The organism is Nocardia sp. NPDC004415, from assembly GCF_053602435.1.
Genome location: NZ_JBSGDP010000038.1, coordinates 1 through 53,562, shown reverse-complemented (window position 1 = coordinate 53,562; position 53,562 = coordinate 1). Strand labels below are relative to the sequence as shown.

At 70.7% G+C, this 53,562-nt stretch carries 57 protein-coding genes, 2 tRNA genes and 1 pseudogene (1 of these 60 only partly in view); 34 read left to right on the top strand and 26 right to left on the bottom strand.

Going from position 1 to position 53,562, the window contains the following annotated elements; all coding sequences use genetic code 11:
- The 3 genes from ACWEMY_RS18930 to ACWEMY_RS18920 form a co-directional block, all read right to left on the bottom strand.
- Nucleotides 1–44 carry the 5' end (the start) of a hypothetical protein gene (locus tag ACWEMY_RS18930; protein WP_452391072.1) on the bottom strand. The gene continues 154 nt to the left of window position 1, outside the view, so only the first 44 of its 198 coding nucleotides appear in the window; its start codon is at nt 42–44; its stop codon lies beyond the left edge, outside the window.
- A complete protein-coding gene (locus ACWEMY_RS18925; RefSeq protein ID WP_452391071.1) occupies nt 41–340 on the bottom strand; it encodes a hypothetical protein in 300 nt (99 codons plus the stop codon). Before ACWEMY_RS18925 ends, ACWEMY_RS18930 begins: the two co-directional genes overlap by 4 nt.
- 87 nt (nt 341–427) lie before the next feature.
- A complete protein-coding gene (locus tag ACWEMY_RS18920; RefSeq protein WP_452391070.1) occupies nt 428–1,129 on the bottom strand; it encodes an AzlC family ABC transporter permease in 702 nt (233 codons plus the stop codon).
- Nucleotides 1,130–1,196: 67 nt separating this feature from the next.
- Between ACWEMY_RS18920 and ACWEMY_RS18915 the strand changes: the two genes are divergently transcribed.
- Nucleotides 1,197–1,766 (top strand): helix-turn-helix domain-containing protein, encoded by a 570-nt coding sequence (locus ACWEMY_RS18915; protein WP_452391069.1) that lies wholly within the window; start codon nt 1,197–1,199, stop codon nt 1,764–1,766.
- Nucleotide 1,767: 1 nt separating this feature from the next.
- Here ACWEMY_RS18915 and ACWEMY_RS18910 read toward each other — a convergent pair whose 3' ends face one another.
- Complete coding sequence (locus ACWEMY_RS18910) at nt 1,768–2,481, bottom strand: HNH endonuclease (RefSeq protein WP_375936774.1); 714 nt, start codon at nt 2,479–2,481, stop codon at nt 1,768–1,770.
- A gap of 185 nt (nt 2,482–2,666) precedes the next feature.
- Here ACWEMY_RS18910 and ACWEMY_RS18905 point away from each other — a divergent pair, with 185 nt between their 5' ends.
- The 6 genes from ACWEMY_RS18905 to ACWEMY_RS18880 all read left to right on the top strand — a co-directional run bounded on the left by ACWEMY_RS18905 (nt 2,667) and on the right by ACWEMY_RS18880 (nt 7,467).
- A complete protein-coding gene (locus ACWEMY_RS18905) occupies nt 2,667–3,077 on the top strand; it encodes a globin (RefSeq protein ID WP_375936772.1) in 411 nt (136 codons plus the stop codon).
- 181 nt (nt 3,078–3,258) lie between these two features.
- The gene (locus tag ACWEMY_RS18900; RefSeq protein ID WP_452391068.1) at nt 3,259–4,863 is read left to right on the top strand and encodes a glycoside hydrolase family 13 protein; all 1,605 of its coding nucleotides are present in this window, start codon (nt 3,259–3,261) and stop codon (nt 4,861–4,863) included.
- Nucleotides 4,864–4,936: 73 nt separating this feature from the next.
- Nucleotides 4,937–5,215, top strand: a complete 279-nt coding sequence (ctaJ, locus tag ACWEMY_RS18895) for an aa3-type cytochrome oxidase subunit CtaJ (RefSeq protein WP_278262942.1) — start codon at nt 4,937–4,939, stop codon at nt 5,213–5,215.
- Nucleotides 5,202–5,666 carry a DUF5130 domain-containing protein gene (locus ACWEMY_RS18890; RefSeq protein WP_452391067.1) on the top strand — a complete coding sequence of 155 codons (465 nt, stop codon included), beginning with the start codon at nt 5,202–5,204 and terminating at the stop codon, nt 5,664–5,666. The genes ctaJ and ACWEMY_RS18890 overlap by 14 nt, the downstream gene beginning before the upstream one ends.
- 140 nt (nt 5,667–5,806) lie before the next feature.
- A complete protein-coding gene (locus ACWEMY_RS18885; protein WP_452391066.1) occupies nt 5,807–7,009 on the top strand; it encodes an alpha/beta hydrolase family protein in 1,203 nt (400 codons plus the stop codon).
- 62 nt (nt 7,010–7,071) lie between these two features.
- Nucleotides 7,072–7,467: a helix-turn-helix domain-containing protein gene (locus ACWEMY_RS18880; RefSeq protein WP_452391065.1), complete on the top strand. Its 396-nt coding sequence runs from the start codon at nt 7,072–7,074 to the stop codon at nt 7,465–7,467.
- 9 nt (nt 7,468–7,476) lie between these two features.
- Here ACWEMY_RS18880 and ACWEMY_RS18875 read toward each other — a convergent pair whose 3' ends face one another.
- Nucleotides 7,477–8,076 carry a TetR/AcrR family transcriptional regulator gene (locus tag ACWEMY_RS18875; protein ID WP_452391064.1) on the bottom strand — a complete coding sequence of 200 codons (600 nt, stop codon included), beginning with the start codon at nt 8,074–8,076 and terminating at the stop codon, nt 7,477–7,479.
- Nucleotides 8,077–8,136: 60 nt separating this feature from the next.
- Here ACWEMY_RS18875 and ACWEMY_RS18870 point away from each other — a divergent pair, with 60 nt between their 5' ends.
- The 3 genes from ACWEMY_RS18870 to ACWEMY_RS18860 are packed head-to-tail and all read left to right on the top strand — an operon-like array spanning nt 8,137 to nt 11,452.
- Nucleotides 8,137–9,153 (top strand): patatin-like phospholipase family protein, encoded by a 1,017-nt coding sequence (locus ACWEMY_RS18870; protein WP_452391063.1) that lies wholly within the window; start codon nt 8,137–8,139, stop codon nt 9,151–9,153.
- A complete protein-coding gene (locus ACWEMY_RS18865) occupies nt 9,150–10,619 on the top strand; it encodes a flavin-containing monooxygenase (RefSeq protein ID WP_375936751.1) in 1,470 nt (489 codons plus the stop codon). The genes ACWEMY_RS18870 and ACWEMY_RS18865 overlap by 4 nt, the downstream gene beginning before the upstream one ends.
- Nucleotides 10,616–11,452, top strand: coding sequence for an SDR family oxidoreductase (locus ACWEMY_RS18860; RefSeq protein WP_452391062.1), 837 nt, complete (start codon nt 10,616–10,618; stop codon nt 11,450–11,452). The genes ACWEMY_RS18865 and ACWEMY_RS18860 overlap by 4 nt, the downstream gene beginning before the upstream one ends.
- A gap of 3 nt (nt 11,453–11,455) precedes the next feature.
- Here ACWEMY_RS18860 and ACWEMY_RS18855 read toward each other — a convergent pair whose 3' ends face one another.
- From ACWEMY_RS18855 to ACWEMY_RS18840, 4 genes are all read right to left on the bottom strand, one after another.
- Nucleotides 11,456–12,046 carry a ClpP family protease gene (locus ACWEMY_RS18855; protein ID WP_452391061.1) on the bottom strand — a complete coding sequence of 197 codons (591 nt, stop codon included), beginning with the start codon at nt 12,044–12,046 and terminating at the stop codon, nt 11,456–11,458.
- Nucleotides 12,047–12,059: 13 nt separating this feature from the next.
- Nucleotides 12,060–12,665: a ClpP family protease gene (locus ACWEMY_RS18850; protein WP_452391060.1), complete on the bottom strand. Its 606-nt coding sequence runs from the start codon at nt 12,663–12,665 to the stop codon at nt 12,060–12,062.
- An 86-nt stretch (nt 12,666–12,751) separates the two neighbouring features.
- On the bottom strand, nt 12,752–15,343 hold the full coding sequence (gene pepN, locus ACWEMY_RS18845; protein ID WP_452391059.1) for an aminopeptidase N: 2,592 nt from the start codon (nt 15,341–15,343) through the stop codon (nt 12,752–12,754).
- A gap of 146 nt (nt 15,344–15,489) precedes the next feature.
- Complete coding sequence (locus ACWEMY_RS18840; protein WP_452391058.1) at nt 15,490–16,437, bottom strand: NADP-dependent oxidoreductase; 948 nt, start codon at nt 16,435–16,437, stop codon at nt 15,490–15,492.
- 70 nt (nt 16,438–16,507) lie between these two features.
- Here ACWEMY_RS18840 and ACWEMY_RS18835 point away from each other — a divergent pair, with 70 nt between their 5' ends.
- Nucleotides 16,508–17,464: a GlxA family transcriptional regulator gene (locus tag ACWEMY_RS18835; protein WP_452391057.1), complete on the top strand. Its 957-nt coding sequence runs from the start codon at nt 16,508–16,510 to the stop codon at nt 17,462–17,464.
- A 189-nt stretch (nt 17,465–17,653) separates the two neighbouring features.
- On the top strand, nt 17,654–18,490 hold the full coding sequence (locus tag ACWEMY_RS18830) for a phosphoribosylaminoimidazolesuccinocarboxamide synthase (protein WP_452391056.1): 837 nt from the start codon (nt 17,654–17,656) through the stop codon (nt 18,488–18,490).
- Between the two features lie 18 nt (nt 18,491–18,508).
- Here the strand turns inward: ACWEMY_RS18830 and ACWEMY_RS18825 are convergent, their stop codons facing one another.
- Nucleotides 18,509–18,865 (bottom strand): winged helix-turn-helix transcriptional regulator, encoded by a 357-nt coding sequence (locus ACWEMY_RS18825; protein WP_452391055.1) that lies wholly within the window; start codon nt 18,863–18,865, stop codon nt 18,509–18,511.
- Between the two features lie 126 nt (nt 18,866–18,991).
- On the opposite strand from ACWEMY_RS18825, the gene ACWEMY_RS18820 reads away from it, so the two are divergent.
- Nucleotides 18,992–19,810, top strand: coding sequence for an NAD(P)-binding domain-containing protein (locus ACWEMY_RS18820; RefSeq protein WP_452391054.1), 819 nt, complete (start codon nt 18,992–18,994; stop codon nt 19,808–19,810).
- A 51-nt stretch (nt 19,811–19,861) separates the two neighbouring features.
- On the opposite strand, the gene ACWEMY_RS18815 is transcribed toward ACWEMY_RS18820, so the two are convergent.
- The gene (locus ACWEMY_RS18815) at nt 19,862–20,554 is read right to left on the bottom strand and encodes an NAD(P)H oxidoreductase (protein ID WP_452391053.1); all 693 of its coding nucleotides are present in this window, start codon (nt 20,552–20,554) and stop codon (nt 19,862–19,864) included.
- A 123-nt stretch (nt 20,555–20,677) separates the two neighbouring features.
- Between ACWEMY_RS18815 and ACWEMY_RS18810 the strand changes: the two genes are divergently transcribed.
- Nucleotides 20,678–21,622, top strand: coding sequence for an AraC family transcriptional regulator (locus tag ACWEMY_RS18810; RefSeq protein WP_452391052.1), 945 nt, complete (start codon nt 20,678–20,680; stop codon nt 21,620–21,622).
- Nucleotides 21,623–21,638: 16 nt separating this feature from the next.
- On the opposite strand, the gene ACWEMY_RS18805 is transcribed toward ACWEMY_RS18810, so the two are convergent.
- Both ACWEMY_RS18805 and ACWEMY_RS18800 read right to left on the bottom strand, forming a co-directional pair.
- On the bottom strand, nt 21,639–22,121 hold the full coding sequence (locus ACWEMY_RS18805) for an NUDIX domain-containing protein (protein ID WP_452391051.1): 483 nt from the start codon (nt 22,119–22,121) through the stop codon (nt 21,639–21,641).
- A gap of 5 nt (nt 22,122–22,126) precedes the next feature.
- A complete protein-coding gene (locus tag ACWEMY_RS18800) occupies nt 22,127–22,555 on the bottom strand; it encodes a MarR family winged helix-turn-helix transcriptional regulator (RefSeq protein ID WP_452391050.1) in 429 nt (142 codons plus the stop codon).
- Between the two features lie 72 nt (nt 22,556–22,627).
- Here ACWEMY_RS18800 and ACWEMY_RS18795 point away from each other — a divergent pair, with 72 nt between their 5' ends.
- A complete protein-coding gene (locus tag ACWEMY_RS18795; RefSeq protein WP_452391049.1) occupies nt 22,628–23,047 on the top strand; it encodes a MarR family winged helix-turn-helix transcriptional regulator in 420 nt (139 codons plus the stop codon).
- Nucleotides 23,048–23,129: 82 nt separating this feature from the next.
- Here the strand turns inward: ACWEMY_RS18795 and ACWEMY_RS18790 are convergent, their stop codons facing one another.
- From ACWEMY_RS18790 to ACWEMY_RS18780, 3 genes are all read right to left on the bottom strand, one after another.
- Nucleotides 23,130–24,338 (bottom strand): RNA polymerase sigma factor, encoded by a 1,209-nt coding sequence (locus ACWEMY_RS18790; protein ID WP_452391048.1) that lies wholly within the window; start codon nt 24,336–24,338, stop codon nt 23,130–23,132.
- Complete coding sequence (locus ACWEMY_RS18785) at nt 24,335–24,730, bottom strand: YciI family protein (protein WP_375936707.1); 396 nt, start codon at nt 24,728–24,730, stop codon at nt 24,335–24,337. Before ACWEMY_RS18785 ends, ACWEMY_RS18790 begins: the two co-directional genes overlap by 4 nt.
- 85 nt (nt 24,731–24,815) lie before the next feature.
- Nucleotides 24,816–26,036: an NAD(P)/FAD-dependent oxidoreductase gene (locus ACWEMY_RS18780; protein ID WP_452391047.1), complete on the bottom strand. Its 1,221-nt coding sequence runs from the start codon at nt 26,034–26,036 to the stop codon at nt 24,816–24,818.
- 147 nt (nt 26,037–26,183) lie between these two features.
- Here ACWEMY_RS18780 and ACWEMY_RS18775 point away from each other — a divergent pair, with 147 nt between their 5' ends.
- A complete protein-coding gene (locus ACWEMY_RS18775; RefSeq protein ID WP_452391046.1) occupies nt 26,184–26,828 on the top strand; it encodes a mycothiol-dependent nitroreductase Rv2466c family protein in 645 nt (214 codons plus the stop codon).
- 36 nt (nt 26,829–26,864) lie between these two features.
- Here ACWEMY_RS18775 and ACWEMY_RS18770 read toward each other — a convergent pair whose 3' ends face one another.
- Nucleotides 26,865–27,776, bottom strand: a complete 912-nt coding sequence (locus tag ACWEMY_RS18770; RefSeq protein ID WP_452391076.1) for a M48 family metallopeptidase — start codon at nt 27,774–27,776, stop codon at nt 26,865–26,867.
- A 192-nt stretch (nt 27,777–27,968) separates the two neighbouring features.
- Here ACWEMY_RS18770 and ACWEMY_RS18765 point away from each other — a divergent pair, with 192 nt between their 5' ends.
- From ACWEMY_RS18765 to ACWEMY_RS18755, 3 genes are all read left to right on the top strand, one after another.
- Nucleotides 27,969–28,442, top strand: coding sequence for a ribose-5-phosphate isomerase (locus ACWEMY_RS18765; RefSeq protein WP_452391045.1), 474 nt, complete (start codon nt 27,969–27,971; stop codon nt 28,440–28,442).
- 9 nt (nt 28,443–28,451) lie between these two features.
- A complete protein-coding gene (locus ACWEMY_RS18760) occupies nt 28,452–29,255 on the top strand; it encodes an Fpg/Nei family DNA glycosylase (RefSeq protein WP_452391044.1) in 804 nt (267 codons plus the stop codon).
- 82 nt (nt 29,256–29,337) lie between these two features.
- Entirely contained in the window at nt 29,338–29,844 is a 507-nt protein-coding gene (locus tag ACWEMY_RS18755; protein WP_452391043.1) for a hypothetical protein, read from the top strand.
- Between the two features lie 54 nt (nt 29,845–29,898).
- On the opposite strand, the gene ACWEMY_RS18750 is transcribed toward ACWEMY_RS18755, so the two are convergent.
- A complete protein-coding gene (locus ACWEMY_RS18750; RefSeq protein WP_452391042.1) occupies nt 29,899–30,855 on the bottom strand; it encodes a diguanylate cyclase domain-containing protein in 957 nt (318 codons plus the stop codon).
- Between the two features lie 641 nt (nt 30,856–31,496).
- Here ACWEMY_RS18750 and ACWEMY_RS18745 point away from each other — a divergent pair.
- From ACWEMY_RS18745 to ACWEMY_RS18730, 4 genes are all read left to right on the top strand, one after another.
- Nucleotides 31,497–31,567, top strand: a tRNA-Gly gene (locus ACWEMY_RS18745).
- A gap of 42 nt (nt 31,568–31,609) precedes the next feature.
- A tRNA-Pro gene (locus tag ACWEMY_RS18740) sits at nt 31,610–31,686 on the top strand.
- 36 nt (nt 31,687–31,722) lie between these two features.
- Nucleotides 31,723–32,475, top strand: a complete 753-nt coding sequence (locus tag ACWEMY_RS18735) for an SDR family oxidoreductase (protein WP_452391041.1) — start codon at nt 31,723–31,725, stop codon at nt 32,473–32,475.
- Between the two features lie 86 nt (nt 32,476–32,561).
- Nucleotides 32,562–33,869 carry a GDSL-type esterase/lipase family protein gene (locus tag ACWEMY_RS18730; protein ID WP_452391040.1) on the top strand — a complete coding sequence of 436 codons (1,308 nt, stop codon included), beginning with the start codon at nt 32,562–32,564 and terminating at the stop codon, nt 33,867–33,869.
- 2 nt (nt 33,870–33,871) lie between these two features.
- On the opposite strand, the gene ACWEMY_RS18725 is transcribed toward ACWEMY_RS18730, so the two are convergent.
- The gene (locus ACWEMY_RS18725; protein WP_375936684.1) at nt 33,872–34,231 is read right to left on the bottom strand and encodes a hypothetical protein; all 360 of its coding nucleotides are present in this window, start codon (nt 34,229–34,231) and stop codon (nt 33,872–33,874) included.
- Nucleotides 34,232–34,390: 159 nt separating this feature from the next.
- Here ACWEMY_RS18725 and ACWEMY_RS18720 point away from each other — a divergent pair, with 159 nt between their 5' ends.
- Nucleotides 34,391–34,795: a DUF1801 domain-containing protein gene (locus ACWEMY_RS18720; protein WP_375936680.1), complete on the top strand. Its 405-nt coding sequence runs from the start codon at nt 34,391–34,393 to the stop codon at nt 34,793–34,795.
- Nucleotides 34,796–34,821: 26 nt separating this feature from the next.
- On the opposite strand, the pseudogene ACWEMY_RS18715 reads toward ACWEMY_RS18720, so the two are convergent.
- Together ACWEMY_RS18715 and ACWEMY_RS18710 are read right to left on the bottom strand one after the other, a co-directional pair.
- Nucleotides 34,822–35,559 (bottom strand): annotated as a pseudogene (locus ACWEMY_RS18715) (metallophosphoesterase); the annotation flags it as partial.
- Between the two features lie 81 nt (nt 35,560–35,640).
- Entirely contained in the window at nt 35,641–38,109 is a 2,469-nt protein-coding gene (locus ACWEMY_RS18710; protein ID WP_452391039.1) for a phosphoketolase family protein, read from the bottom strand.
- A gap of 169 nt (nt 38,110–38,278) precedes the next feature.
- On the opposite strand from ACWEMY_RS18710, the gene ACWEMY_RS18705 reads away from it, so the two are divergent.
- From ACWEMY_RS18705 to clpX, 5 genes are all read left to right on the top strand, one after another.
- Nucleotides 38,279–38,827, top strand: a complete 549-nt coding sequence (locus tag ACWEMY_RS18705) for an FKBP-type peptidyl-prolyl cis-trans isomerase (RefSeq protein ID WP_375936671.1) — start codon at nt 38,279–38,281, stop codon at nt 38,825–38,827.
- Between the two features lie 138 nt (nt 38,828–38,965).
- Entirely contained in the window at nt 38,966–40,324 is a 1,359-nt protein-coding gene (gene tig / locus ACWEMY_RS18700; RefSeq protein WP_452391038.1) for a trigger factor, read from the top strand.
- A 162-nt stretch (nt 40,325–40,486) separates the two neighbouring features.
- Nucleotides 40,487–41,062, top strand: coding sequence for an ATP-dependent Clp protease proteolytic subunit (locus tag ACWEMY_RS18695; protein ID WP_452391037.1), 576 nt, complete (start codon nt 40,487–40,489; stop codon nt 41,060–41,062).
- 43 nt (nt 41,063–41,105) lie between these two features.
- Entirely contained in the window at nt 41,106–41,768 is a 663-nt protein-coding gene (locus tag ACWEMY_RS18690) for an ATP-dependent Clp protease proteolytic subunit (protein WP_452391036.1), read from the top strand.
- A 242-nt stretch (nt 41,769–42,010) separates the two neighbouring features.
- Nucleotides 42,011–43,291: an ATP-dependent Clp protease ATP-binding subunit ClpX gene (gene clpX, locus ACWEMY_RS18685; RefSeq protein ID WP_452391035.1), complete on the top strand. Its 1,281-nt coding sequence runs from the start codon at nt 42,011–42,013 to the stop codon at nt 43,289–43,291.
- Nucleotides 43,292–43,365: 74 nt separating this feature from the next.
- Here the strand turns inward: clpX and ACWEMY_RS18680 are convergent, their stop codons facing one another.
- Nucleotides 43,366–44,175, bottom strand: coding sequence for a hypothetical protein (locus ACWEMY_RS18680; protein ID WP_375936660.1), 810 nt, complete (start codon nt 44,173–44,175; stop codon nt 43,366–43,368).
- Between the two features lie 466 nt (nt 44,176–44,641).
- Here ACWEMY_RS18680 and mihF point away from each other — a divergent pair, with 466 nt between their 5' ends.
- Complete coding sequence (mihF, locus tag ACWEMY_RS18675) at nt 44,642–44,956, top strand: integration host factor, actinobacterial type (protein ID WP_019045768.1); 315 nt, start codon at nt 44,642–44,644, stop codon at nt 44,954–44,956.
- A gap of 58 nt (nt 44,957–45,014) precedes the next feature.
- On the opposite strand, the gene ACWEMY_RS18670 is transcribed toward mihF, so the two are convergent.
- Nucleotides 45,015–46,166 carry a hypothetical protein gene (locus tag ACWEMY_RS18670; protein ID WP_452391034.1) on the bottom strand — a complete coding sequence of 384 codons (1,152 nt, stop codon included), beginning with the start codon at nt 46,164–46,166 and terminating at the stop codon, nt 45,015–45,017.
- A 125-nt stretch (nt 46,167–46,291) separates the two neighbouring features.
- Between ACWEMY_RS18670 and ACWEMY_RS18665 the strand changes: the two genes are divergently transcribed.
- Together ACWEMY_RS18665 and ACWEMY_RS18660 are read left to right on the top strand one after the other, a co-directional pair.
- Nucleotides 46,292–46,951 carry a TetR/AcrR family transcriptional regulator gene (locus tag ACWEMY_RS18665; RefSeq protein ID WP_452391033.1) on the top strand — a complete coding sequence of 220 codons (660 nt, stop codon included), beginning with the start codon at nt 46,292–46,294 and terminating at the stop codon, nt 46,949–46,951.
- Nucleotides 46,948–47,520, top strand: coding sequence for a GNAT family N-acetyltransferase (locus ACWEMY_RS18660; protein ID WP_452391032.1), 573 nt, complete (start codon nt 46,948–46,950; stop codon nt 47,518–47,520). The genes ACWEMY_RS18665 and ACWEMY_RS18660 overlap by 4 nt, the downstream gene beginning before the upstream one ends.
- A gap of 46 nt (nt 47,521–47,566) precedes the next feature.
- On the opposite strand, the gene ACWEMY_RS18655 is transcribed toward ACWEMY_RS18660, so the two are convergent.
- Together ACWEMY_RS18655 and ACWEMY_RS18650 are read right to left on the bottom strand one after the other, a co-directional pair.
- Nucleotides 47,567–49,120, bottom strand: a complete 1,554-nt coding sequence (locus ACWEMY_RS18655) for an FAD-dependent oxidoreductase (protein WP_452391031.1) — start codon at nt 49,118–49,120, stop codon at nt 47,567–47,569.
- On the bottom strand, nt 49,110–49,730 hold the full coding sequence (locus ACWEMY_RS18650; protein WP_375936646.1) for a TetR/AcrR family transcriptional regulator: 621 nt from the start codon (nt 49,728–49,730) through the stop codon (nt 49,110–49,112). The genes ACWEMY_RS18655 and ACWEMY_RS18650 overlap by 11 nt, the downstream gene beginning before the upstream one ends.
- A 195-nt stretch (nt 49,731–49,925) precedes the next feature.
- On the opposite strand from ACWEMY_RS18650, the gene ACWEMY_RS18645 reads away from it, so the two are divergent.
- Nucleotides 49,926–51,554, top strand: a complete 1,629-nt coding sequence (locus tag ACWEMY_RS18645) for an FAD-binding oxidoreductase (protein ID WP_452391030.1) — start codon at nt 49,926–49,928, stop codon at nt 51,552–51,554.
- Nucleotides 51,551–52,501, top strand: coding sequence for a diacylglycerol kinase family protein (locus tag ACWEMY_RS18640; RefSeq protein WP_452391029.1), 951 nt, complete (start codon nt 51,551–51,553; stop codon nt 52,499–52,501). Before ACWEMY_RS18645 ends, ACWEMY_RS18640 begins: the two co-directional genes overlap by 4 nt.
- Nucleotides 52,502–52,522: 21 nt before the next feature.
- Here ACWEMY_RS18640 and ACWEMY_RS18635 read toward each other — a convergent pair whose 3' ends face one another.
- The gene (locus ACWEMY_RS18635; RefSeq protein WP_375936637.1) at nt 52,523–53,224 is read right to left on the bottom strand and encodes an AAA family ATPase; all 702 of its coding nucleotides are present in this window, start codon (nt 53,222–53,224) and stop codon (nt 52,523–52,525) included.
- Between the last annotated feature and the right edge of the window lie 338 nt (nt 53,225–53,562).

Genomic DNA, 53,562 nt, shown 5'->3' with positions numbered 1-53,562 from the left:
GCGGCGAGGATCAGCATCGCGGGGAGCAGGGCCTGCGCGCTCATGACCGGCGCCCTTCGTGCGTCGGTCGCGCCATGTCGGTCGCCGGGGGTCGTCGCCACCACGTCCCGGCGAGCGAGGTAGCCGGGATGGCGAGCGAAATGGCCGGGATGACGAGGGAGGCGGTCGCCACGGCGAGCAAGATGGCTGGGACAGCGAGGGAGGTAGTCGCCGTGGCGAGCGAGGTGGCCGCGCCGCCGAGGAGGGTGGTCGCCACGGCGAGGGAGGTGGCCGCCGCAGCGCGGGAGGTGGTCGCCGTGGCGAGCGAGGTGGCCGCGCCGCCGAGGGGGGTGGTCGCCACGGCGAGGGAGGTGGTCGGCGCAGCGCGGGAGGTGGTCGGCGCAGCGCGGGAGGTGGACGACGGTGGCGTGCTCGTATACAGGGATCGTCAGCATGGCTGCGCCGCCGGTTCGGTAGGTATCTTCTCCGGAGGTCGCAGGGCGAACACCAGGCCGGTCAGGGCGATCAGGACCGGGAGGCCGGCGGGGACGAACGGGGCGACGGCCACGGCCAGTGCGGCGCCGGCCAGGACCGGGCGCAGGGTGGATCGGTCGCGGAGGGCGGGCAGGATGAGGGCCAGCAGGATGACCGGGAAGACCGCGTCGAGACCGAGCGCGGAGGTGTCGGGAACGATCGCGCCGAGGGCGGCGCCCAGGGTCGCGCCGAGCGGCCAGCATAGGGCTACGCCGATGCCGCACGCCCAGTACGCGGCGCGTTTGCGCGCGGGATCGCCGGGGGCGGTGGCGAAGGCGACGGATTCGTCGTTGAGGACGTGGATGCCGAGGACCCGCCGCCAGCCGCGGCCGAACACCTCCGGCGCCGACAGGCCGTAGGGCAGGTGCCTGGCATTGAGCAGCAGCCCGGCCACGACCGCCGCGATCGGGCTGCCGCCGGCGGCCACGATGCCGAAGAACAGCAGCTCCGAGCCGCCGGCGAGCACCGTCACCGCCATCACGACCGGCATCCAGACCGGGAATCCGGCCGCGATCGTGGAGGCGCCGTAGGACACCCCGAACAGGCCGACGGCCAGACAGGCCGCGGCCACGGCAGTACCGGTCCGCCGATCGAGTGTTCGCCATATCGAACGCATGTTTCTCATAGTGAACGCCCGGGGTGGGTAAAGTCAACGCGAACTCGCCAGCCCCCAGGAGGCGTCGATGGACCGGCAGGACCCGGTCGCCGGACCACCCCAAGCGGTGATCGCGGCGGCGCTGCGGCGTGAACGCGCGCGCGCAGGTTTGTCGCTGACCGAGGTCGCCAGCCGGGCGGGTGTCGCGAAATCGACACTCTCGCAACTGGAATCGGGTACCGGCAATCCCAGCCTGGAGACTTTGTGGGCGCTGTGTGTCGCGCTGGAGATGCCGTTCTCGCGGCTGCTGGACCCACCCCGGCCCAATGTCCAGGTGATCCGGGCCGAGGAGGGCGCGGCGGTGCCCTCGGCCGATGCCGACTACCGGGTGACCTTGCTCGCAGCGGGCCAGTCGCACACCCGCTGCGATGTGTACCGGATCGCGGCCGAGCCGGGACATGTCCGCCGGTCCGAACCGCACACCCCGGGCGTGGTCGAGCACGTGGTGCTGGCCGCCGGGCGCGCGCTGGTCGGCCCGGCGGACGAGCCGATCGAGATCGGCCCCGGCGACTACGTGCGCTACCTGGGCGATCTCCCGCATGTCTTCGAGGCGCTGGAGCCGGGCACCTGGGCCTCGATGGTGATCGAGAGCCCCTGACTCAGGCGGCGCCTTCGCCGAGATACTGCAACCACAGCGGGTCCAGCTCGGCGGTGGTGGACAGCAGCCGCCAGTGCGGTCCCTTCGGGGAGACCAGCGGATGACGCAGCGTCCAGCCGATCTCGGCCAGCATCTTGTCGGCTTTGCGGTGGTTGCACGGGGCGCAGCTGGCCACACAGTTCTCCCACGAGTGCTCGCCGCCGCGGCTGCGCGGGATGACGTGGTCGATGGTCTCGGCCTTGCCGCCGCAGTAGCCGCACCGGTAGCGGTCGCGGTGCATGAGGGCGGCGCGGGTCATCGGGACCCGGGCGCGATAGGGCACCCGCACGTAGGTGCGCAATCGGATGACGGAGGGGATCGCCACGGCGGCCCCCGCGGAATGCAGGACCGGGGCGTCGGGGTCGTCGTGGACGGCGTCGGCTTTGGCGCAGATCAGCAGGACCACGGCGCGGCGCGCGGACAGGGCGGTGAGGGGTTCGTAGGTGGCGTTGAGGAGGAGGACCCGGCGTTTGCGCCATGCGGCGGCGTCGTGGTCTCCGGCGAGATGCAATGGCGCGGGGTGATGCGGCAGGTCGTGACGACCGGATGCGCCCGGATGGTGATCGGACAGGATGTGCAGCGGGATGGCCCCCGAGCCACGATTGTGGACGTCGGCGGGCTGGAGTTGTCGATACGCGCGCGCCTCGTGTGACCGGGCGCCTGGTCGCTGCTTCATCTTGACCTCGATTTCATGATTGGCAGGATCATGTGGTATCTGGGGTCGATACTGTCACCCAGTTGACCACGCTCGCGCCGGTATTGCACGGCTATTTTTCAAACTTCCGGGTGAACTGTGGTTGAAGGGCCATGCGTTCGTGATGCGCGCTGCCGCCGGGCGGGGCCGCCGGTCACCGGGGCACAATGGGGGACGTGACTTCAGGTGAGCAGACAACGACCTCGTTCTACGACGCGGTGGGTGGCGCGCAGACCTTCCAGCGGCTCGTGTCGGTGTTCTATCGCGAGGTCGCGGCCGACGAGATCCTGCGGCCGATGTACCCGGAGGCCGACCTCGGCCCGGCCGAGCGGCGGCTGCGGATGTTCCTCGAGCAGTACTGGGGCGGGCCGCGCACCTACTCCGACGAGCGCGGGCACCCGCGGCTGCGGATGCGCCATCATCCGTTCGTCATCGGGCCGCTCGAGCGCGATGCCTGGATGCGGTGCATGACCATCGCCGTGGGGGAGATCGAGCCGTCGATCCTGGACGACGAACACCGCAAGGCCCTACTGGACTACTTCCAGATGGCGGCCGCGTCCTTGCAGAACGCCCCGTAGCCGACCCGGCGGGGTGCCCCACGTTCGCTGATGACCGGCAGGTGGCGGCCCGATTTCGCGGCGATATCGAGGTTTACCGCGAGGTTTCGGCCCGGCGTGGCCGACGCTGGCGATTTGCCGGATCGTGAGAAAGTGCCGCGCCACAGGAATATCGCGGGCGGTTTTTGGCAATATTGCGGGTGTGACACAGACACCTGCCTCGCCGGTGCCGGGGGACAAAAGCACCGCTCCGTGGTGGACAACCGCCGTGTTCTATCAGGTCTATCCGCGTTCTTTCGCCGACTCCGATGGTGACGGAATCGGCGATCTGGGCGGTGTACGCGAGAAGATCGGCTACCTCGAGCTACTCGGTGTCGACGCGCTGTGGATCTGTCCGGTGATGCGTTCGCCGCAGGCCGACGGCGGGTACGACGTGTCCGATCCGCGCGACATCGACCCGCTGTTCGGCGGGCTGGCCGCGATGGACGAGCTCATCGCCGAGGCGCACGATCGCGAGATCAAGGTCACGATGGATCTGGTACCCAATCACACCAGCGTCGAACATCCCTGGTTCACCGCGGCGCTGGAGGCCACACCCGGCAGCCCCGAGCGGGCCCGCTACATCTTCCGGGACGGCCGCGGTCCCGACGGCGCCGAGCCGCCCAACAACTGGCCCAGCATCTTCGGTGGCTCGGCCTGGACCAGGGTCACCGAGGCCGACGGCACGCCCGGCCAGTGGTACCTGCACATCTTCGCCGCCGAACAGCCCGACCTGAACTGGGAGAATCCCGAGGTCGCCGACGACTTCGAGAAGACGCTGCGGTTCTGGCTCGACCGCGGCGTCGACGGGTTCCGCATCGACGTGGCGCACGGCATGGCCAAGCCCGCCGGGCTGCCCGACATGGCCGAGGTCACCACCCGGCTGCTGGTCAACGACGACGACGATCCGCGCTTCAACGACCCCGGCGTGCACGCCATCCACCGCCGCATCCGCACCGTGCTCGACGACTACCCGCACGCGGTGTCGATCGGTGAGGTGTGGGTCGAGGACAACATCCGCTTCGGCGAATACGTGCGCCCCGACGAACTGCACCTGGCCTTCAACTTCCGCCTGGCCGAGACCCCGTTCACCGCCGAGGGGGTGCGCGCCGCGATCACGCATTCGCTGGACGCGGTGAGTGCGGTGGGCGCCCCGCCGACCTGGACGCTGTCCAATCACGATGTCGAGCGCGAGGTGACCCGCTACGGCGGCGGCAAGGTCGGCGTGGCCAGGGCCAGGGCGATGATGATGGTGGAGCTGGCGCTGCCCGGCGCGGTCTTCGTCTACAACGGCGCCGAACTCGGCCTGCCGAATGTCGACGATCTGCCCGAGGAGGTCCTGCAGGACCCGGTGTGGGAGCGTTCCGGTCGCACCGAACGCGGTCGTGACGGCTGCCGGGTGCCGATCCCGTGGGAGGGCCGGACCCCGCCCTTCGGCTTCACCGAGGGGCCCGATTCCTGGCTGCCGATCCCCGCCGACTGGGCCGACCGCACGGTGGAATCCCAACTGGAGACACTGCATTCGACGCTGTCGCTGTACCGGCTGGCCATCGACCTGCGTGGCACCCGGCCGGAATTCGCCGGCGACCGGATCGAGTGGTACGGCAGTCCCGACGGGGCCCTGGCCTTCCGCAGGCCGGGCGGGCTGATCTGTGTTCTCAACGCCACCGACGAACCGATCCAGCTGCCGCCGGGGGAGGTGCTGCTGGCCGCAGCGCCCGTCGTCGACGACCGGTTGCCCGCCAACGCGGCGGCCTGGCTGGTGTGAATCGGACGGGACACGCACGCCGAACCGATGACCGGAGGATGAACTACTACACAGCATCGTCTACCGTTGGACCGTGAGCATTCTCGAGACAGTGCTGATCTTCGTCGGCATCCCGGCCGCGATCTACTTCGCGATCGCGGGTTTGTCCTATCTCGGTAAGCCACTGCCCGGTGAGAAGCCGGCCCACTTCGCACTCGGGCAGAAGTGGACCCACTCGCCGGTGCTGTGGAGCGCTACCGACGAGGTGACCGCTGCTGCGGGTCACCACACCGCCGAGCCGCATGGCAGCCATGCGGCTCTCGAAGCCGCCGACGCGGCGCTGATCGGAGGCCGGGCAAGTGGCAAGTTCTAAGTGGCCCGCGGTGGTCGAGGCCGACCTGCCGCACGGTTCCGCGCTCACCAGCAGCGGCCGCGTCTCGGGTGTGCACGAGTCGGGCACCGTCTTCGACGAGGTGCCGTTCACCGACCGTGAGCGCATCATGCTCGACAACGCGCTCACCGAGGCGACCCGCGCGACCAAGGTGCGCTTCAACGTCTACCTGGGTGATCTGGGCGGCGACCCGGCCACCGGCGCCGACGAACTGCTGCCGAACACGCCCGAGTCGGCCGACTCGGTGCTCATCGCCGTCTCGCCCAACCAGGGTGCGATCGAGGTGCGCTCGGGTGCGAACGTGGCCGAGCGGGCCAACGACCGCATCTGCCAGCTCGGCGTCACCGCCGCGCTGGCCTCGTTCCGCCAGGGCAACCTGATCGACGGCCTGATCTCGGCGGTGCGCGTGATGTCGGCCGCCATCGGCCGCTAGTTCCGCTGTTCCGCCGTCCGGCGCGTTCACCCGCGAAGGTGAACGCGCCGTTGGTGTCTCGGTCGCCGGATCGGCATCGAGTAGTCTGAGCGGCGGTTTACCGGCCGCGCGTGGCGGCCGGCGGTGGCGCTGGGGGGAAGATGCGGACAGGAATCGGTCGCGGGATCACGGCGGTGGCGCTGGCCTGTGTGCTGGCCGGATGCGGGCAGGACGCGCCCGGCGTGGACGGGCCGGTGGCGGGTGCGCCGCGGGCGCAGTTCTACACCCCCACACCGGAATCGGTGCCGGGTGCGCGCGCGTCGGTGATCCGGGTCGAGCCGTTGACCGGACCGCAGGCGGTGCCGGGCGCGCGCAACTATCTGGCGCTGTACCGCTCGGTGGACCGCACCGGCGCGACGGTCGCGGTATCGGGCACGCTGGCCGTGCCCGAGGGCACACCGCCCGCGGGTGGCTGGCCGTTGATCTCCTGGGCGCCCGGGACCAGCGGGGTCGCCGATGTGTGCGCGCCCTCGCGGTCGGAGGGTTCCTCGCCGAGCCGCGACGACCAGGCCCGCTGGATCGCCGCGGGCTATGCCGTGGCCAGGACCGACTACCAGGGCCTCGGCACCCCCGGTGACCACGGCTATCTGATCGGTGAGACCGAGCAGCGCGCGGTGGCCGATCTCGCCGTCGCCGCCCGCGCCATCGACGAGTCGGTGGGGTCGCGCTGGGTCGCCATGGGTCATTCGCAGGGCGGGCACGCGGCCCTGTTCGCCGCGAGCGCGTCGGCCGGGTGGGCACCGGACACGCCGCTGCTGGGTGCGGTCGCGCTGGCGCCGGTCTCGCATCTGGGCCAGCAGGTGCGGATGGCGAAGTGGACGGTGTCCAACCCGCTCGGCAAGGTCGGCGCGGGTGACCTGGCGGTGTACGTGCCGCTGCTGGTGCGCGGCGCGCAGACGGTCGTGTCCGTCGACCCGGGCCGGTTCCTCACCGAGCGGGCGGTGACGATGCTGCCCATCGCCGACTCCGAATGCAGTGCGGGCCTGCGTGACCGGAGCAAATGGGGCGGGCTGTCCACCAAGGACGTGTTCACCCGCGACGGCGACCTCTCGGCGCTGCTGGGTGTCCTCGACGACAACGATCCCAGCGGGCTCTCGTTCACCACCCCGGTGCTCGTGCTGCAGGGCCGCGACGACCTGACCGTGCTCCCGGCCTCGACCGACGCCATGGTCTCCGACCAGCAGAACAACGGCCAGGACGTGGACTACCGCAAGTTCGACGACACCGACCACAGCGAGATCGTGGCCGCCTCCTTCGCCGACGCCCTGGCCTGGGTGGACGCGCGGTTCGGCATCAGCCGCTGAGCCGGTTACGCCGAGAGCAGAAGAGCGCGGTGTTCGCGCCGGCCGGTCCCTACCCTCGGAGTATGGGCGAGCACAAGGGATTGCGTGTGATTCCGGGCCGACGCGAACGGCGGCCGGAACCGCTGTGGCGCGAGGCGCTGGGCGAACACCTGCGCACGCTGCGACAGAAGCAGCGTTCCACCCTGGTGGAGACCGCCGGACGGGCGGGGATCTCGCCGCAGTACCTGTCCGAGGTCGAACGTGGCCGCAAGGAGCCGTCGAGCGAGATGATCGCCGCGCTCGCCGGTGCGCTGGGGACCTCGGTGGGTGAACTCGTCGGCCGGGTCGCCGAGACGATGCGCGGGCGCGCGGCCGTCCCCGCGGCGGTGGTGGTCGGCGGGGACCGCGGGATCGCCGCGCCGATGCCGATGACACCGCCGCGCGCAGTCGCCCCGAACGCGGTGTTGCTGGCTGCCTGAGCGGCCCTCTCAGCGCGCGGCGACCGAGTCGACGAGCCCGCGCACCATGTCGACCAGGGCGTTGACCGGCATCTCCGGGTCGATCGCGCGCTGCACACCGAGCCCGATGCCGAGCGAGAGCATCTGCAGTGCCGCGTCTTCGGGCGAGGTCCGCAGGGTGACACCCATCTGTTCGGTGTGGACCTGGATCAGGGAACCCAGCATCGCCGTGAGGGTGCGGCGGCGGGCGGCCAGTTCGGTGCGGATCTCCGGCAGGTGCCGGGTGCTGGTGGCGAATTCGACTTCCAGGGCCGTCCAGCCGACATCGCCGATGTTCTCGTCGGCCCAGCGGCCGAACCCGTCGATGCGCTCGCTCAGGGTGCCGGGTGTCAGCACCGCCGCCGAGAGCGACTCGGCGCGTTCCACGTGCACCACGTCCAGCACCGCCAGCCCCAGCTCGTGCTTGGTGGCGAAGTTCGAGTAGACCGCGCCCTTGGAGAATCCGGCCGTCGCGGCCACCTTCTCCAGCGAGGTCACGTTGTAGCCGTCGGCCAGGAACAGCTGCTTGGCGGTCTCGACCAGCCGCTCGCGGGTGAGAGCGTGCGACTGCTTGCGCGACATCCTGGCCATGTGCGGGAGTTTAGCAAGTAGGGCTACCGCTGGAATTCAAATACCGTTAGTATCCGAATCATGACTACTCGACGTGGCCTCGCCATCGGATGCGGTGGCGTCCTCGGCTTCGCCTGGACCGCGGTCGCCCTCGCGGCGGTCGAACGCGCCCTCGACTGGGACGCGCGCACCGCCGAGGTCCTCATCGGCACCTCGGCCGGGGCGGAGATCGTCGCCGCGCTCGGCTCCGGCCGCACCCCCGCCGACCTGCTCGCCGCTCTCGACGCCGCCCCCGGCGCCGACCCGGTGCTCGCCCGGCACGTGGCCGCGGACCCGGGCAAGCTGCCCCCGCTCCCGCGACTCGGGCTGCCCGGTCTCGGCCTGATCGGCGCGGGCGTGCGCCGCGGCTCGGCCTACACCGCGCTGGCCGGTCTGCTGCCGCGCGGCGGCGGTGACGCGGGCTGGCTGCGCGACTTCGGCCGGGCGCTGGCCGCCCCGGACGGCTGGGTGCGACACCCGGCCACCTGGTTGATCGCCGCCGACGCTGCTACCGGCGAACGCGTGGCCTTCGGCGCGGCCGGCTCGCTGCCGGCAGCCCGACCGGTCGCGGCGCAGTCCGCCGCCAGGGTTGCCGAACCCGATGGCCGGATGCCCGCCGTCCCCCTCGGTGACGCCATCGCCGCGTCCTGGGCGATCCCCGGCTGGTTCCCGCCGGTACGCATCGCCGATCGCGACTACGTCGACGGCGGCGCGGTCTCCTCGGTCTCGGCCGACCTGCTCGCGCCGCTGGAACTCGACGAGGTGGTCGTGATCGCCCCGATGACCTCGGCCGGCGGCGAACCCGCCACCGGCGTGGACCGCGTGGAACGGCTGCTGCGCGCGCAGATGACCCGCGGTCTCGATCGCGAGATCGCCCAGCTGCGAGCGGCGGGCACCCGGGTGATCCGGGTCGAGCCCAGCGCCGTCGACCTGGCCGTGATGGGCCCGAATTTCATGGATATCGCGCGGCGCGCGGCGACGCTGGAGATCGCCCGCCGCACCGCACCCACCCGTGTCGCGGCGGCCGTCCGCGCGGCACACGAAGGAGTCACCCTGTGAGCAACCACCACGACGTGATCGTGATCGGCGCCGGTATCTCCGGTATCTGCGCGGCGATCAAACTGGCCGAGGCGGGCATCGACGACGTGCTGATCGTCGAGAAGGCCGAGACCTTCGGCGGCACCTGGCGCGCCAACACCTATCCGGGCTGCGCCTGCGATGTGCCCTCGGGGCTGTACTCGTTCTCCTTCGCGCCCAACAGCGAATGGTCGCGGCTGTTCGCGCCGCAGCCGGAGATCCTCGCCTACGTCGAGCGGGTGGCGCGCGAGCGCGGGCTGGCCGCGCGGACCCGCTTCGGCGTCGAGGTCACCGCCGCGCACTGGGCCGAGGACCGCTGGCGGCTGAGCACCAGCGACGGCGAGCTCACGGCGCGCTTCGTCGTCTCGGCCGCGGGCCCGTGGAACGAGCCGCGCTTCCCCGAGATCCCCGGCCTGGCCGAATTCCCCGGCGAGGTCTTCCATTCCGCGCGCTGGAACCACGACTACGACCTGCGCGGCAAGCGGGTGGCGGTGGTGGGCTCGGGTGCCTCGGCGGTGCAGTTCGTGCCCGCCATCGCGCCCGAGGTGGCCGAACTGCACCTGTTCCAGCGCACCGCGCAGTGGGTGCTGCCGAAGTTCGATCATCCGGTGCCCGAGGTGGAGAAGCGGGTGATGCGCCGGGTTCCGTTCGCGCACAAGGCGTTGCGGCGGATCGAGTACACCATCATGGAGGGGCTCGGTGTCGCGTTCCGGCATCCGCGCCCGCTCATGCAGACGGTGCAGGCCGTCGGCTCGGCGTATCTGCGCGCGGTGGTGCGTGATCCGGCGCTGCGCGCCAAGCTCACCCCCGACTATCTGCTGGGCTGCAAGCGGATCCTGTTCTCCAACAGCTACCTGCAGTCGCTGACCCGCCCCAATGTCGACGTGCATGCCACCGGCGTGGCCGAGTTCCGGGGCAGCACCGTCGTCGGGTCCGACGGCAGCACCGCCGAGGTCGACGCCGTCATCCTCGGCACCGGCTTCCACATCCTCGACACCCCGCTGGCCGACATCGTCTTCGGCGCCGACGGCCGCAGCATGGCCGAACACTGGAAGGGCTCGCCGGAGGCGTACCTGGGCACGGTGACCACCGGTTTCCCCAACGCCTTCACCGTGCTCGGCCCCAGCCTCGGCACCGGTCATTCCTCGGCGTTCGCGATCCTGGAGGCCCAGGTGGACTACCTGGTGTCGGCGATCACCGGCGCCCGGCGCGCGGGCTGGTCGGTGCTCGACGTGCGCCCGCAGGTGCAGGCCGACTACGTCGACCAGGTGCAGGACGCGCTGGTGAGCACCGTCTACAACGCGGGCGGTTGCCAGAGTTACTACCTGGATGTCAACGGCCGCAACAGCTTCAGCTGGCCGTGGTCCACCGGCGAACTGACCCGCCGGGTGAGCGCCTTCGACCCCGCCGACTTCACCATCACCCACGAGGACAAGGACGCAGCATGAGCTACCCCCGGATCGACCTGGACGGTGCGCTGGTCGCGATCACCGGCGCCGCCCGCGGGATCGGCCTGGCCACCGCCAGGGATTTCGTCGCGGCGGGCGCCTACGTCGCGCTCGGCGACCTGGACGAGGCACTGGCCGTGCAGGCCGCCGCCGAACTCGGTGACCGCGCGCTCGGGCACGCGCTCGACGTCACCGACAAGACCTCCTACGCGACCTTCCTCGACGCCGCCGCCCGGTGGCGTGGCGGCCCGCTCGACGTGCTGGTCAACAACGCGGGCGTGATGCCCAACGGCGCGTTCCTCGACCAGTCCGACCGGATCGACCAGCTCACCATGGACGTCAATGTCTACGGCGTCATCCACGGCATGCGCCTGGCCCTGCCCGGCATGGTCGCGCGCGGCTACGGACACGTGGTGAACGTGGCCTCGCTGGCGGGCAAGTTCCCGATCAAGGGCCTGGCCGTCTACAACGCGAGCAAGTTCGCCGTCGTCGGCCTGACCGCGGCGACGCGCCTGGAGATGGACGGCACCGGCGTCAGCGTGAGCGCGGTGCTGCCCTCGGCGGTGCGCACCGAGCTGAGCTCCGGCATCGACTACGGCATCCTGCCCGCCGTCGACCCGGAGGACATCGCCGCCGCCGTGGTGCGCACTGTCAGAACGCGGGCCGCCGAGACGGCCGTGCCGGGGTATGTCGGCCTGGCCGCCAATGCCGCCGGGCTGGTGCCCGAACCGGTGATGCGGGTGTTGCGCAAGGCCGCCCATGACGACGCCGCGATCACCCGCGTCGACGACAAGGTCCGCCGCGCCTACCTGGACCGCATCGAAAAGCAGTGAGGCTCACTCCCGTTCGTGCAGCACCCGGTCGACCAGCCCGTAGTCCAGCGCGGTCTCGGCGGTGAACACCCGGTCGCGGTCGGTATCGCGACGCAGGGTCTCCGGGGTCTGACCGGTGTGCTTCGACAGGATCGCCTCGATCGCCGCGCGCATGCGCACGATCTCGTCGGCCTGCAGGATCAGGTCCGGGATGGTGCCCTGACCGCGGGTCGCGGGCTGGTGCAACACGATCCGGGTGTGCGGCAGCATGGCGCGATGTCCCGCGGCACCCCCGGCCAGCAGGACGGCGCCGACCGCGATGGCCTGGCCGACACAGGTGGTGTGCACCGGCGCCTTGATGAAGCACATGGTGTCGTAGACGGCGAGCATGGCCGACAGGTCGCCGCCCTCGCAGTTGATGTAGAGGCTGATCGGCTGGCCGGGGCTGTCGGACTCGAGGTGCAGCAGTTGCGCGATGAGCGCGTTGGCGACCCCGGAGTCGATCGGGGTGCCGAGATAGACGATGCGTTCGCTGAGCAGGTGCGAGTAGATGTCGGTGATCCGCTCGCCCCCGCGATGCTGGGACACGACATTGGGGATCGTGTAGCTGGTCACGGTGCCTCCTCGGCTAGACGGTGATACCGATGCGGTGACGGTTGGGGACGACCTGGTCGAAGGACTCGACGATGTGGTCGATGAAGCCGTAGTCCAGGGCCTGGGTGGCGGTGAACCAGCGGTCGTGCAGGGAATCCTCGTAGACGCGGTCGAAGGGCTGACCGGTGTCGGCGGCGATCAGGCCGAGCACCGTGTCGACGGTGTAGCGCAGATCGTCGGCCTGCACCTCCACCTCCACCGCGCTGCCGCCGATGCCCGCCGAGCCCTGGTGCATGAGGATGCGGGCGTGCGGCAGCGCGAAGCGGCGCCCCGGCGATCCCGAGGACAGCAGGAACTGCCCTGCGCTGCACGCCAATCCGAGTGCGAGGGTGGACACCTCGCACGGCACCAGGCGCATCACATCGCGAATCGCGAGCATCGAGGGCACCGAGCCGCCGGGGGAGTGGATCCACAGCGAGATCGGCGCCTCGGGTGATTGCGCGGCCAGGGTCAGCAGCTGGGTGATGAGCAGCGTGCCGTTGTCGTCGTCGAGCGCGCCGTCGAGCACGAGAATCCGGCGGGCGAACAGTTGCTCGCGGGCCCGCCAGCTGAACATCGGGGTCTTGTCGTCGTGTGCCATGGCTCCACGGTGCCCCGCGCACAACAGAATTCGCCGCTCACGCTGCTCTCAGCGGATCTGCTCAGAGCAGCGTGAGCGGGTGGGTTCTACTTGGCGTCGAATTCCCGTGCGCGCAGGGAGCGTTCGATGCCCGCGCGGCCCTCGGAGACCAGGCGGTAGAGGGCGGGCGGGTGGTCGCCGGCGAGGAACTCGTCGGCCTTGGCCACCGCGTCCTCGCTGATCGCCCAGTGCGGGTAGAGGCCGACGACGACGGTCTGGGCGACCTCGCTGGAGCGGCGCTCCCAGACGGCGGGGATCTGGGCGAAGTACTTGTCCACGTACGGGGCAAGCAGTTCGCCCTGACCGGCGGGGGCGAACCCGCCGACGATGGCGCGGGCGGTGATGTTGGGCACCGAGTCGTCGCCCATCACGGTGTCCCACGCCTTGGCCTTGACCTCGGCGATCGGGCGCGCGGTGGCGGCGGCGGCGGCCTGCCGCTTGCCCGCGGCGGTGGGGTCACCGGCGAGTTCGGCGTCGATGGCGGGGGTGGGCAGCCCGTCGGCGTCGATCCGGCCCGCCGCGGCCAGCGCGGTGACGATGCGCCAGCGCAGGTCGGTGTCGACGGTGAGGCCGGCCAGCCCGGCGGCCGACGGGTCGGCGTCGAGCAGCGCGGTGAGCACCTCGGTGTGTCGCGGTGCCAGCTTCGCGCCGGTCAGGGCGTTGACGAAGGCGAGCTGATGATCCGACCCGGCCTCGGCGGCGCGGGCCAGCTCGAGCAGCCGGTCGGCGAAACCGGGCCAGCCCTCCTGCTCGGCCCAGCCCGGATCGGCGTAGCTGCCGATGGCCGTGTTGGCCTGCATGAGCAGCCGCTGCACCACGCCGATCTCGGTCTCGGCGCCGATCCCGCGCTGCACCAGCGCCACGAAATCGCGGGCCTTCATCTCGGCCTGGCGGGTCATCTCCCAGGCCGCCGACCAGGCCAGCGTGCGCGGCAGCGAGTCGGCGATGTCGCCGATGCGCCGCACCGCGACCTCCAGCGACTCCGGGTCCAGGCGCAGCGAGCAGTAGGTGAGGTCGTCGTCGTTGACCAGCACCAGCTGACCGCGCGCCGCCCCGACCAGCTCGGGCACCTCGGTGCGCGCGGCGGCGGCCAGGTCGAGTTCCACGCGCTGGGTGCGCACCAGCTTGCCCTCGACATCGTCGTAGACGCCGATCGCGATCCGGTGCACGCGGTGTTCGCCCGCGCCCGGCTCGGCGCCGTCCTGCACCACCGCGAAACTCTCGAAGGTGCCGTCGGCGGCCACGGTGAACTCCGGGCGCAGGATATTGAGACCGGTGGTCTTGAGCCACTGCGCGCCCCAGTCCGACAGGTCGCGGCCCGAGGCCTTCTCCAACGCGCGCAGCAGATCGTCGAACGTGGCGTTGCCGTAGGCGTGTTCGGCGAAGTAGTCGCGCAGCCCGGCCAGGAACGGCTGCAACCCGACATAGGCCACCAGCTGCTTGAGCACCGAGGCGCCCTTGGCGTAGGTGATGCCGTCGAAGTTCACCTCGACCGCGTGCAGGTCGGGGATGTCGGCGGCGATCGGGTGGGTCGAGGGCAGCTGGTCCTGGCGGTAGGCCCAGGACTTCTCGACGTTGGCGAACGTGGTCCAGGCGCTGGTGTATTCGGTGGCCTCGGCCTGGCACAGCACCGAGGCGAAGGTGGCGAACGACTCGTTGAGCCACAGGTCGTCCCACCACTTCATGGTGACCAGGTCGCCGAACCACATGTGCGCCATCTCGTGCAGCACGGTCTCGGCGCGGCGCTCGTAGGAGGCGCGGGTCACCTTGGACCGGAAGACATAGTCCTCGAGGAAGGTGACCGCGCCCGCGTTCTCCATCGCGCCCGCGTTGAACTCCGGCACGAACAGCTGGTCGTACTTGCCGAAGGCGTACGGCACGCCGAAGTTCTCGTGGTAGAAGGCGAAACCCTGCTTGGTCTCGGTGAACAGGCGCTCGGCGTCCATGTGGTCGGCCAGCGAGGCGCGGCAGAACAGACCCAGCGGGATCTCGCCGTGCTCGTCGCGGTAGGAGTCGGTCCAGGTGGCGTACGGGCCCGCGATCATGGCGACCAGGTAGGTGCTCATCTTCGGCGTGGTGGCGAAGGTGTGGCGCACGACGGCGCCGACGCTGTGCTGCTGGGCGGTGGCGCCGTTGGACACCACCTGCCAGTCGGCGGGCGCGGTGGCCACGATGTCGAAGGTGGCCTTGAGGTCGGGCTGGTCGAAGCAGGCGAACATGCGCTTGGCGTCGGCGGTCTCGAACTGCGAGTACAGGTAGACCTTGTCGTCGGCCGGGTCGACGAAGCGGTGCAGGCCCTCGCCGGTATGCGAGTACTCGCAGTCGGCCTCGATCACCAGTTCGTTGTCGGCGGCCAGGTCCGGCAGCGCGATGCCGGTCGACTCGTCGTAGCCGCTGATGTCGAGCGGGTTGCCGTTGAGCACGGCCGAACGCACCTGCGCGGCCACCAGATCGACGAAGGTGCTCGCCCCTGCCGTCGCGGAGAAGGTGACGGTGGTCTTGGAACCGAAGGTGTCCGACACTTCCGACCCCGCGCCTCGCGGCTGGTCGGTGAGGTCGAGTTCGATCCGGTAGTTCCGCACGGCCACCGTGGCGGCGCGTTCGACCGCCTGGTCGCGGGTGAGATTCGGGGCGGACATAGATCTCCTTCGTCGTCGACGAACACGGCACGGGTCGTGCGTTCCGGTGGGCACCGGCGCGCACATCAGCGTCCACAATGCCACCTGCCGCCCACCGCCGCTCCCGGGTTCGCACCGGACCCGGGAGCGGCCGCGCCCGCGCCGGGTCAGCGCACGGTGACGACCAGTTTTCCGAAGGTGCGGTCGGTGTCGCCGAGGGCGTGGGCTTGTGCCGAGTCGGCGAGGGGGAACACCCCGGCGATGGTGGGTGCGATGGTGCCCGTGGCGAGCAGGTCGGCGATGGCGGTCATGCCCGCGTGGTCGGCCTCGACGAGCAGGGCGGCCATCCGCACGCCCAGGCGGTCCGCCGCCGCGCGCAATTCCTCCACTCCGGTCGGCTTGATCGTGATCAGCAGCCCACCCGCGCGCAGCGTCGGTAGCGAGCGCAGGCTGTTCTCGGCGCCGAGGGTGTCGAGCACGATGTCCACGTCGCGCACCGCCTCCGCGAAGTCGACGGTGCGGTAGTCGATGAGTTCGTCGGCGCCGAGTGCCCGCAGCTGTTCGTGTTTGGCGGCACTGGCCGTCCCGATCACATACGCGCCCCGCGCTTTCGCGATCTGCACCGCCAGATGGCCCACCCCGCCCGCGGCGGCGTGGATCAGCACCCGCTGTCCCGCTTCGACCTTCGCGGTGTCGACCAGTGCCTGCCAGGCGGTGAGCGCGGCCAGCGGGGTCGCCCCGGCCACGATGTGATCGACGGATTCCGGCTTGCGGGCGAACGCCCTGGCCGGGCCGGTGACGTATTCCGCCATCGACCCGTGCCCGTAGGGATAGGGCAGCATGCCGAACACCTCGTCGCCCGGTGCGAACAGGGTGACGCCGAAGCCGACGGCCTCGACGACACCGGAGACATCCCAGCCCAGCACGAACGGCGGCGGGGGCAGGAACAGGCCGTCGAGCGCGCGGTGCTTCCAGTCGGTGGGGTTGAGCCCGGCCGCGTGCACCCGGACGAGCACTTCGCTCGGACCCGGGGTGGGGCGGGGCAGTTCGATCTCGCGCAGGACCTCGGGTCCGCCGAGTGTGTCCTGGCTGATGGCGCGCATGGTTTCGGTCATGGCGTAGACGGTGCCGGAATCCGGTCGCCCGGAAAATGGCAGAATAGTCATCATTCGATAGAATCGTGCCATGCATCGCGTGGTGGTTCTGGCTCTCGACGGCGTCTATCCGTTCGAACTCGCGACGCCGCAACGGATCTTCGGCACCCTCACCGATCGCTACGAGGTGCTGACCTGCTCGGCCGACGGGCAGCCCGTGCGCACCAATGCCGACTTCCGGATCGTCGTCGAACACGGACCCGAACTGCTGAGCACCGCCGACACCGTGATCGTTCCCTCCTGCGACACCGCCGAGGCGCTGGCCGGGCTGAGCGCGTCCACCCGCGCCGCGCTCGCGCGCGTCCGCCCCGGTGCCCGGATCGTCTCGATCTGCACCGGTGCGTTCGTGCTGGCCGCCGCGGGTCTGCTCGACGGCCGCCCCGCCGCCACGCACTGGCGCCTGGCCGACACGTTCCGGAAGCACTTCCCGCGCGTCCGGCTCGATGCCGACGTGCTGTTCGTCGACGACGGTGACGTGCTGACCTCGGCGGGCGCGGCCTCGGGCGTCGACCTGTGCCTGCACCTGGTGCGCGCCGACCACGGCAGCGCGGTGGCCAATCAGGTGGCGCGCCTGTGTGTGGTGCCGCCTTGGCGCGAGGGCGGCCAGGCCCAATTCATCGACCAGCCGGTCCCCGATCCCGCCCAGGCGAGCACCGCCGCGACCCGGCACTGGGCCCTGGAGAACGTGGCACTGCCGCTCACGATCACCGAGCTCGCCGCCCACGCCCGTATGAGCCCACGCACCTTCGCCCGACGCTTCGGCGACGAGGTCGGCATGAGCCCGGGCCGCTGGCTCACCCAGCAGCGGGTGGCCAGGGCCCGGCACCTGCTCGAGGCCAGCGAGTTGTCGGTCGAGCAGATCGCCGGGCGGGTCGGTTTCGCCACCGGAACCTCACTGCGCCAGCACTTCCAGGCGAGCGTCGGCGTGGCACCCCTGGCCTACCGCCGCACCTTCCGGCTCGTCGGGGACGACCGCGCGACGGCCTGACGCCTCGGCCCACCGCCGACAGTGGCTCGCCGGCGCGACCCTCGGCGACGCGATCGTCGCCGCGCGACCGCTGCACCGGGAAATGTGACCGGCCTCGCGTCGCGGTGACCAGGCCCGATCCGGCGCCGGGCCGGCCGGTAGAGTTCGCACGGACATCAGTCCGTATGCCCAGGATTCGGAGGCTCGACGTTGAAGCATGTGCACGCCGGGAAAGTTCGTGACCTCTACGAGGACGGCGACACCCTGCTGCTCGTTGCCTCCGACCGCGTGTCGGTCTACGACGTCGTGCTGCCCACCCCGATCCCGGACAAGGGCGCGCTGCTGACCCAGCTGTCGAACTGGTGGTTCGAGTACTTCACCGGCATCCCCAACCACGTGGTCTCGGCCACCGATGTGCCCGCCGAGTTCGCCGGGCGCGGTATCCGGGTCAAGCCGCTGAAGATGGTGCAGGTCGAGTGCATCGCGCGCGGGTACCTCACCGGCTCGGGCCTCAAGGAGTATCAGCAGTCCGGCACCGTGTCGGGCATCGCGCTGCCGCCCGGCCTGCGCGACGGCGACAAGCTGCCCGAGCCGATCTTCACCCCGTCGACCAAGGCCGCCGAGGGCCACGACGAGGCGATCAGCTTCGCCGACGTGGTGAATCAGGAGGGCCGCGAGGTCGCCGAGAAGCTGCGCGATCTGACCCTCGAGATCTACGCGCGCGGAGCCGAGCACGCGGCCACAGCCGGCGTGATCGTCGCCGACACCAAGGTCGAATTCGGGTGGGACGGTGACGTGCTCACCCTCGGCGACGAGGTGCTCACCTCGGACTCCTCGCGCTTCTGGCCCGCCGACGAATGGGAGCCGGGCCGCCCCCAGCGCTCCTTCGACAAGCAGTTCGTGCGCGACTGGTCGACCTCCACCGGCTGGAACAAGGAGTACCCGGGCCCGGAGATCCCCGCCGACATCGTCGAGGCGACCCGCCGCAAGTACGAGGACGCCTACGAGCGCATCACCGGCAAGACCTGGACCGGTATCCCGGCCTGACCCCGTGCGCGGCGCCGGTCAGTGCACCGGCGCCGCGACGCCCTTCACCTCGCACACGTGCGCCATGTGGGCGCTGCCCCACGCGCCCAGTGGCGCCAGCGCCGCGTTGAGTGCGACCCCGAGCTCGGTCAGGGAGTACTCGACCTTCGGCGGCACCTGCGGATAGATCTCGCGCCGCACGATCCCGTCGTGCTCGAGTTCGCGCAGCTGCTGGATCAGCATCTTCTCGGTGACCCCCGGCACCAGCCGTTTGAGCTCGCCGAAACGCTGGGTGCCGGTCGACAGCGCCCACAGGATCAGCGCCTTCCACTTGCCGCCCACCACGTCGAGCGCGGCATCGATACCGCAGGAATACGGCCGTTCTCGCTGCTTCACGCGCGCCTCACTTACCTTTTGGTGAGTATTGGACTTGATAGTCGGTACTTGTCGATTGTATCGCGCGGGGCGACCCTGGAAGGGCAGCACCGACCGGTGGTGCGCACTACGGGACAAGGGGAAGACATGTCCGATTCGGTGACAGCACAGCGGGTTTCGGTCCTCGGACTCGGCGCCATGGGTACCGCGCTGGCGCGGGCGCTGCTGGCCGCCGGGCACGAGGTGACCGTGTGGAACCGCACCGCCGCGCGGGCCGAGGCGCTGGTGGCCGAGGGCGCTACGGCGGCGGCGACGGCGGGGGAGGCGCTCACCGCGGCCGAGCTGGTGATCCTGTGCGTGCTCGACGAAGCGGCCGTACGCGAACACGTCGAACCCGCGCGCGAGCGGTTGCGCGACCGGGTGGTGGTCAACCTGACCACCACCACGCCCGAACAGGCGCGCGCCCTCGGACGCTGGGCCGACGAAGGGCGGATCGCGTGGATCGACGGCGGCATCATGGCGGTGCCGTCGATGATCGGCGGGCCCGGCGCCTTCGTGCTCTACAGCGGGGTGGCGGCCGCTTTCGAGCGGTTCCGGCCGGTGCTGGAGGTGTTCGGCCGCGCCGAGTTCGTGGGCACCGATCCCGGCGCCGCCGCCATGTACGACGTGTCGATCCTCGGCGGCATGTACGCCATATTCGCCGCCTTCCGGCAGGGCGGGGCGATGGTGCGCACCACCGGCGGATCGGCCGCCCGACTGGCCGCGCTGATGGCGCCGTTCCTCCAGGCGATGACGCTGTCGCTCGCCGAGCAGGCCGTCGGGATCGACACGCCCGAGCAGTACGTCCAGGAACAGAGCGACGAATTCACCGCCGCCGCCATCGACCTGATCGACAAGGCGGCCACCGAATCCGGCACGCCCACCGAGCTGTTCGGAGTCCTGCGCCGCGTACTCACCGGCCTGTGAGAACCCGGCCGGGCGCGGCGACCGGAGATGGTCGCCGCGCCGGTGCGTGGCTCAGGCGTCGACGAGTTCGGTGGCGACGAACTCGTCGACGAAGCGCTCCGCCGTCGCGTCGAAGGCCGCGTAGTGGGCGGCCCTGGCATCGCCCTCGATCGCCGCGCCGATCACCAGATTGCCCTCGCTGTCGAGACTCTGCGGCTGGTCCTCGGCATCGGGCAGCAGGCCGACGCGCGAGTGCGCGAAACCGCTGTAGTAGGCCAGGCCCTCGCTGAGCTGGGCCTCCAGTACCTGGTGCATGCCGGAGATGATCTCGTCCGCGGCGGTGGCACCGGCGAGGCCGAGCCACAGGATGCGTTTGCCCGCCAGCCGGGGCTTGCTGCGGCCGTAGGCGAAGCCGTAGTTCCAGACCCGGTCGATCCAGCCCTTGAGCAGGGCGGGCGTGCTCTGCCAGTAGACCGGGAACACCACGACCACCACCCGCGCGGCCAGGATACGCGCCATATGGGCCTCGGCCTCGTCGGAGTACCGCTTGTCACGGTCGCCCCAGTCGGGCTGGTCGGCCACGGTCATCCGGGGGTCGAAGTTCTCGGCGTGCAGGTCGAGCAGGTCGACGGTGTAGCCCGCGGCGGCGAGCCTGCCGACCGTCAGCTGCGCGACATGCGCCGACAGCGAATCGGTGCGATGGTGAGCGAGCACGACAAGTGCTGTGCGCGAAGCGGATTCGATGGTGGACAGCGACTGCGACACGGTGGGACTCCCTGCTGGTCTTGGGGGCGCGCTGCCCCGGTTCCTCCGAGTCAACCGGAAATCGCGTGGACGATCTATGGGTGATCATCTCCGTGCGATAGGAATTCGTCTACGGTGGTGGGTATGGATCCGTTGAGTTCGTTGCTGAGTGGAATCCGTGCGGACGGCTCGGTGGTGGCGCACGCGGTGCTGCGCGCCCCGTGGACGATCCGCTTCGCCGACGAGGCGCCGCTGATCATGGTCACCGTATTGCGCGGCCCCGGCGGCACTCTCGTGCTGGCCGACGGATCGCGCACCCGGCTGGTCCTCGGCGACACCGCGCTCGTGCAGGCCGGCGCCTCGTTCGAGTTGCTCGACGGCGACACCGCGCCCGGGAACCCGCGCCTGGAATACGAGCTGTCCTGCTTCGTCCCCCGCGGTTTCGGCGCGGCCGAACTCGCCTGCGCCACCCCGGAACTGGTCGAGGTGACCGGTGCCGGGTCGGAGACCTCGCTGATCGTCGGCGCCTACCGCGCCTCCGGGCGGCGCCACGAGCGCCTGCTGCGCGCCCTGCCCGCGGTGATGGTGGTCGGCGGCGACACCGACGTGTGCACCTGGCTCGAGGAGGCCGCCGCCGACGCGTTCCGCAATACGGCGGGCGCGCAGGCGCTGATGGACCGGCTGCTGGACTGGGCGCTGGTCTGCACCCTGCGCAGCTGGCTCACCGAGCAGGGCGAATTCGCGCCCGCCTGGTATCGCGGCATGGCCGACCCGGTGGTCGGACCGGCCCTGGAAGCCATCCACGCCAAGCCTTTCCAGCGCTGGACGGTCGCGAGTCTGGCCGCCGAGGCGCTGGTCTCGCGCGCCCTGTTCGCCAAACGCTTCACCGAGGTGATGGGCGAGCCCCCGCTCACCTACCTCACCGAATGGCGGATGGCCGAGGCCGAGGAACTGCTCGCCGACCCCGCCCGCAGCGTCGCCCAGGTGGCCATCACCGTCGGCTACTCCGACCCCTTCGGCTTCAGCGCCGCCTTCAAACGCTCACGCGGACAGAGCCCCACCGAATTCCGCACCGCCGTGCGCGCGTGAACCGGACAACCCCGGGTCAGGCATCGCCGTCGAGGTGGGTGGTGAGGCGGTCGAGAAAAGGGCGCTGGCCGGTGACGAGTTTCTCGCGCGCGATCTCGGGGGTGAACCATTCGGCGCGGTCGATCTCCGGGAAGACGCCGGTGCGGCCGGAACGGGGCGGCCATTCCATCTCGAAGGTGCCTGGCACGATCGCGGCGGTGTCGAGGTCGCCCTCGACGGCCCACACGGTGACGGTCTTGCGGCTGCCGCCGCTGCCGTAGCGCACCTGGCCGAGGTCGGTCCAGTCACCGTCGGGGACGGGCAGGCCGAGTTCCTCGGTGAACTCGCGCGCGGCGGCCGCGCGGGGCTGCTCGTCCGGCTCGTATTCGCCCTTGGGGATCGACCACGCCGAGAGATCCTTCTTGGCCCACAGCGGTCCACCCATGTGCCCGAGCAGCACCTCGACCCCGTCGCCGCCGCGCCGGTAGAGCAGGACCCCCGCGCTGAATTTCTCCGCCATGGACCTCAGTCTGCCTCAGCGGCGGGGTCGAGCCCGGCGACGAAACGGCCCAGCAGGCGGGCGAATTCGCCGCGTTCACGCGCCGACCAGCCCGTCATCGCGCGATCGAAGGCGCCGCGACGGCGATCGTGTGCCTGCTCGACGAGCGCTTTCCCGGCGTCGGTGAGTTCCAGCAGCGAGCGCCGCCCGTCGGTTTGATCGGCGACGCGGCGCACCAGCCCCCCGGCCACGGCCGTGGCGACCAGCTTGCTCGCGCGCGGCTGGTCGACCGCCAACGCGGCGGCCACCGTCGAGACGGTCGGCTCGGTCGCGTCCTCGACCACATCGAGCACGTCGAACGCCTGCCCGCCCGGCTCGCCCGCGCCCAGCGCGCGCCGTGTCTGCCGCCGCCGGATGGCGATCATCGCCCGTTCGATGCGCTCGACCTCGTCCACGCCGCCATGCTACCGTCGAACATATACATGCAAAAGAACATGTAATTGTCTGAGGATATGTAGGTGTCACCCATGACCGAACGCCGACTGATCGGCTACCAGGTGAAACGCCTGGACCAGCTGATCGAAGCCACCTTCGACCAGGCCACCGTCGATTCGGGGATGACCCGCCGCGAATGGCAGGTCCTCAATACCCTCGTCCGCGCGCCCGCCGCCGCCGACACCCTCCAGGACGCGCTGCGCCCGTTCTGGGAGACCGATGCCGACTCCGTCGCCGCCCTGACCGGCGCGCTCATCGCCCGAGGCTGGCTCGCCCGCGACGCCGACTCACGCTTCGCCGTCACCGAGGCGGGCGCCGCCGCCCACACGCGTGCCGCCCGTGCCGTCGCCGCCCTCCGCGAACGCATGACGGAGGGCATCTCCCGCGACGAATTCGACGCTCTGACAACCACTCTCGCCCGCATGATCGGCAACCTGGAGTCCGCGCTGTGACGGCGCGACGCCGGTAGCCGACCGGCGTTCGGTGCACAGTCGGGCAGCGTAGAAGGGTAGTGGTGTCCGAGGGTGCGGGTGTTCACCGGCCGCCGGTGTGTAGGTGGGCGGCGCGGAGCAGGAGGTAGTCGCGCTCCGGCGTGCTGGCGGTCTGCTGGGCGGCGCGGTGGTATTCGGTGACGGCGGCCGACGGGTCGCCCGCCATCTCGTACAGGTGGCCGCGCACGGCGGCGAGGCGGTGGGAGCGGGCGAGCGCGTCGGCGACGGTGTCGGTGAGGGTCAGACCGGCGGCGGGCCCGTGGACCATGGCGGTGGCGACGGCGCGGTTGAGGGTGATCATCGGGTTCGGGGTGAGGCGGTCGAGCAGGGTGTAGAGGGCGAGAACGCTCGGCCAGTCGGTGTCCTCGACGCGGGGTGCCTGGGCGTGCAGGCCCGCGATGGCGGCCTGGATCTGGTACGGGCCGGTCAGGCCCGCGGGCATGGTCGCGGTGAGCAGGCGCAGGCCCTCGGTGATCCGGGCGCGGTCCCACCGGGAACGGTCCTGCTCTGGTAGCGGGATCAGCTCGCCGTGCGGGCCCGAGCGGGCGGCGCGGCGCGCGTCGGTGAGCAGCATGAGCGCGAGCAGGCCGCCGACCTCGGTGTCGTGGGGGAGCAGCGCGTGCAGCGCGCGGGTGAGCCGGATCGCCTCGGCCGACAGGTCCGCCCGGTCCAGATCCTCGCCCGCGCTGCTGGTGTGCCCCTCGGTGAAGATCACATACAGCACCCGCAGCACCGAACCCAGCCGCGCGGGGTCGCTCGCGCCGTCGGCGAACGGCCGCGGCAGGCTGGCCAGCTTCTGCTTCGCCCGCGAAATACGCTGGCCCATGGTCGCTTCCGGGACCAGGAAGGCCGCCGCGATCTCGCCGGTGCGCAGGCCGCCCACCGCGCGCAGCGTCAAGGCCACCGCGCCCGCGGGCGGCAGGTCGGGATGACAGCACAGGAAATACAGGTCGAGGGTGTCGTCGCGGGCGGTGGCCGCACCCGGCACCTCCCGCGCGAACACCGTGTTCTCCCGGCGCCGCCGCGCCACCTCCGCGCGCACCGCGTCGGCCATCCGCCGCTGGGCGACCTGGATCAGCCAGCCGCGCGGATTCTCCGGCCTGCCCTCGGTGTCCCACTGGGTGGCCGCGGCGAGCAGGGCGTCCTGCACCGCGTCCTCGGCCAGTTCGAAATCACCGAACCGGCGCACCAGCACACCGAGGACCTGCGGCGCGAGTTCACGAAGCAGATCCTCGGTGCGAGGCTCACTCACGCTTCCGGAGCGCTCATGACCTGGCGCACCTCGATGTACTCACCGATCGGGGCGCCGCCGGGACCGGGCGCGGCCGAGGCCTGCGCGGCGATCTCGATCGCCCGCTCTGGGGAGTCGACATCGACGATCCAGTACCCGGCTAGGAACTCCTTGGTCTCCGGGAACGGCCCGTCGGTGACCACCGGCGCCGACCGTCCGTCGGAGTGCACGATCAGCGCCTGCTCGGGTCCGGCCAGGCCCTGTCCCTCGACCAGCTCGCCGGAGGCGGCCAGCTGCGCACCGAGCGCGCGCTGGAAATCGATGTGCGCGGCGATGTCCTCGGGCGCCCAGTCGGGCAGCGGACGATCACAGTAGGCGGCCTCGCCGTAGGTCTTGACCAGCATGAACTTCATGACTCCAGCTCCTGTTCCGTGGCGCCGGGGCGGCGCCTTCGACGAGTGGTCGGAGCCACCGCGCCGGATTCGACAGACCCGCCGATCACAGGGGAACGTCGGGATTCGCGAGGCGCTCGGGGTCCACCGGCTCGGCCGACAGGATCAGCTGCTTGATCCGGTCGGTCACATCCCAGACGTTCACGTTCATGCCTGCCTTCACCCGGTGCTGCGGATCGAGCCAGAACGCGACGAACTCGCGTTCGGCGGGTTCCCCGCGCACCACCACCCGCACGTCGTCGCCGCGCCCGACATAGCCGGTGTACTCCATGCCCACGTCGTACTGGTCGCTGAAGAAATACGGGAGCCGGTCGTAGACGGCGGCTCTGCCGAGCATGGTCCGCGCGGCCACCGCGGGCTGGTTCAGCGCGGTGGCCCAGTGCTCCACCCGCACCCGCCGGTTCAGCACCGGATGCTGCTGTTCGGCGATGTCGCCGACGGCCACCACATCGGGGTCGCTGGTGCGCAGCGATTCGTCGACGAGCACGCCGCCGTCGTAGTCGAGCCCGGCCGCGATGGCCGATTCGATATTGGGCGCCGCGCCCACCGCCACCAGCACCGCCTGCGCGGGCACGACCGTGCCGTCGCCGAGCTGCACGCCGGTCGCGTTGCCGTCATCGGTCAGGATGGCGTCCACGCCGATCCCGGTGCGCAGGTCCACGCCGTGCTCGCGGTGCACCTCGGCGTAGAAGGCGCCCATCTCCGGGCCGAGCGCACCCAGCAGCGGCAGCTCGGCCGACTCGACCACCGTGACGTCCACGCCCCTGGCCCTGGCCTGGGCGGCCACCTCCAGACCGATCCAGCCCGCGCCGATGATCACCAGCCGCTGATCGGCGCGCAGCACCCCGGCGATCACATCGGAATCGCCGATGGTGCGCAGGGTGTACACATTCGGCGCGTCGGCGCCGGGAATCGACAGCGTGCGCGGGCGCGAACCGGTGGCCAGCGCCAGCTTGTCGTAGGACAGGGTCGACTCGTCGGGCAGGGTGACGGTCCTGGCGCGCGCGTCGAACGCGGTGGCGGTGGTGCCCAGCCGCAGGTCGATGTGGTGATCGCGGTACCAGGCGGCCTGGTCGACGGTGAAATCCGGCAGCTGCTGGGTGCCCGCCAGATGCTGTTTGGACAGCGGTGGCCGCTCGTAGGGCAGGTTCTCCTCACCCGCCAGCACGGTCACCTGACCGTCGAAATCATTGGCGCGCAAGGCCTCGGCGAGCTTGGCGGCGGCGAGCCCGCCACCGATGACGACGAAATGCTGGTTCGAGCTCATGAACGGACTCCTTCTCGCGGGCGACCGGACTCCTCGCCGACGAGCCTAATCCGCTCCGGCCGCCGGGGGAACGATTCCGGGGCGCGCGCGGTTGCACCTGTCGGCGAGCCCGTCTGCCCGCCGCCCGCTGACCCGAGAGGAAGACTCGTGAGCGATCAGGCCACGAAGGACGTCGTCGATTTCTGGTTCGATCCCCTGTGCCCCTGGTGCTGGATCACCTCCCGGTGGATCCTGGAAGTCGAGAAGGTGCGCGATATCGACGCGCGCTTCCACGTGATGAGCCTGTCGGTGCTCAACGAGGGCAAGGACGACCTGCCCGAACGCTACGTCGACCTGATGGCCGCGGGCTGGGGCCCGGTGCGCGTCGCCATCGCCGCCGCCCAGAAGCACGGCGACGAGATCCTCTCGCCGCTCTACACCGCCCTGGGCACCCGCATCCACGACCGCCGCGCCGACTACGAGCGCGCGAGCACCCAGGAGACCCTGGCCGCCGTGGTCGCCGACGCCCTGGCCGAACTGGACCTGCCCGCCGACCTGGCCGAGGCCGCCGCCGTCACCGACTACGACGAGGCCCTGCGCGAGAGCCACCACGCGGGCATGGACAAGGTCGGCCCCGATGTGGGCACGCCGACCATCCACGTCAACGGGGTCGCCTTCTTCGGCCCGGTGCTCTCCCGGATTCCGCGCGGTGACGACGCGGGCCGTGTGTGGGACGGTGTGGTCGCCCTGGCCTCCTACCCCCACTTCTTCGAGCTGAAGCGCACCCGCACCGAAGACCCTGTATTCGATTGAGACGTGGACGGGGTGCCGCTGCGGCACCCCGTCGGCTCAGACCGGTTCGGGCGGCAGCGCCCGGGTCTTCGTGGTCAGTGGGTAGCCGCCGGGGCGCGGGATGGCGCCGGGGTGGGGTGGTTTCGGGCGCCAGAACATGGGGCCGGGTTTGCTGCGGTCGCGTAGGGCCCACATGCGCCAGGTGAGGACGGGGTGGCTGGCCATGGCGTTGACCAGCCAGACGAAGCCGCCCTTCTCCAGGGCGGCGCGGTCGGCCATCTCGTCGAAGCCGACCTCGGCGTTGAGGTACTTGCCCGCCGCGAGGGTGGCCATCGCGCCGGGGGCGCCCTGCGGACGGTTGCAGAAGCCGTGGTTGTCGGCGGTGTACTCCTGGGCGCGGATCAGCGAGGAACCCAGGATCGGCAGCCACGGCGCGACGAACATGCCCAGCTGACGCCAGTAGGAGACGTGACCGGCCGCGATGTGGCCGACCTCGTGGCCGATGATGAAGGCCAGCGCGTCGGGATCGCGGGCGGCGCCGCCGATCTCGAACAGGTCGCTGTAGACCACCACGAACCGGCGGAAACCGTGGCCCGAGGCGAAGGCGTTGATCTGGCCGTTGCCCAGGATCACGTACGCGTCGGGCACCTTGCGCATCCCGAACCGGGCCGCCGCCTCCTGCACCATCCGGTACCCCTCCGGGAACTGGCTGGGCGACATCTTCACGCCGTTGATCCGCTGGGTCGCGTAGTTCATGCCACGCCCGGCCCACAGCAGGATCGGCGCGAACAACAGCAGCAGCACGTACGGGCTGGTCAGCACCGAGCCGACCTCCTGGCCCTGATCGTCGACCAGCGGCCCGGCCACCGCCTCGATCAACAACATCAGCAGCACCAGCAGATAGGCGACCGCGGTGAGCATGATGACCACCACCAGCAGCGGGATCTCCCACGGATGCCGCGCGGGCATCCCGTACGGGGACAACCCACGCGGCTGATGCTGCGGCGGGATCGGCGGGCCCGGCGGGTGATAGCCGGGGAAGGGTGCGTAGCCGCCGGTCGGCTGGGTCACCGGCGGCGGTGGAGGACCTGCCGAAGGCGGGGAATGCGGTTCGTGCGGGTGCATGAAAACGACTCTAAGCGGCCTGACACAATCGCAGCCATGCGCGTTTACCTGGGTGCCGACCATGCCGGTTTCGAACTGAAGAATCACGTCAAGGCCCATCTGCAGGAGGCCGGACACGAGGTCGTCGATTGCGGCGCCCTCGAATACGACGCTCTCGACGACTACCCCGCCTTCTGCATCGAGGCCGCGCGCCGCACGGTCGCCGACCCGGGCAGCCTCGGGCTGGTCTTCGGCGGCAGCGGCAACGGCGAGCAGATCGCCGCCAACAAGGTCCCCGGCGCCCGCTGCGCGCTGGCCTGGAGCGTGGAGACCGCCAAGCTCGCGCGTGAGCACAACAACGCCCAGCTGATCGGCATCGGCGGCCGCATGCACACCACCGAGGAAGCCCTCGCCATCGTCGACGCGTTCCTGGGCCAGGCGTGGTCGGAGGAGCCGCGCCACCAGCGCCGCATCGACATCCTGGCCGACTACGAGAAGTCCGGCGAGGCCCCCGTGGTTCCCGCCTACTGAGCAAGGGCCTTGCCTGAAGGACACACCCTCCACCGGATCGCCGGCCTGCATCAGCAGCGGTTCTCCGGTGGGGTGGTGCGGGTTTCGAGTCCGCAGGGGCGCTTCGCCGACGGCGCGGCGCTGGTGGACGGGCGGGTGCTCGAGCGGGCCGAAGCGGTCGGCAAACATCTGCTGCATCACTACGAGGCTGGCCTGACCGTGCACGTGCACCTCGGGCTGTACGGCACGTTCAGCGAATCCGGGCTGCCCATGGGCGCGCCGGTCGGGCAGGTGCGGATGCGGATGATCGGCGCCGCCACCGAATTCGGCACCGACCTGCGCGGCCCCACCGCGTGCGAGGTGATGAACCCGGCCGAGGTGGACGCGCTGATCGCTCGGCTCGGCGCCGACCCGCTGCGCCCCGACGCCGACCACGAGCGCGCGGGCACGCGAATCCGTCGCTCCCGCAGGGCGATCGGCGCGCTGCTCATGGACCAGGGGCTGATCGCCGGAGTCGGCAATGTGTATCGCGCGGAAGTGTTGTTCCGGCACGGGATCTCGCCGTACCGGCCCGGCACGTCGCTCTCCGCCGAGGAGTGGGACGCGCTGTGGGCCGACCTGGTCGAGCTCATGCCGATCGGTGTGGCGACCGGGCGCATGCACGTCGTCCGGCCCGAACACGACACCGGCGCCCCGTCCTACGCCCAGGACCGTCCCCGCACCTACGTCTACCGGCGCCAGGGTGAGCCGTGCCGGGTGTGTGGAACGCCGATCGCCCACGCCGTGATGGAAGGGCGAAACCTGTTCTGGTGCCCCACCTGTCAACCGCGCTGAGTCTGTATCGCGGGGATCGGTTGCGCTGGTAGGGATGTCCGTGTCCGCCGCCGCAGCGGGCTCGCTGTGCCATCATGTCGGCATGAGTTATCGGGGGAACATCAACGCGGGTCGTCCGGCGTACACACCGCACCAGCACGGGGCCACGGGGGACAGCCGCTATCCGTCGCCGCGGGTGCTGCGCAATGGAATCGCCAATGTCATCGACATCTCGGTGGCTTTCGGGACGGTCGTGGCCGTCTTTCTGGCAGTCCTGCTCACGCAGCGTGATCGGCTGAGCGATATCTATCTGCCGACCGTTGTGGGTGCGGCGGTTCTGCTGTTCGTGGTCACGCTGGCCAATGGGGTCCTACTGCCCGGCATCTGCGGCTCGACCATCGGTCAGCTGGCCACGGGCCTGGTCTGGATCCGTGGCGCCGACGGTACCTGGCCGAGCGCCACCGAACTGCGGCGGGCCTTCTTCAAGCACCGTGGCGCTTTTCGGCTGGGTGGGGTCCAGCAGTATGCCCCGGAGCTGGCGGTGGTGCGTCGCCGCGACCTCGCGGCTCCCGCGATAGCCGCCGACCACGCGGCCTACACCGAACACTGACACGTACCGGAATAGGTTGAGCCGGACCGCGAAGTGCAGGCTTCGCGATCCGACTCAGCCCGCGACCGCCGTTCCCAGTTCGGGGTCGCCCGATTCGGCGAGGGCGAAACGCCGCCCGCCCGCGGATTTCGCCGAATACATCGCGCGGTCGGCGCGACGCAGCAGGTCGGTGAAATCGCACGTGTTTCCCGGCGCGCAGAACGCCGTGCCCACACTCGCCGACACCGGGACCGGGCCCGCGCTCGACCACACCGGGTCGCGCAGCGCCGCGACCACGCGGTGCGCCAGCTCGCCGAGGGTGTCGCGCCGCGGATTGGCCGCGACGACGAACTCGTCGCCGCCGTAGCGGCAGATCACCGTCTCCGGCGGGCACACCTCGCGCAGCCGGTTGGCCAGCTCGACGAGGACCTCGTCGCCGATCGCGTGCCCGTAGCCGTCGTTGATCTGCTTGAACCGGTCCAGGTCGACCACCAGCACGCCGACACCACGGGTGGGGTCGGCCGCGAAGGCGCGGACCCGTTCCTGCAGCAGCGTGCGGTTGGCCAGGTCGGTGAGGGCGTCGTGGGTCGCCTCGTGGCGCAAGCGGTGCTGCAGCGCGGCGATCTCCTGGACGCGCAGCGACACTTTCGCCGAGATGTTCTGTTCCTGTTGCGCCAGCGCCCGTTCCTGCAGCGCCTGCGCGTAACTGTCGATGGCCTGGCTGGCGACCAGCGGCCAGCGGGTGGCCACCAGCGAGCCGGGCACGCCGGAGGGGAAGCCGAGCAGCCAGCGGGTGGCGTGCGCCAGCATCCTGGTTCGTTCGAAGGGCGCCTCGGCCAGCCGGGCACCCAGCATCCGTGCCTGCGGCACCGGGAACGGTTCGGTCCTGGCCAGGTGCAGCAGGCGCTCGACGATCTCGACGAGAACCGGCTCCAGCTGGTGCGGCGCCGTGGACGATCCGGGTTCGGCACACACCGCGCGGGCCCAGGCGCGGGCCATCGCGGCGACCGGTGGCTCGATGTGGACAGTCATCGACATCACCGGCGGTCGGTGGCGACGGACATGCCACCTCGCTCGTTCGCACTGCTACGCGGTTGAGTCCACCGAGTTCGGTACACGCTCACCGCCCCCTTTCCAGATACCCCCGTCCGGCAAAAAGGATCCTAGCAAGCCACCCGAGACCGAAAAGTCGCGTTCTAGCACGCGTTACAGTCTCTCGCGAATGGCGATCGGGTATGACATCGCTGCAGCCGCTCTGGCGTTACACAGTTTCCGAAGAAATTTTCAGAGCACCCGAATGTGCAGCGTATAGCCCTGTTCTGGGTGGTGGACGTTGGGTCGCCATGGGTCCCTCCTCGCCGGGTCGCGCGCACTCTCATGGTTGCCTACTCGCCGCCCACACGCGAGGTTTTCAAGGAAAATCATCCTGTTTAATCCCCCGGCGGTGCCGGCGCCGGTTCCCCGACGGCGCGCACCAACCATCGTGTCCGCGAAGAGGATTCGTAGCTAGGGTCATTAGGCCCTAATCGGGCATAGCGTCCGTGCCTGCGGGTACTCGTGCCGGGCGCGCGCCGCGGAGGGGACCGGGGGGCCGGATTGGCATTTACCGCGCGGGGTTCGGTACAGTCGTGGCGCACACGACATCGTGGCGATCCCATCGATGTCGTATGCCTGCGGGTGTAGTTCAATGGTAGAACCTCAGCCTTCCAAGCTGATGGTGCGGGTTCGATTCCCGTCACCCGCTCAAACACGAATTTCCCTCGTCGGCGATCCCGCCCCGAGGCCTCGGGGTGTAGCGCAGCTTGGTAGCGCATCCGCTTTGGGAGCGGAGGGTCGCAGGTTCAAATCCTGTCACCCCGACCATCACCATCCGCCCAGCTCAGGGTCGTAGGAGATCGCATGACTGCCAGGGTCGCTGTTGTCACCGGAGCCGCGCGGGGTATCGGCGCCGCCGTCGCCCTCCGCCTCGCCGCCGACGGTTACGCCGTCGCCGTGCTCGATCTGGACGAGGCCGCCTGCGCGGACACCGTCGCCGCGATCGAGGCCGCCGGGGGCAGTGCCCTCGCGGTGGGCGCGGATGTCAGCGACGAGGCCGCCGTCGCCGCCGCCGTCGAGCGGATCGCCACCGAACTGGGCGCGCCGGTCGCGCTGGTCAACAACGCGGGCGTGCTGCGCGACAACCTGCTGTTCAAGATGTCGGTCGCCGACTGGGACACCGTCATGAACGTGCACCTGCGCGGCGCCTTCCTGATGACGCGCGCGGTGCAGAAGTACATGGTCGAGGCGGGCTTCGGCCGCATCGTCAACCTGTCGAGCACCTCGGCGCTGGGCAATCGCGGCCAGGCCAACTACTCCGCCGCCAAGGCGGGCATGCAGGGCTTCACCAAGACCCTCGCCTTTGAACTGGGCAAGTTCGGTGTCACCGCCAACGCGATCGCCCCCGGCTTCATCGAGACCGAGATGACCGCGGCCACCGCCGCCCGCGTCGGCGCCGACTTCGAGGCCTTCAAGGCCGCCGCCGCCACGCAGATCCCGGTCGCCCGGGTCGGCAAGCCAGAGGACATCGCCCACGCCGCCTCGTTCTTCGCGAGCGAAGGCGCCGGGTTCGTCTCCGGCCAGGTCCTCTACGTGGCCGGCGGCCCGAAGGACTGATCCACCCCCGCGCGAGGGATTTTCGCGTTTCCCGGACAGCCCGGCCCGGCTCTTCTTACTGTGACCATCGGTAACGGTTCGCGGTGGTGGGAGTCGGTGTGCTGGGTAAGTGGTCCGTGGTCGTCGGTGCGTCGGTTCTGCTGACGGCGGTGCTCGCCCCCGGTGGGTCCTCGGCGGCGCCGCCGGGATGCGGTGACTCCGGCTGGGTCGGCAGCTGGATGGCCGCGCCCTCGGATTCCTTCGGCGCGGTCGACCCGGGGCTGGTGCCGCAGCTGTCGGTCTCGGATCAGACCTATCGGGTCGTGATCACCCCGCACCTCGGTGGCTCGGAACTGCGCGTACACCTGACCAATCGCACCCGGCCGGTCCCGATGGACGTGGCCCGGGTGACGGTCGCGACCTCGGCGGGCGGTGCGGCGGTGCGCCCCGAATCGCTGCGGGAGGTGACCTTCGGCGGCAGGACGGGCGTGACCCTGGCCCCGGGTGCCGACCTGGTGAGCGACCCGGTGGACCTGACCGTCGACGGGTTCACGCCGCTGGCGGTGAGCGTGCACCTGCCCGGACCAGCGGTGCTGCCGACCGAACACTTCAACGGCAATGCCACCAGCTACTACAGCCTGCCGTTCGCCGGTGACAGCACCGGCGAGGCCGCCGGTGACCGGCTGCCGCTGCGGACCACCGCCGTGCCGCTGGTGTCGGGGCTGGATGTGCTGGCGCCCGGGGCGGCGGGGGCGATCGTCGCGTTCGGCGACTCGATCACCGACGGATACGTCTCGGCCAACTTCCTCGGGACACCACAGGACGCGGGCGTCGTGGACCGGAATGTGCGCTACCCGGACTTCCTGCAGCGGCGGCTCGACGCGGCGGGCAAGCCGTTCGCGGTGCTCAACGCGGGGATCTCGGGCAACCGGGTGACCCGCGACGGGTTCATCCCGCAATTCGGTCCCGCGGCGGTGAGCCGGGTCGACCAGGACGTGATCGGCAAGGCCGGGGTCACCGACGTGATCGTGCTCGAGGGCATCAACGACCTGGGCATCCCGATCGGCGCGAGCTACGAGCAGATCCTCGCCGGGTACACGACGCTGATCGAACGGCTGCACGCCGCCGGGCTGACGGTGCACCTCGGCACCCTCCTGCCCGCGAGCAATGCCCTCGCCGACGGCATGCTCACGCTCCCGTACTCGAATCCGGTGCGGCAGCGGATCAATGCCTGGGTCCGGACGCAGAACCTGTCCGACAGCGTGGTGGATTTCGATGCGGCGCTGCGCGATCCGGCGAACCTGGACGTGCTCGATCCGCGCTTCGCCGGACCGGACAATCTGCATCCGAACGCGGCGGGATATCAGGCGATGGCCGCGGCGATCGACCTCGACGCCTTCGTGGGCTGCCGGTAGCGTCAGGCGCAGCCGAAGCGGAAGTCGGCGCCCACCTCGGTGCCCGCGGCCACCTCGAGCCGGGCCGGTGCCCGGTCGTTGAGGCCGCAGCCGCCGGGCACCGTCGTCACCCGCGCCTCGTAGCAGCCGATCGGCAGGGCCACCGTGGCGCTGCCGTCCTTGCCGCTGACCAGGGTGGCGACCACCTGGTCGGTGCCGCACGCGGTGACGGTGATCTCCGCGCGGTTCACCGGAATCGGCTCCAGGCCGGTGATCGCGCGGACGGTCAGGGTGCCCGAGCCGGGCGGCGCCGGATCGGCGGCCGCGGCACCGGCCACCGCCAGCGGACCGAGCGCGATCAGTGCGAGCAACGTACGGCGCATGAACCTCTCCTCACCGGCGAGTCGGGTCGTCCGGTGGTGATGGTAGGCGCCCGGCGCCCGGTCGTGGCCGGTCCCGCGCCGGAGAACGCGCCGACGATTCGATGACGATCGCGGGCGCGGTGCGGCGTCGGCGGTGCCCGCGTGTGTCACCATCGGTCGGTGAGCTACGTCGTCGATCCGCGTGTCGATGCCTACATCGACGCTCTCCCGACCTGGCAGCAGGCGATCTGCCGTCAGGTGCGCGAGGTCGTCCACGCCATCGATCCGGCGGTCGAGGAGACGGTGAAGCGCCGGGTGCAGCCGTATTTCGTGCTCGACGGCAATATCTGCGCGCTGCTGGCCGCGAAGACGCACGTCAACATCTTCCTCTACGACGGCGCCATCGTGCCCGACCCCGACCACATCATCACCGGTGGGCACGACAACAAGACCGCGCGCACGGTCGCGGTCTACGAAGGGCAGACGCTCAACGAACGCGCGCTGCGCACCATGCTGCAGCAGATCGTGGCCGACAACCGGGCGGGCGGCTGGCGCAAGATCAAGAAGGACCGCGGCGAGCTCTAGCCGGCGGCGGGGGAGATACCGGCCCGTTCGCTCCAGACCTGTTCGGCGGGCACCGACACGGTGGTGCGTTCCGGATAGCTCAGCGCCGACAGCGCGCCACCGAAGACGGCGCCGGTGTCCAGGCACAGCGTGTTGTTGACCCAGCGCAGCGTGGTCGCGGGGGTGTGGCCGTAGGCGACCGTGGCGGCGCCGCGATAGTCCTCGGCCCAGTCGTAGCGCACCGGCAGGCCGTGCGCGTCGACCTCGCCGGTCGGGGCACCGTAGATCGCGAAGGCGCGGGCGCGCCCGGACCCGCTGCCGTGCAGGCTCTCCGGCAGACCGGCGTGCGCGACCACCAGGCGGCCGCCGTCGAGCAGATAGTGGCCGGGCAGCTCGCACAGGAAATCCTGTGCGGCGGAACGGAATTCCGGTTCCTCGTCGGCCAGCTGGGCCAGCGAGCGTTCCAGTCCGTGGGCGACGCGGACCGCGCGGCCGTCGAGGGCGCGGATGAGCTTGAACTCGTGGTTGCCCATCACGCACAGTGCCCGCCCGGCGGCAGACATGCCCATGACCAGGCGCAGGACACCGGGAGTGTCGGGGCCGCGGTCGACCAGGTCGCCGACGAACACCGCGGTGCGCCCGTCGGGATGCACGGCGTCGACCGCGCGGCCCGCCGCGTCGCGCGCGATCTCGTAGCCGAGGGCGCCGAGCAGGGACTCGAGTTCGCTCCGGCAGCCGTGTACGTCGCCGATCACGTCGAACGGCCCGGTCAGGTCACGGCGATCGCGGGGGAGAGGGTCGGGGCGGCGGGGCTCGGTCATCGTCGCTCCATCGTGGCCCGGACCCCGACGCCGCCGCAAGCGGGTTCACCGCGCGGTGGGCACTCCCGGCTCGGGCCAGACCCAGTTCGCCACCACGGGGATGTCCTCGCCGTGCTCCCTGGTCCAGGTGCGCGCGATCAGCCGGGCGTCGACCATCTCCGCGCGCAGCCCGGCCGCGCGTTCACGCAGGCCGGGGACGCGGTCGATCACGTCGATGACCAGGTGGAACCGGTCCAGGTCGTTGAGCATCACCATGTCGAACGGGGTGGTGGTCGTGCCCTTCTCCTTGTAGCCACGCACGTGCAGTTCGGCGTGGTTGGTGCGGCGGTAGGTGAGCCGGTGCACCAGCCACGGGTAGCCGTGGAAGGCGAAGATCACCGGGCGGTCGCGGGTGAACAGCGTGTCGAAGGTCGCATCGGGCAGGCCGTGCGGATGCTCGCCCGCGGGCAGCAGGCGCATCAGGTCGACCACATTGATCACCCGGATCCGCAAGTCGGGCAGGCGATCCCGCAGGATCGCGGCGGCGGCCAGGATCTCCAGGGTGGGGATGTCGCCCGCACAGGCCAGCACCACGTCCGGCACCGTGCCGGGATCGTCGTTGTGGCCCGCCCACGGCCAGATGCCCACTCCGCGCGCGCAGTGCAGCGCGGCCTCGTCCACCGAGAGCCAGTCGGGCCCCGGCTGTTTGCCCGCGACCACGACGTTGGCGTAGTGCAGCGAGCGCAGGCAGTGGTCGTAGGTGGACAGCAGGGTGTTGGCGTCCGGTGGCAGGTACACCCGCACGATCTCGGGACTCTTGTTGGCGACCACGTCGAGGAAGCCGGGGTCCTGGTGGGTGAAACCGTTGTGGTCCTGGCGCCAGACATGGGAGGTGAGCAGGTAGTTCAGGCTGGGGATGCGGCGGCGCCACGGCACGGCCAGACTCGCGTCGAGCCATTTGGCGTGCTGGTTGAACATGGCGTCGACGATGTGGATGAACGCCTCGTAGCAGGTGAACACGCCGTGGCGGCCGGTCAGCAGATAGCCCTCGAGCAGGCCCTGGCACAGGTGCTCGGAGAGCACCTCGAGCGCGCGGCCGGTGGGGCTCAGCGCCACGTCCCAGCGGCCGACCTCGGCCTGCCAGTCGCGACCGGTCACCTCCAGGATGTCCTGCAGGCGGTTACTGGCCAGTTCGTCGGGGGCCATGGTCAGGAAGTTGTGCGGATTGCGCGCGGTGACATCGCGCAGCCAGCCGCCGAGCACCCGGGTGGCCTCGTGCACACCCTGGCCGGGCTGTTCGACGCGGACGCCGTACTCGCGCCAGTCCGGCAGGTCCAGCGCGCGCACCAGCAGGCCGCCGTTGGCCACCGGGTTCAGGCTCATCGGCGCCTCGGGGACCTGGTCGAGCACGATCGCGCGGGGGCGGCCGTGCTCGTCGAACAGCTCGTCGGGGCGGTAGGAACGCAGCCACTGCTCGAGGACCTCGCGGTGCCGGGCGTCGGTGCGGGCGGCGGGCAGCGGCACCTGGTGGGCGCGGAAGGTGCCCTCGACACGTTCGCCGTCGACCACCGGCGGGCAGGTCCAGCCCTTCGGGGTGTGCAGCACGATCATCGGCCAGCGTGGGCGGGTGGTGTCGCCGTGCTCGCGGGCGGCGCGCTGGAAACCGGCGACGCGGTCGAGGCAGGTGTCCAGGGCGGTGGCCATGGCCTGGTGGACGGGGGCGGGATCGTCACCGGAGACGATCAGCGGCTCGTAGCCGTAGCCGCGCAGCAGTTCGACCAGCTCGCTCTCGGGGATGCGGGCCAGGATGGTCGGGTTGGCGATCTTGTACTCGTTGAGCGCCAGGATCGGGATCACCGCGCCGTCGCGGGCGGCGTTGAGGAATTTGTTCGCGTGCCAGCTGGCCGCGAGCGGGCCGGTCTCGGCCTCGCCGTCACCGATCACGCAGAACACGGTGAGATCGGGATTGTCCAGGGCCGCGCCGTAGGCGTGCAGCAGGCTGTAGCCCAGTTCGCCGCCCTCGTGGAACGAGCCGGGCGTCTCGGGCGCGCAGTGGCTGGGCACCCCGCCGGGGAAGGAGAACTGGTGGAACAGCCTGCCCATGCCCTGGATGTCGCGGGGGATGTCGGGATACAGCACGGTGTAGGCGTCCTCGAGCCAGGCGCACGCGTTCGGCCCCGGACCGCCGTGACCGGGCCCCGCGACGAACACCGCGTCGAGCCCGCGCCGCCGGATCTGCCGATTCGCGTGCGCCCACACCAGATTCAGGCCCGGCACCGTGCCGAAATGCCCGAGCAGACGTGGCTTGATGTCGGTGGGTTCGAGCGGTGTGCGCAGCAGCGGGTTGCGCATCAGATAGATCTGGCCGACCGCCAGATAGTTCGCCGCGCGCCACCACGCGTCCACCGCGACCAGCTCGTCACGGTCCAGGGGACCCGGCGCGTCGCCGAGCACATACGGCGTCGGGGCGACGGTCTCGCCCTCACCGCCGTCCACATTGTCGGCCGCGGTATCGATATCGCTGGTCTGGCTCATCGCGGGGCTCTCCTCGCGCTCGGCTGTGCCGCAGCGCCGTGCGCGCCGCCGGGGGACCTGCCGGATGACGCGGCGACCCTGCGCGGCACCCGGGTGGAGAAACGCAGCACCGAGCCTACCGCCGTGCCGGGTCGGCGCGCCGTACGCGCGGTCTATTACTGTGCGGGCCATGCATTCTCTCGGCAGGATCATCGGCATCGGACTCGTCGCGGCGGCCGCGGTCACCACCGCGGCCTGCGGCTCGGACTCGGAGTCGACCGGCTCGGCGCAGACCAGCGTCACCGCGGGCGGCACGCAGAGCAAGGGCCGTGAGTGCACGGCCGAGGACGTGAAGGTCGAGGGCGGCTACGGCGACGCCCCGCAGATCACCATCCCCGACGACTGCGATCCGCCCAAGACGCTGATCATCAAGGACCTCGTGCCCGGTAACGGGGCGGGCGCGGTGGCCGGACAGCCGCTGACCATGAACTACGCGCTGGTCACCTGGTCGGACAAGCAGACCCTCGACAGCTCGTTCCAGCGCGGCAAGCCCTTCCAGCTGACGCTGGGCGCGGGTCAGGTCATCGAGGGCTGGGACCAGGGTCTGCTCGGTGTGCAGCAGGGTGCGCGCCGGCTGCTGATCGTGCCGCCGGACCTCGGCTACGGCGCGGGCGGCAACGGCGTCCCGCCGAACGAGACGCTGGTCTTCGTCACCGACGCGGTGCAGGTCGGGCGCTAGCGCGCCGGTCGGGCAACCGCCGATTGCACGACCGCGAGGGCGGTCAACTACCCTGGTCGGGATGCGTACGCCGCACCCGGTCCGGGAGCGACGTCCCATGCGGGGACACCACTGAACTACGAACCAAGGAGCATGTCCGTGAAGAGCACCGTCGAGCAGCTGAGCCCGACCCGGGTCCGGATCAACGTCGAGGTGCCCTTCGAGGAGCTGAAGCCCGACTTCGACAAGGCCTACAAGGCGCTGGCCCAGCAGGTCCGCATCCCCGGCTTCCGTCCCGGCAAGGCCCCGGCCAAGCTGATCGAGACCCGCGTCGGCCGTGGCGCCGTGCTCGAGCAGGTCGTCAACGACGCGCTGCCGGGCCGCTATGCCGAGGCCGTGCAGACCGCCGAGGTGAAGGTCATCGGCCAGCCCGAGATCGAGATCACCAAGATCGAGGACGGCGAAGAGCTGGCGTTCACCGCCGAGGTCGACGTGCGCCCCGAGATCACCCTGCCCGACTACTCGGGCATCGAGGTGAGTGTCGATTCCTACACCATCGACGACGCCGACATCGAGCAGCAGCTCACCTCGCTGCGTCAGCGCTTCGGCACCCTGACCGGTGTCGAGCGCGCCGTGCAGGACGGCGACTTCGTCTCGATCGACCTCTCGGCCACCGTCGACGGCGAAGACGTCCCCGAGGCGGCCACCACCGGCCTGTCGCACGAGGTCGGTTCGGGTCAGCTGATCGAGGGCCTGGACGAGGCCGTCACCGGTCTGAAGGCAGGCGAGTCCAAGGAGTTCACCTCCACCCTGGTCGCCGGTGAGCACGCGGGCAAGGAAGCCGTCATCACCGTGACCGTGCAGTCGGTCAAGGAGCGCGAGCTGCCCGAGGCCGACGACGAGTTCGCCCAGCTGGCCAGCGAATTCGACACCATCGACGAGCTCAAGGAAGACCTGAAGGGCCGCGTCGAGCGCGTCAAGAAGGTCGAGCAGGCCGGTCAGATCCGCGACAAGGTGCTCGAGACCCTGCTCGAGACCGTCGAGGTGCCGCTGCCCGAGGCCGTGGTCAAGGCCGAGGTCGACGCGGTGCTGCACGACGCCGTGCACGGCTTCGACCACGACGAGGCCAAGCTGGCCGAGGCGCTCGAGGCGCAGGGCTCTTCCCGCGAGGAGTTCGACAAGGACACTCAGGAAGCCGCCGAGAAGTCGGTGAAGACCCAGCTGCTGCTCGACGCCATCGCCGAGGCCGAGAACACCCAGGTCGGCCAGCAGGAGCTGACCGAGCGCATCCTGTTCCAGGCCCAGCGTTACGGCATGTCGCCGGAGCAGTTCATCCAGCAGGTGCAGCAGGCGGGCCAGCTCGGCGCGGTCTTCGCCGACGTGCGCCGCGGCAAGGCGCTGGCCGGTGTGGTGACCCAGGTGAAGGTCACCGACTCCGAGGGCAACACCGTCGACACCGCCGAGATGTTCGGCGACGCCGACGATTCCGCCGAGGCCGTCGAGGCGGCTGCCGAATAAGTCTGTAAGGCGTGATTTGATTGCGCTGTGAGCGAAGAAGGGCGGTACCGGGAGTTCGGTGCCGCCCTGCTTCGTTAGTGTTTGTGACGACGAACCGTTGGGCCGTTAGCAATCGGTGAGAAGAGAAGGCAGGTATCCGTGACAATCAACCAGGCAGGGGTCATGACAGCCGCTACTGCTGGTCTCAACCTCAGTGATTCCGTGTACGAGCGGCTGCTGCGCGAGCGCATCATCTTCCTGGGCACCCAGGTCGACGACGAGATCGCGAACAAGATCTGCGCCCAGATCCTGCTGCTCTCGGCCGAGGACCCGACCAAGGACATCGCCCTCTACATCAACTCGCCCGGTGGCTCGGTCACCGCGGGCATGGCGATCTACGACACCATGCAGTTCGCCGAGTGCGACATCAAGACCGTCGCGATGGGTCTGGCCGCCTCGATGGGACAGTTCCTGCTCACCGCGGGCACCCCCGGCAAGCGTTTCGCGCTGCCGCACACCCGGATCATGATGCACCAGCCGTCGGCGGGTATCGGTGGGTCGGCCGCCGACATCGCGATCATGGCCGAGCAGTTCGCGCACACCAAGCGCGAGCTCAACGAGCTGCAGGCGCAGCACACCGGCAAGTCCGTCGAGCAGGTCACCGAGGACGCGGACCGCGACCGCTGGTTCACGGCGAAGGAAGCCCTGGAGTACGGCTTCATCGACCACGTGGTCGCCCACGCGAACCAGGCGAAGTAGCGCCACCGCGCCCCACCCACTCGAGACAAGCTTGGAGACAAAGATGGCCAATCTGATCGACCCGCGCGGCCTCGGTGGCGCTGCCGCCGCGAATCCGCAGTCGCGCTACATCCTGCCGCAGTTCACCGAGCAGACGTCGTTCGGTATCAAGACCTCGGACCCGTACAACAAACTGTTCGAGGAGCGCATCATCTTCCTGGGCAACCAGGTCGACGACGTCTCGGCCAACGACATCATGGCGCAGCTGCTGGTGCTGGAGTCCCAGGACCCCGACCGCGACATCACCATGTACATCAACTCGCCCGGTGGCTCGTTCACCGCGCTGATGGCGATCTACGACACCATGCAGTACGTGCGCCCCGACGTGGTGACCGTCTGCCTCGGCCAGGCCGCCTCGGCCGCCGCGGTGCTGCTGGCCGCGGGCGCCCCCGGCAAGCGCGCCGCGCTGCCCAACGCCCGCGTGCTGATCCACCAGCCGTCCTCGGGCGGGGTGCAGGGTCAGGTGTCCGACCTCGAGATCGCCGCGGCCGAGATCGAGCGGATGCGCCGCCTGATGGAGGTGACCCTCGCGCGCCACACCGGCAAGTCCGAGGAGCAGATCCGCAAGGACACCGACCGCGACAAGATCCTCACCGCCGAAGAGGCCAAGGACTACGGCATCGTGGACCAGGTCTTCGACTACCGGAAGCTCAGCGGTCAGAAGTGACACGCCCGGGCCCGTCGCCGTATGTGGGCGGCGGGCCCACCTTTTTCCCGCGGGTCGGCTCACAATGGTGAGAACCCGCACAACAGCGAACAGAAACATGCGCGAGTTGTCGACCTCATTCGCGCACAGCAGGTACGGTCGACTCAGGGACCACTGCTCTGATTGACGGCACCGAAAACGAACTTTTTGGCCCAATCGGGGGACGACGGTCGCACTCGGACAAGGAAGTAGGGACCTACGAGATGGCGCGCATCGGAGACGGCGGCGATCTGCTCAAGTGCTCGTTCTGCGGAAAGAGCCAGAAGCAGGTCAAGAAGCTCATTGCGGGCCCCGGGGTCTATATCTGCGACGAGTGCATCGATCTCTGCAACGAGATCATCGAGGAGGAGCTCGCCGAGTCGAGCGAGGTCAAGCTCGACGAGCTGCCCAAGCCCTCGGAGATCCGGGACTTCCTGGAGAACTACGTCATCGGCCAGGACACGGCCAAGCGCACACTGGCGGTGGCGGTCTACAACCACTACAAGCGCATCCAGGCCGGCGACAAGGGCCGCGACAGCCGCGGCGAGACCGTCGAGCTGGCCAAGTCGAACATCCTGATGCTCGGCCCCACCGGCTGCGGTAAGACCTACCTCGCGCAGACGCTGGCCAAGATGCTGAACGTGCCGTTCGCCATCGCCGACGCCACCGCGCTCACCGAGGCGGGCTATGTGGGCGAGGATGTCGAGAACATCCTGCTCAAGCTCATCCAGGCCGCCGACTACGACGTCAAGCGCGCCGAGACCGGCATCATCTACATCGACGAGGTCGACAAGATCGCCCGCAAGAGCGAGAACCCGTCGATCACCCGTGACGTCTCCGGCGAGGGCGTGCAGCAGGCGTTGCTGAAGATTCTGGAAGGCACCCAGGCGAGTGTGCCGCCGCAGGGCGGTCGCAAGCACCCGCACCAGGAGTTCATCCAGATCGACACCACCAATGTGCTGTTCATCGTGGCGGGCGCGTTCGCGGGCCTGGAGAAGATCATCTCCGACCGCACCGGCCACCGCGGGATCGGCTTCGGCGCCGAGGTCCGCTCCAAGGTGGAGGTCGACACCGACGACCACTTCGCCGACGTGATGCCCGAGGACCTGATCAAGTTCGGCCTGATCCCCGAGTTCATCGGCCGCCTGCCGGTCGTCGCCTCGGTGACCAACCTGGACAAGGACTCGCTGGTCAAGATCCTGTCGGAGCCGAAGAACGCGCTGGTCAAGCAGTATGTGCGGCTCTTCGAGATGGACGGGGTCGACCTCGAGTTCACCGATGACGCGCTCGAGGCCATCGCCGATCAGGCGATCCTGCGCGGCACCGGCGCCCGCGGCCTGCGCGCCATCCTCGAAGAGGTGCTGCAGCTGGCGATGTTCGACATCCCCAGCCGCGACGATGTCGCCAAGGTGGTCGTGAACGCCGACACCGTCAACGACAACGTCCTGCCCACCATCGTGCCGCGCAAGGCGCAGCGCACAGAGCGTCGCGAGAAGTCCGCCTAGGACCCGTCCGCGAAAACGTCACAGGGCTCGTGCTCCGGCAGTTCGCCGGGCACGAGCCCTGTTCGTTGTGACCGTCAGTTCTCGCGGAACGCGGGGGCGGCCGCGAGCAGATCCTCCGCGTCGTCGGCCGGGATCTCGGCCGAGGCGCGGGCGATGGCGGTGCTGTAGCGGGCGCTGGCGGCGTTGTGGATCATCAGCGCCACACCGATCATCACCGGGGCCACGCCGTGCACGGCCGCGTCGTAGAGGTTGCCCTCGCTGAGGTGGGGATAGGTGTTGAGGGCGATGGTGAGGGTGAGCAGGAACAGCTCGGCGATCAGGACCTGGTTGCGGTTGCCCACCACGCCCCATTCGGAGACGCGGGTGGTGCCGACCATGATGATGATCAGGCAGACGCTGATCATCGCCTCCAGGCCGAAGCTGGCCCAGTAGAGCGGGTCACCGGGGCCGCCGGGGGCGATGTTGTGCTGGACGTTCACCGCCGACCACAGCATGCCCGCGATCACCACGCCCGACAGCGCGCGCAGCGACCAGGTGCGGTGCCGGTAGAGCGAGGCCAGCCGGGCGCGCGGGTCGGATTCGCGGCGCTGCGCGGCGATCGCCTTGCGGGCCAGCATCAGATCCGCCATCTCGGCGCGCTCGAGCTCGGCATTGGTGTCGCGCAGCCGGTCGGCGTGGGTGGAGGCCGCCTTGATCTGCTTCCAGCGCTGATCGCGCTCGTAGGTGCGGATCTTCTCGGCCAGCTCGCGCTCGGCACGCAGCTCGTCCTCGGACAGCGCGTCGGTCAGAGCCGGGTCGGATTGGTAGGCGATGCGGCGTCTGGCCCGTTCCACCCGTTCCGGTAGGGCGACGACCTGGTCGTCGAGCGGGTGTTCCTCGCGCATCGCAACTCCACTAAGCAAAGGGTTCGCCGGGTCGCGTCATTCTTAGCGCATCGCGCGGCGGAGCACACATCCGCGGGCCGTGTCGCGCGACCCGCGCCGGGTGGGAAACCCTGTGGCGCACAACTGTGTAGCTGTCGGGTGGGCACTCGCCGGGGATACGGTGACGACCGGTGGTGGCCGGTCGCGCCCGGGGTCGAGGAGCGTCGTCGATCCTCCTGGTTCGCCGTTGAACCTTGATCCCGTGAAGTGCTTCTGCTGGTGTGTCGTCTCAGACGGACGGGGTGTTACGCAGGTCACCTTTCGTCCGTTTGGTCCGTCTTGCAGGGCGTTCACCCATTACGACGGGCCGACCGCGCAAAACTCATCGGCGTATCCTCGCGGTGTGTCGGACTGGTGCTGCCGATCTCGTGCTGTTTACTCGGTCCGTCAATCAGATGTTCGAGTGACGAGTGGAAGCGGAGGAGACATGGCACTGCCTACGATGACCGCCGAACAGCGCACCGAGGCGTTGGCCAAAGCGGCTGCCGTGCGCAAGGCGCGCTCGGAACTGATCGGCAAGGTGAAGGAGGGCAAGGTCACCGTCGCCGATCTGCTCAAGAAAGCCGACAGCGATGATCTGGTCAAGAAGACCAAGGTCGCTGCCGTGATCAAGGCGCTGCCGGGCGTCGGCCCGGTGAAGGCGGCCAAGCTGATGGACCAGGCCGAGATCCCCGAGGATCGCCGCATCGGTGGCCTCGGTGCCCGGCAGCGCGCGGCGCTGCTCGACGCGCTCGAGGCCTGAGCCCGGTGTACTCCGACGCCCGTGGCACATCTCCCACGGGCGTCGGGACGGCTCGCCGTCAGACGCAATAGGTCAGCAGGAAATCATTGATACGCAGGCGCCAGCCCGGTTGCAGCTCGATCGGGAGGGTGCCCACCCGGGACCATCGTTCGCTGTCGGGGGCGGCGAAGAAGGTGCCCGAGGTCGCGGGGGCTTCGCGGACGAACACCTTGCCACGGTCGGGGGCGACGAAGGCATGGACCCGCGAGACGAGCCGGTCGCGCTCGATCAGGATCGGTGTCGCGGCGGCGCTGCGCACCGAATCGTCGCCGGAGGGATTGCGGCCGAGGACATAGGGGCGATCCAGCGGATAGCTGAGACCGTCCTCGGTGACCAGCGCGCCGCGCGGGCTGCTCGCCTTGCTCAGGGCCACCGGTTCGGCGCGGTCGGCGGTGCGCATTGCCTGGGACCAGGCCAGCGGTGCCGCGGTCGCCGGGGAATTGCGGGGGCCGGTGCTGACGGTGACGCCCTCGCCGGTGCCGGATCGGGTGCCCGCGCTCACCGTCGCGCTGTCGGGGCTGCCTCCCTCGGCGTGGCCCGAGGGAGCCTGCGGTGCGGGGAAACCCGAGGTGGCGGGCAGCGAGTCGGCGGTAGTGGGGCCGGACGGGGCGCGCAGGGCCTGGAAGCCGGTGGCCTCGGTCGGTGCGGGTTCGTCGATCGCGTCGACCCGGCGCGGGGCCGGATTGCGTTTGCGGCCCAGGGTGAGCACGAAGCCGTTGCCGTTGACGATGCCCGCGCGCAGGTCGGTGCGCGGGTTGGCGCTGGTGGGGTCGGCCATCTCGGCGCCGATGGCGATCCGGCGCACGGGTTCGCGGATGATCTCGTCGACCCAGGTGAAGGCGCGATCGCCCGCGAGGCGGCGGTTGCCCTCGGCGCCGGAGATCTCCGCGATCACCGCGCCGCGCAACAGGATCAGCGTCCCGTCGCCGGTGGGCGCGAGGACGCCGAACGGTGGTGGTGCCGAGGCCCCGCCGAAGACGACCCCGGCCAGGCGCTGGGCCAGCGCGGCGCCGGGTGCCGAGGCGGCGGTGCTGTGGGCGACGGTCTCGACCGCGCCGAGCAGACGATCGGTGGACGGGGTCTCCCCGGCCAGATAGAGGACGACGTCCCCGAAACGGGCGACGATCCCGGTCCCCGGCACGATGGCCACGGTGGACGAATGCGCATGCATCAACGCCTCCTTGTCGGACTGGCTGTAGCCAGCATAGGTGGATCGACCGGGCCGCGCGGCTGCTGAACGATCCGCGAACATTGTTCGTACCAAACGGCGTTCGGTGTCGACGTATGATCGGGCGCATGAATGCCGCACCCGTCAGTCGCCGGGCTCGTCCGGCGAAAGCACCGCTGAGTCGCGAGGTCGTGATCGACGCCGGTCTGCGCATCCTCGACACCGCCGGTCTGGCCGCGCTCACCATGCGCCGCGTCGCCAGGGAACTCGACACCGGCGCCGCGTCGCTCTATGTCTACGTCGCCAATCGCGACGATCTGATGACCGGCATGCTCGACCAGGTGCTGTCCACCGTGCCCGAGCCCGCCGACGGGGACTGGCGCGACCGGCTCACCGCCTTGGTCGAGAAGACCATCGACGCGCTCGGCAGGCACGAGGGACTGGCCCTGGTCGCCTTCGGCCGCCTGCCGACCACCGGCCACGCGCTCGGTGTGATCGAGCAGATGCTGGCGCTGCTGCGCGAAGGTGGCCTCGACCCGGCCACCGCGGCCTGGGCGGTCGATCTGATCCACCTGCACATCACCGCCGAGGCGGTCGATCAGGCGCAGGACGAAGGGGTCGCGGCCGGTGAGATCACCCGGCGCCTGGCCGAGCTCCCCGCCGACCGGTTCCCGACCATCGTCGCGCTGCGGGAACACCTGCTCGACGACGACGCCGGAACCCGCGCCCGCTGGGCCCTTCGCGCCCTGCTCAACGGCGTGCTCGCGACCCCGGTGCCCGCGCGATGACCGGCCCCGCCGCGCAGACCGCCGCGCGCAGCGAGCCGGTGGGCGGTCCGGTCCGGCTCGCCACCGCCGCCGAGATCGTTCAGCTACAGGAGATCGAGCGCCGCGCGGGCGCGCCGTTCGCCGAGATCGGCATGACGGCCGTGGCCGAGGACGAGCCACCCGCCGCCGAAACGCTGGCCGAGTTCGTCGCCGCCGGACGCGCCTGGGTCTGGCCCGACGCGACCGGCCTGCCGATCGGCTACCTGGTGCTGAGCCTGGTCGACGGCCAGCCCCACATCGACCAGGTCTCCGTCGACCCCGCCCACGCGGGCCTGCGCATCGGCAAACGCCTGATCGACCACGCGGTCACCTGGGCCAGGGCCCGCGGCCTGCGCGAACTCACCCTGACCACGTTCACCCAGGTCCCGTGGAACGGCCCGTACTACGAGCGCCTCGGCTTCACCTACATCCCGGCCGCCGACGAGCCCCCGGAACTGCGCGCCATCCGCGCCGCCGAATCCGCCCACGGCCTGGACGAATGGCCGCGGGCGTCGATGCGCGCCGACCTGCGCAACTGGTCGCCGGGCTGACCGAGCCCGCGAGCCGGCCCTGCCCGCCGACGCCCCGCTGAGCCGGCTACCCGTTGCGGGCTTCGGCGTGCCTGGCGAGGGCGGCCTCGGCGGCGGGGAGGGCGGCGGCGCGGTCGGCGGGGACCAGGCCGATCCGGGTGCGGCGGTCGAGGAGGTCGTCGACGGTGAGGGCTGCCTCGTGGGTGACGGCGAAGTCGAACTCGGCGGCGGTGACGTCCAGGCCGGGGGCGACCGGTTCGCGCAGGGCCGGGTCGGCGAGCCAGGCCGAGACGATCAGGCTCGCTTCGCTGCCGTAGCGCTCGATCAGCACCGGGGGTGCGTCGATGCGGTCGCGGGCCGCGCCGGAGACCGCGCCGACCAGCGGCAGCGCGGTGGTGCGGCAGTTCGCGGCGGGCAGGTGCGCGGCGGAGACCGCGGCGTCGACGGCGTCCTGGGCCATCTGCCGGTAGGTGGTGAGCTTGCCGCCGACCACGGTGATCAGGCCGTCGGGGGAGGTCAGGACCGCGTGCTCGCGGGAGATGTCGGCGGTGCTGTCCTCGGCGGTCTTCAGCAGCGGGCGCAGACCGGCGAAGCGGCCGCTGATATCGGCGCGGGTGAGCGGTTCGCGCAGGGCGGTGTTGATCGTGTCGAGCAGGAAGTCGATCTCGGCCTCGGTGGGCTGGGGTTCGTCGGGGATCGGGCCGGGGGCGTCCTCGTCGGTCAGGCCCAGGTAGACGCGGCCGTGCGCGGCGGGCAGCGCGAAGACGAACCGGCTGATGCTGCCCGGCACGGGCACGGTCAGCGCCGCGCTCAACCCGCCGAAAGCCGCGGCGTCGAACACCAGGTGGGTGCCGCGGCTGGGCCGCAGTTCGATGCTGTGGTCGACCTCGCCCGCCCACACGCCGGTCGCGTTGATCACCGCCCGCGCGCGCACGGTCAGCGTCTCGCCGCCGATCGTGTCGCGCAGGACGACCGTGTCGCCGGTCGCGGTGACGGCTTCGACCCTGGTCAGCACGGTGGCGCCCTGGGCGGCGGCCGTGCGGGCCAGCGCGACGACCAGGCGGGCGTCGTCGACGAGCTGTCCGTCCCATGCCTGCAGGCCGCCGCGCAGACCCTCGCGGCGCACGGTCGGGGCCAGCCGCAGCGCCTCGGCGGCGGCGACCCGGCGGGAGCGGGGCAGGGTGTCGGCGGAGGTGCGCGCGGCGATCCGCAGTGCGTCACCGGCGGCGAAACCGGCCCGGATCAGCGAACTCTGCGCGGTCTTGATGCCCGGCAGCAGCGGCACGAGCTGGGGGAGGGGACGCACCAGGTGCGGGGCGGTGGTGCGCAGCAGGATGCCGCGCTCGACGGCGCTCTCGTGCGCGATGCCCACGCGCCCGCTCGCCAGATAGCGCAGGCCGCCGTGCACCAGCTTCGAGCTCCACCGGCTGGTGCCGAAGGCGAAGTCGTGGCGTTCCACCAGCAGGGTGCGCAGGCCGCGCGCGGCGGCGTCGAGGGCGACACCGGCACCGGTGACGCCCGCGCCGATCACCACCACATCGACCTCGGGGTGATCGCCGAGGGCGGTCAGGTCGGCGGTGCGGCGGGCGGCGTCGAGGGCGGGGTGGGAATCAGGAGTCATCACAGTCCTTGTCGCGTGGCGGGGTCAGGTAACCCTCGATCGCCCTCGACAACTCGGCGTCGAACTCCGCACCGGCCAGCAGCGGCGCCACCGTGCCCGCCGACTGCACCGCCGACTGGGCCATGAGCAGCAGCATGGCCGCCATCTGCTCGGCGTCGCCGTCGCGGATGGACCCGTCGTCGTGGCCGAGCCGGATCGCGGTGGCGAACAGCTCGATCAGCGTGCGCTGATTGCGGCCCAGCCTGCCGAACACATAGGTCAGCATGAGGTCGGTGTCGGTGCGGAAGATCTTGGCGAACACCGCGTTCGACCGCACCGCGGCCGCCCCGTCGACGATGCCGCGCACCAGCCGGTCGCGGCCGAGGCCGCTGTCGGGCATGGTCCCGGCGACGATCGTGCGCAGCTCGCGCACGAGCAGTTCGGCGATCAGCGACCCGGTGTCGGGCCAGCGGCGGTAGACCGTCGGCCTGCTGACCCCGGCCCGGCGCGCGACCTCGGTGAGCGTGGTGCGCCGCACCCCGAAATCGACGACGCAGGCCCGGGTGGCATCCAGAATCGCCATGTCGGTGGGCGAGAGCTGCTCGTCAGCGTGGGTCGCGAGGTCGATCATCGTGCTTCACCGCCGGTGGGTTCGACGGCGCCGGGGTGAGGCGCCGTGGTCGAGCTGGAACGCCCAAGGGTATCGAGCGGGCCAGCGGGGTTGCCGCCGTGAAACGGCGGCAGTGACATCCGACAGAGTTCGGACGCCGACTCGAGGACATATCGTTGTGGTTACTGCTTGACATCTTATGTCATTATGTAACGCATGGTCGAGACGCAAGAGGAAAAGTCCGGTCCCGCGACCGCGGCGCCGAGCATGGTGTGGGACGCCTGGGGCGTCCCCGCAGGACACCAGCCCCTGTCCCCGCAGATTCGTGGCCTGCTCGCGCAGGTCTTCGGCATCTCCGGTGAACCGGCGCCGCGGCGTAGCGAGGCCGAGGTGCCGCTGCGCGCGAGCGCGCTCACCGCGGCCGACCGGACCGGTCTGAGCGCCATCGTCGGTGACGAACATCTCACCACCGACGACCTGATCCGGCTGCGGCACGCGGGCGGCAAGAGCACCCCGGATCTGCTGCGCCGCCGGGCATCCGGACCGCAGGATGCCCCCGACGCCGTCGTCTACCCCGCCGACCACGCGCAGGTGCTCGCGCTGCTGCGCTACTGCGCCGAGCGCGCCGTCGCGGTCGTCCCGTTCGGCGGTGGCACCAGCGTCGTCGGCGGGGTCGACCCGGTGCGCGGGCAGTTCGGCTCGGTCGTCGCGATCGACCTGCGCAGGCTCGACACCCTCACCGACGTGGACCCCGTCGCGGGCACCGCGACCCTGGGCGCCGGGCTCACCGGTCCGCAGGCCGAGCAGCTGCTGGCCCGGCACGGACTCTCGCTGGGGCACTTCCCGCAGAGCTTCGAGTTCGCGAGCATCGGCGGGTTCGCCGCGACCCGCTCCTCCGGGCAGGCGTCGGCCGGTTACGGCCGCTTCGACGACATGGTCCAGCGCCTCCTCGTCGCGACCCCGCAGGGCGCCCTCGACCTGGGCCGCGCCCCCGCCTCGGCGGCCGGACCGGACCTGCGGGAGCTGTTCGTCGGCTCCGAGGGCACCCTCGGCATCATCACCTCGGTCACCCTGCGGGTGCACCCGGTGCCCGTGACCACCGCCTATCAGGCCTGGTCGTTCCCCGATTTCGGCACCGGCGCCGCGGCCCTGCGCGCCGTGGTGCAGGCCGGTGCGGCCCCGACGGTGCTGCGCCTGTCCGACGAGGCCGAGACCGGCCTGAACCTGGCCCGCTCGAGCGATGTCGGTGGCACGCCGGTGGCGGGCTGCCTGGCCATCACCACCTACGAGGGCACCGAAGCCCACGTCGCAGCCCGCTCGCGCGAGGCCGCCGACCTGCTCACCGCCGCCGGTGGCACCGCGCTCGGCGAGGCGGCCGCCGAACAGTGGGAGCACGGCCGTTTCGCCGCGCCGTACCTGCGTGACGCCCTGCTCGACCTCGGCGTGCTGTGCGAGACCCTCGAGACCGCCACCACCTGGTCGAACCTGGACAACCTCAAGACCAAGGTCACCGGCGCGCTCACCGACGCGCTCGGCGCGCAGGGCACCCCCGCCCTGGTCATGTGCCACATCTCGCACACCTACCCGACCGGCGCCTCGCTGTACTTCACCGTCGTCGCCAAGCAGCTCGACGACCCGCTCGCGCAGTGGGCCGAGGCCAAGCGCGCCGCCGGTGACGCGATCGTCGTCGCCGGCGGCACCATCACCCACCACCACGCCGTCGGCGCCGACCACCGGCCGTGGATGACCGCCGAGGTCGGCGAGCTGGGCGTGCGCGTACTGCGCGCGGTGAAACGCGAACTCGACCCCGCCGGGGTGCTCAATCCTGGAAAGCTGGTCCCGTGAACGAACATTCGGTGCGGCGCGTGCTCGTCGTGACCAATCCGCACTCCGGGATCGGCCGCGGCGAGGGTGTCGCGGGCGCGGTGCTCGACGGCCTGCTCGGCCACGGGGTCGCGGTGACCGAGGTGCGCGAGGACAGCGCCGCCGAATCCGTCGAGCGGGTGCGCGCGGCGGTGTCGTCGGTGAGCGAACGTCCCGACGCGGTGGTCTGCGTCGGCGGCGACGGGCTGATGAACGCGCTGCTGCCCGCGCTCGCGCACAGCAGCGTGCCGCTCGCGCTCGTGCCCGCAGGCACCGGCAACGACCTGGCCAGGGAGCTCGGCATCCCCGTCGACGACCCGCACGCGGCCACCGAGATCGTGCTGCGCGGCCGCTCGCGCGCCATCGACCTGGGCCGCATCGAATCCCTGCACGAGACGCCCACCTGGTTCGCCACCGTCGTCGGCACCGGCTTCGACGCGCGGGTCACCCTGCGCGCCAACCAGATGCGCTACCCGCGCGGGCGGCTGCGCTACACCGTCGCCGCGGCCGCCGAACTGCTGCGCGGCTACACCCTGCCGTTCCGGATCGAGCTGTCCGGCCTCGCACCGGACGCGCTCGACAATCCGCCGGGCACCCACACCGTCGTCGAGGTGGACGCGGTGATGGCCCCGATCGGCAACACCCGTACCTACGGCGGCGGCATGCTCGTGTGTCCCGAGGCGCTCGACGACGACGGCTATCTCGACATCACCGTGGTCGGCGCGGTCTCGCGGCTCGCGATGGCCCGGCTGCTGCCCGCGCTGTCGGCGGGCAAGCGGATCGACCATCCCGCGACCAAGCGCTACCGGGCCCGCCGGATCACCGTCACCGCGCCCGACGGCTACGCCACCGCCGACGGCGAGCCCGCGGGCATGCTGCCGGTCACCGTGCAGGCCATGCCGGGCGCGCTCACGGTCATGGTGCCCTGAGGTCTCGCCGGCGCGTCCGGCTCAGGCCGCGTCGAAGACGATGCGCGTCACGGCGCTGAGCGTCGGCCGGTCGATGATCACCACCGAGCCCCCGGCCAGCGGGGTGGCATCGCCGGTCGCCGGGGCGCCGGTGCGCGCGCCGAGTTCGCGCATCAGCCGTTCCCAGCGGCGGCAGTGGCCACGGAACGCCAGGCCGTTGACCCGGCGTCCCCGGGTCACTTGACCGTGCCTGGCCTGCGGCGCGGGCACATCGATGAGCACCATGTGCAGCTCGCGTCGCCCGTGTGCCGCCCAGCGGGTGATCAGCCTGCGGCTCCAGCCGAAGGTGGCGCAGTCGTGCACGGCGACCGGGCCGTCGGTGCCGCGCAGCGCGTCGCGGATCGCGCGGTAGTGCGCCACGTGCACCAGCGGCCGCCACAGCGCGTACGGCACCGATCCCAGCCGGTGCCGGAGCCGGTTGCGGGAATGGTGGGAGTCGAGCACCAGCGCGCCCGCCGCCGAACGCACCGGGCCCTCGGCGTCCGGACCGGCCGCGAAGAAGCGGTGGAGCGCGGTGGATTTGCCCGCGCCGGGCACCCCGGCGAAGACGAGCACGCTGGCGGCGGGGTAGCGCAGCTCGTCGACCTCGCCCGCCCGGAGATCGAGGAGGGCCACCGGGGCGACGGTGCGGGACGGCTGGTGCCGCGACGCCGGAGCGGCGGCGGAATCGAGCGGAGGTGTCACCCTCTCCAGGTTCCGCTGAAACGGACAATTCGGCAATCGGGGACGACCCTGAATTTTCGCCGGAGGAGGTTGTCCGCCAACACTTTCCGCGTGTCGCACGGTGCGTCGATGGGACGAATCCCAACACCGCGCCGGGAAACTGAGAATTGCCTATGGATTCGGCTTACGGTGTCGAAACGTCGGTAGGGTCGACAGCAGTAGACGGAATCTTCGGTGTCCCTCATCCACCGAAGGTTCCGTCTCTGTTTTTGGAGCGCTGGCGCGCTCGAGTTCGCGCCCTTTGGGCGGTCCCGTCGATCAGGCACCGTGGCTTGCTCCTTCGTCGCGTACGCCACGGC

What these genes read in the sequence shown, in the direction of transcription:
- ACWEMY_RS18920 (WP_452391070.1), bottom strand. Translation starts at nt 1,129, where the DNA reads ATGCGTTCGATATGGCGAACACTCGATCGGCGGACCGGTACTGCCGTG.
- ACWEMY_RS18915 (WP_452391069.1), top strand. Translation starts at nt 1,197, where the DNA reads ATGGACCGGCAGGACCCGGTCGCCGGACCACCCCAAGCGGTGATCGCG.
- ACWEMY_RS18910 (WP_375936774.1), bottom strand. Translation starts at nt 2,481, where the DNA reads ATGAAGCAGCGACCAGGCGCCCGGTCACACGAGGCGCGCGCGTATCGA.
- ACWEMY_RS18905 (WP_375936772.1), top strand. Translation starts at nt 2,667, where the DNA reads ATGGGGGACGTGACTTCAGGTGAGCAGACAACGACCTCGTTCTACGAC.
- ACWEMY_RS18885 (WP_452391066.1), top strand. Translation starts at nt 5,807, where the DNA reads ATGCGGACAGGAATCGGTCGCGGGATCACGGCGGTGGCGCTGGCCTGT.
- ACWEMY_RS18880 (WP_452391065.1), top strand. Translation starts at nt 7,072, where the DNA reads ATGGGCGAGCACAAGGGATTGCGTGTGATTCCGGGCCGACGCGAACGG.
- ACWEMY_RS18875 (WP_452391064.1), bottom strand. Translation starts at nt 8,076, where the DNA reads ATGGCCAGGATGTCGCGCAAGCAGTCGCACGCTCTCACCCGCGAGCGG.
- ACWEMY_RS18870 (WP_452391063.1), top strand. Translation starts at nt 8,137, where the DNA reads ATGACTACTCGACGTGGCCTCGCCATCGGATGCGGTGGCGTCCTCGGC.
- ACWEMY_RS18860 (WP_452391062.1), top strand. Translation starts at nt 10,616, where the DNA reads ATGAGCTACCCCCGGATCGACCTGGACGGTGCGCTGGTCGCGATCACC.
- ACWEMY_RS18850 (WP_452391060.1), bottom strand. Translation starts at nt 12,665, where the DNA reads ATGGCACACGACGACAAGACCCCGATGTTCAGCTGGCGGGCCCGCGAG.
- pepN (WP_452391059.1), bottom strand. Translation starts at nt 15,343, where the DNA reads ATGTCCGCCCCGAATCTCACCCGCGACCAGGCGGTCGAACGCGCCGCC.
- ACWEMY_RS18840 (WP_452391058.1), bottom strand. Translation starts at nt 16,437, where the DNA reads ATGACCGAAACCATGCGCGCCATCAGCCAGGACACACTCGGCGGACCC.
- ACWEMY_RS18835 (WP_452391057.1), top strand. Translation starts at nt 16,508, where the DNA reads ATGCATCGCGTGGTGGTTCTGGCTCTCGACGGCGTCTATCCGTTCGAA.
- ACWEMY_RS18820 (WP_452391054.1), top strand. Translation starts at nt 18,992, where the DNA reads ATGTCCGATTCGGTGACAGCACAGCGGGTTTCGGTCCTCGGACTCGGC.
- ACWEMY_RS18810 (WP_452391052.1), top strand. Translation starts at nt 20,678, where the DNA reads ATGGATCCGTTGAGTTCGTTGCTGAGTGGAATCCGTGCGGACGGCTCG.
- ACWEMY_RS18805 (WP_452391051.1), bottom strand. Translation starts at nt 22,121, where the DNA reads ATGGCGGAGAAATTCAGCGCGGGGGTCCTGCTCTACCGGCGCGGCGGC.
- ACWEMY_RS18795 (WP_452391049.1), top strand. Translation starts at nt 22,628, where the DNA reads ATGACCGAACGCCGACTGATCGGCTACCAGGTGAAACGCCTGGACCAG.
- ACWEMY_RS18785 (WP_375936707.1), bottom strand. Translation starts at nt 24,730, where the DNA reads ATGAAGTTCATGCTGGTCAAGACCTACGGCGAGGCCGCCTACTGTGAT.
- ACWEMY_RS18780 (WP_452391047.1), bottom strand. Translation starts at nt 26,036, where the DNA reads ATGAGCTCGAACCAGCATTTCGTCGTCATCGGTGGCGGGCTCGCCGCC.
- ACWEMY_RS18770 (WP_452391076.1), bottom strand. Translation starts at nt 27,776, where the DNA reads ATGCCCGCGCGGCATCCGTGGGAGATCCCGCTGCTGGTGGTGGTCATC.
- ACWEMY_RS18765 (WP_452391045.1), top strand. Translation starts at nt 27,969, where the DNA reads ATGCGCGTTTACCTGGGTGCCGACCATGCCGGTTTCGAACTGAAGAAT.
- ACWEMY_RS18755 (WP_452391043.1), top strand. Translation starts at nt 29,338, where the DNA reads ATGAGTTATCGGGGGAACATCAACGCGGGTCGTCCGGCGTACACACCG.
- ACWEMY_RS18750 (WP_452391042.1), bottom strand. Translation starts at nt 30,855, where the DNA reads ATGACTGTCCACATCGAGCCACCGGTCGCCGCGATGGCCCGCGCCTGG.
- ACWEMY_RS18735 (WP_452391041.1), top strand. Translation starts at nt 31,723, where the DNA reads ATGACTGCCAGGGTCGCTGTTGTCACCGGAGCCGCGCGGGGTATCGGC.
- ACWEMY_RS18725 (WP_375936684.1), bottom strand. Translation starts at nt 34,231, where the DNA reads ATGCGCCGTACGTTGCTCGCACTGATCGCGCTCGGTCCGCTGGCGGTG.
- ACWEMY_RS18710 (WP_452391039.1), bottom strand. Translation starts at nt 38,109, where the DNA reads ATGAGCCAGACCAGCGATATCGATACCGCGGCCGACAATGTGGACGGC.
- ACWEMY_RS18705 (WP_375936671.1), top strand. Translation starts at nt 38,279, where the DNA reads ATGCATTCTCTCGGCAGGATCATCGGCATCGGACTCGTCGCGGCGGCC.
- ACWEMY_RS18695 (WP_452391037.1), top strand. Translation starts at nt 40,487, where the DNA reads ATGACAGCCGCTACTGCTGGTCTCAACCTCAGTGATTCCGTGTACGAG.
- ACWEMY_RS18690 (WP_452391036.1), top strand. Translation starts at nt 41,106, where the DNA reads ATGGCCAATCTGATCGACCCGCGCGGCCTCGGTGGCGCTGCCGCCGCG.
- clpX (WP_452391035.1), top strand. Translation starts at nt 42,011, where the DNA reads ATGGCGCGCATCGGAGACGGCGGCGATCTGCTCAAGTGCTCGTTCTGC.
- ACWEMY_RS18680 (WP_375936660.1), bottom strand. Translation starts at nt 44,175, where the DNA reads ATGCGCGAGGAACACCCGCTCGACGACCAGGTCGTCGCCCTACCGGAA.
- mihF (WP_019045768.1), top strand. Translation starts at nt 44,642, where the DNA reads ATGGCACTGCCTACGATGACCGCCGAACAGCGCACCGAGGCGTTGGCC.
- ACWEMY_RS18670 (WP_452391034.1), bottom strand. Translation starts at nt 46,166, where the DNA reads ATGCATGCGCATTCGTCCACCGTGGCCATCGTGCCGGGGACCGGGATC.
- ACWEMY_RS18665 (WP_452391033.1), top strand. Translation starts at nt 46,292, where the DNA reads ATGAATGCCGCACCCGTCAGTCGCCGGGCTCGTCCGGCGAAAGCACCG.
- ACWEMY_RS18660 (WP_452391032.1), top strand. Translation starts at nt 46,948, where the DNA reads ATGACCGGCCCCGCCGCGCAGACCGCCGCGCGCAGCGAGCCGGTGGGC.
- ACWEMY_RS18655 (WP_452391031.1), bottom strand. Translation starts at nt 49,120, where the DNA reads ATGACTCCTGATTCCCACCCCGCCCTCGACGCCGCCCGCCGCACCGCC.
- ACWEMY_RS18650 (WP_375936646.1), bottom strand. Translation starts at nt 49,730, where the DNA reads ATGATCGACCTCGCGACCCACGCTGACGAGCAGCTCTCGCCCACCGAC.
- ACWEMY_RS18645 (WP_452391030.1), top strand. Translation starts at nt 49,926, where the DNA reads ATGGTCGAGACGCAAGAGGAAAAGTCCGGTCCCGCGACCGCGGCGCCG.